This is a genomic window from Streptomyces sp. NPDC020681 (assembly GCF_044334895.1).
In the GTDB taxonomy this organism is placed as follows: Bacteria; Actinomycetota; Actinomycetes; order Streptomycetales; family Streptomycetaceae; genus Streptomyces.
Genome location: NZ_JBIRTX010000009.1, coordinates 80941 through 136629, shown reverse-complemented (window position 1 = coordinate 136629; position 55689 = coordinate 80941). Strand labels below are relative to the sequence as shown.

At 68.9% G+C, this 55689-nt stretch carries 55 protein-coding genes and 1 tRNA gene (2 of these 56 cut by a window edge); 29 read left to right on the top strand and 27 right to left on the bottom strand.

Going from position 1 to position 55689, the window contains the following annotated elements; translation table 11 throughout:
- The 3 genes from ACH4YL_RS22670 to ACH4YL_RS22660 form a co-directional block, all read right to left on the bottom strand.
- Positions 1-1113 carry the start of an ATP-binding protein gene (locus tag ACH4YL_RS22670; protein WP_398509221.1) on the bottom strand. Its footprint begins 1212 nt before the window's first position, so 1113 of the gene's 2325 nt are visible here — the first part of the coding sequence; the start codon lies at positions 1111-1113; its stop codon lies off the left edge, out of view.
- A gap of 93 nt (positions 1114-1206) precedes the next feature.
- The gene (locus tag ACH4YL_RS22665) at positions 1207-1869 is read right to left on the bottom strand and encodes a DUF6879 family protein (RefSeq protein WP_398509220.1); all 663 of its coding nucleotides are present in this window, start codon (positions 1867-1869) and stop codon (positions 1207-1209) included.
- Positions 1862-2131, bottom strand: coding sequence for a hypothetical protein (locus tag ACH4YL_RS22660; RefSeq protein ID WP_398509219.1), 270 nt, complete (start codon positions 2129-2131; stop codon positions 1862-1864). The genes ACH4YL_RS22665 and ACH4YL_RS22660 overlap by 8 nt, the downstream gene beginning before the upstream one ends.
- A 276-nt stretch (positions 2132-2407) precedes the next feature.
- Between ACH4YL_RS22660 and ACH4YL_RS22655 the strand changes: the two genes are divergently transcribed.
- The 3 genes from ACH4YL_RS22655 (at position 2408) to ACH4YL_RS22645 (ending at position 4688) form a co-directional block, all read left to right on the top strand.
- Positions 2408-2803 carry an Imm7 family immunity protein gene (locus ACH4YL_RS22655; protein WP_398509218.1) on the top strand — a complete coding sequence of 132 codons (396 nt, stop codon included), beginning with the start codon at positions 2408-2410 and terminating at the stop codon, positions 2801-2803.
- 116 nt (positions 2804-2919) lie between these two features.
- A complete protein-coding gene (locus ACH4YL_RS22650) occupies positions 2920-3900 on the top strand; it encodes an ATP-binding cassette domain-containing protein (protein WP_398509217.1) in 981 nt (326 codons plus the stop codon).
- On the top strand, positions 3897-4688 hold the full coding sequence (locus ACH4YL_RS22645; RefSeq protein WP_398509216.1) for an ABC transporter permease: 792 nt from the start codon (positions 3897-3899) through the stop codon (positions 4686-4688). Before ACH4YL_RS22650 ends, ACH4YL_RS22645 begins: the two co-directional genes overlap by 4 nt.
- Here the strand turns inward: ACH4YL_RS22645 and ACH4YL_RS22640 are convergent.
- The 6 genes from ACH4YL_RS22640 to ACH4YL_RS22615 form a co-directional block, all read right to left on the bottom strand.
- Entirely contained in the window at positions 4669-7800 is a 3132-nt protein-coding gene (locus ACH4YL_RS22640; protein ID WP_398509215.1) for an ATP-binding protein, read from the bottom strand. The two genes, ACH4YL_RS22645 and ACH4YL_RS22640, sit on opposite strands and share 20 nt — an antisense overlap.
- Positions 7801-8024: 224 nt before the next feature.
- Positions 8025-8453 (bottom strand): DUF5959 family protein, encoded by a 429-nt coding sequence (locus ACH4YL_RS22635; protein ID WP_398509214.1) that lies wholly within the window; start codon positions 8451-8453, stop codon positions 8025-8027.
- Between the two features lie 198 nt (positions 8454-8651).
- Positions 8652-9239, bottom strand: a complete 588-nt coding sequence (locus ACH4YL_RS22630) for a class IV adenylate cyclase (protein WP_398509213.1) — start codon at positions 9237-9239, stop codon at positions 8652-8654.
- A gap of 85 nt (positions 9240-9324) precedes the next feature.
- Positions 9325-9702: a hypothetical protein gene (locus ACH4YL_RS22625; protein ID WP_398509212.1), complete on the bottom strand. Its 378-nt coding sequence runs from the start codon at positions 9700-9702 to the stop codon at positions 9325-9327.
- Positions 9703-9766: 64 nt separating this feature from the next.
- Positions 9767-10204, bottom strand: a complete 438-nt coding sequence (locus tag ACH4YL_RS22620) for a glycine-rich domain-containing protein (protein WP_398509211.1) — start codon at positions 10202-10204, stop codon at positions 9767-9769.
- Entirely contained in the window at positions 10201-10428 is a 228-nt protein-coding gene (locus ACH4YL_RS22615) for a hypothetical protein (protein ID WP_398509210.1), read from the bottom strand. Before ACH4YL_RS22615 ends, ACH4YL_RS22620 begins: the two co-directional genes overlap by 4 nt.
- A 343-nt stretch (positions 10429-10771) precedes the next feature.
- On the opposite strand from ACH4YL_RS22615, the gene ACH4YL_RS22610 reads away from it, so the two are divergent.
- Genes ACH4YL_RS22610 through ACH4YL_RS22600 form a run of 3 tightly spaced genes read left to right on the top strand, consistent with a single transcriptional unit; the run spans position 10772 to position 12377 of the window.
- Positions 10772-11014: a hypothetical protein gene (locus ACH4YL_RS22610; RefSeq protein ID WP_398509364.1), complete on the top strand. Its 243-nt coding sequence runs from the start codon at positions 10772-10774 to the stop codon at positions 11012-11014.
- Positions 10986-11504 (top strand): DUF6879 family protein, encoded by a 519-nt coding sequence (locus ACH4YL_RS22605; protein ID WP_398509209.1) that lies wholly within the window; start codon positions 10986-10988, stop codon positions 11502-11504. Before ACH4YL_RS22610 ends, ACH4YL_RS22605 begins: the two co-directional genes overlap by 29 nt.
- A 21-nt stretch (positions 11505-11525) precedes the next feature.
- Entirely contained in the window at positions 11526-12377 is an 852-nt protein-coding gene (locus tag ACH4YL_RS22600) for a helix-turn-helix domain-containing protein (RefSeq protein WP_398509208.1), read from the top strand.
- A gap of 87 nt (positions 12378-12464) precedes the next feature.
- Here the strand turns inward: ACH4YL_RS22600 and ACH4YL_RS22595 are convergent, their stop codons facing one another.
- Both ACH4YL_RS22595 and ACH4YL_RS22590 read right to left on the bottom strand, forming a co-directional pair.
- Positions 12465-12662, bottom strand: coding sequence for a DUF397 domain-containing protein (locus ACH4YL_RS22595; protein WP_398509207.1), 198 nt, complete (start codon positions 12660-12662; stop codon positions 12465-12467).
- Positions 12659-13507, bottom strand: a complete 849-nt coding sequence (locus ACH4YL_RS22590; RefSeq protein ID WP_398509206.1) for a helix-turn-helix domain-containing protein — start codon at positions 13505-13507, stop codon at positions 12659-12661. Before ACH4YL_RS22590 ends, ACH4YL_RS22595 begins: the two co-directional genes overlap by 4 nt.
- 180 nt (positions 13508-13687) lie before the next feature.
- Between ACH4YL_RS22590 and ACH4YL_RS22585 the strand changes: the two genes are divergently transcribed.
- Positions 13688-14338, top strand: a complete 651-nt coding sequence (locus ACH4YL_RS22585) for an ATP-binding protein (protein ID WP_398509363.1) — start codon at positions 13688-13690, stop codon at positions 14336-14338.
- 52 nt (positions 14339-14390) lie between these two features.
- Here ACH4YL_RS22585 and ACH4YL_RS22580 read toward each other — a convergent pair whose 3' ends face one another.
- The 8 genes from ACH4YL_RS22580 to ACH4YL_RS22545 all read right to left on the bottom strand — a co-directional run bounded on the left by ACH4YL_RS22580 (position 14391) and on the right by ACH4YL_RS22545 (position 25973).
- Positions 14391-15743 (bottom strand): DNA cytosine methyltransferase, encoded by a 1353-nt coding sequence (locus tag ACH4YL_RS22580; protein WP_398509205.1) that lies wholly within the window; start codon positions 15741-15743, stop codon positions 14391-14393.
- 9 nt (positions 15744-15752) lie between these two features.
- On the bottom strand, positions 15753-17597 hold the full coding sequence (locus ACH4YL_RS22575) for a DUF6339 family protein (protein WP_398509204.1): 1845 nt from the start codon (positions 17595-17597) through the stop codon (positions 15753-15755).
- Positions 17597-18493 (bottom strand): hypothetical protein, encoded by an 897-nt coding sequence (locus ACH4YL_RS22570; RefSeq protein WP_398509203.1) that lies wholly within the window; start codon positions 18491-18493, stop codon positions 17597-17599. Before ACH4YL_RS22570 ends, ACH4YL_RS22575 begins: the two co-directional genes overlap by 1 nt.
- Positions 18490-20463, bottom strand: coding sequence for a hypothetical protein (locus ACH4YL_RS22565; RefSeq protein WP_398509202.1), 1974 nt, complete (start codon positions 20461-20463; stop codon positions 18490-18492). Before ACH4YL_RS22565 ends, ACH4YL_RS22570 begins: the two co-directional genes overlap by 4 nt.
- Positions 20460-21485: a PD-(D/E)XK motif protein gene (locus tag ACH4YL_RS22560; RefSeq protein ID WP_398509201.1), complete on the bottom strand. Its 1026-nt coding sequence runs from the start codon at positions 21483-21485 to the stop codon at positions 20460-20462. Before ACH4YL_RS22560 ends, ACH4YL_RS22565 begins: the two co-directional genes overlap by 4 nt.
- Complete coding sequence (locus ACH4YL_RS22555) at positions 21482-24034, bottom strand: Z1 domain-containing protein (protein WP_398509200.1); 2553 nt, start codon at positions 24032-24034, stop codon at positions 21482-21484. The genes ACH4YL_RS22560 and ACH4YL_RS22555 overlap by 4 nt, the downstream gene beginning before the upstream one ends.
- A gap of 282 nt (positions 24035-24316) precedes the next feature.
- The gene (locus tag ACH4YL_RS22550) at positions 24317-24721 is read right to left on the bottom strand and encodes a very short patch repair endonuclease (protein WP_398509362.1); all 405 of its coding nucleotides are present in this window, start codon (positions 24719-24721) and stop codon (positions 24317-24319) included.
- Positions 24722-24956: 235 nt separating this feature from the next.
- A complete protein-coding gene (locus tag ACH4YL_RS22545) occupies positions 24957-25973 on the bottom strand; it encodes an SEC-C metal-binding domain-containing protein (protein ID WP_398509199.1) in 1017 nt (338 codons plus the stop codon).
- A gap of 103 nt (positions 25974-26076) precedes the next feature.
- Between ACH4YL_RS22545 and ACH4YL_RS22540 the strand changes: the two genes are divergently transcribed.
- Positions 26077-26871 carry a class E sortase gene (locus tag ACH4YL_RS22540; RefSeq protein ID WP_398509198.1) on the top strand — a complete coding sequence of 265 codons (795 nt, stop codon included), beginning with the start codon at positions 26077-26079 and terminating at the stop codon, positions 26869-26871.
- A 17-nt stretch (positions 26872-26888) separates the two neighbouring features.
- On the opposite strand, the gene ACH4YL_RS22535 is transcribed toward ACH4YL_RS22540, so the two are convergent.
- The 3 genes from ACH4YL_RS22535 to ACH4YL_RS22525 all read right to left on the bottom strand — a co-directional run bounded on the left by ACH4YL_RS22535 (position 26889) and on the right by ACH4YL_RS22525 (position 28785).
- Positions 26889-27593: a hypothetical protein gene (locus ACH4YL_RS22535; RefSeq protein ID WP_398509197.1), complete on the bottom strand. Its 705-nt coding sequence runs from the start codon at positions 27591-27593 to the stop codon at positions 26889-26891.
- Positions 27590-28114, bottom strand: a complete 525-nt coding sequence (locus tag ACH4YL_RS22530) for a SigE family RNA polymerase sigma factor (RefSeq protein WP_398509196.1) — start codon at positions 28112-28114, stop codon at positions 27590-27592. The genes ACH4YL_RS22535 and ACH4YL_RS22530 overlap by 4 nt, the downstream gene beginning before the upstream one ends.
- An 83-nt stretch (positions 28115-28197) precedes the next feature.
- On the bottom strand, positions 28198-28785 hold the full coding sequence (locus ACH4YL_RS22525; RefSeq protein ID WP_398509195.1) for a hypothetical protein: 588 nt from the start codon (positions 28783-28785) through the stop codon (positions 28198-28200).
- A 179-nt stretch (positions 28786-28964) separates the two neighbouring features.
- Between ACH4YL_RS22525 and ACH4YL_RS22520 the strand changes: the two genes are divergently transcribed.
- From ACH4YL_RS22520 to ACH4YL_RS22510, 3 genes are all read left to right on the top strand, one after another.
- Positions 28965-29285, top strand: a complete 321-nt coding sequence (locus ACH4YL_RS22520; RefSeq protein ID WP_398509194.1) for a DUF6412 domain-containing protein — start codon at positions 28965-28967, stop codon at positions 29283-29285.
- 92 nt (positions 29286-29377) lie between these two features.
- Positions 29378-30109, top strand: a complete 732-nt coding sequence (locus ACH4YL_RS22515; RefSeq protein ID WP_398509193.1) for a YidC/Oxa1 family membrane protein insertase — start codon at positions 29378-29380, stop codon at positions 30107-30109.
- 124 nt (positions 30110-30233) lie between these two features.
- Positions 30234-31094 (top strand): fumarylacetoacetate hydrolase family protein, encoded by an 861-nt coding sequence (locus ACH4YL_RS22510; RefSeq protein ID WP_398509192.1) that lies wholly within the window; start codon positions 30234-30236, stop codon positions 31092-31094.
- Between the two features lie 142 nt (positions 31095-31236).
- On the opposite strand, the gene ACH4YL_RS22505 is transcribed toward ACH4YL_RS22510, so the two are convergent.
- Both ACH4YL_RS22505 and ACH4YL_RS22500 read right to left on the bottom strand, forming a co-directional pair.
- Entirely contained in the window at positions 31237-31707 is a 471-nt protein-coding gene (locus ACH4YL_RS22505) for a heme-degrading domain-containing protein (protein ID WP_398509191.1), read from the bottom strand.
- Positions 31704-32789, bottom strand: coding sequence for a Gfo/Idh/MocA family oxidoreductase (locus ACH4YL_RS22500; RefSeq protein WP_398509190.1), 1086 nt, complete (start codon positions 32787-32789; stop codon positions 31704-31706). The genes ACH4YL_RS22505 and ACH4YL_RS22500 overlap by 4 nt, the downstream gene beginning before the upstream one ends.
- Before the next feature lie 68 nt (positions 32790-32857).
- Between ACH4YL_RS22500 and ACH4YL_RS22495 the strand changes: the two genes are divergently transcribed.
- From ACH4YL_RS22495 to ACH4YL_RS22430, 14 genes are all read left to right on the top strand, one after another.
- Positions 32858-33997 (top strand): ROK family protein, encoded by a 1140-nt coding sequence (locus ACH4YL_RS22495; RefSeq protein WP_398509189.1) that lies wholly within the window; start codon positions 32858-32860, stop codon positions 33995-33997.
- 650 nt (positions 33998-34647) lie between these two features.
- On the top strand, positions 34648-35628 hold the full coding sequence (locus ACH4YL_RS22490) for a hypothetical protein (RefSeq protein ID WP_398509188.1): 981 nt from the start codon (positions 34648-34650) through the stop codon (positions 35626-35628).
- A gap of 31 nt (positions 35629-35659) precedes the next feature.
- Positions 35660-36424: a GntR family transcriptional regulator gene (locus ACH4YL_RS22485; RefSeq protein WP_398509187.1), complete on the top strand. Its 765-nt coding sequence runs from the start codon at positions 35660-35662 to the stop codon at positions 36422-36424.
- 137 nt (positions 36425-36561) lie between these two features.
- Entirely contained in the window at positions 36562-37683 is a 1122-nt protein-coding gene (locus tag ACH4YL_RS22480; protein ID WP_398509186.1) for a TIGR03364 family FAD-dependent oxidoreductase, read from the top strand.
- A gap of 5 nt (positions 37684-37688) precedes the next feature.
- Positions 37689-38363 (top strand): phosphonatase-like hydrolase, encoded by a 675-nt coding sequence (locus tag ACH4YL_RS22475; RefSeq protein ID WP_398509185.1) that lies wholly within the window; start codon positions 37689-37691, stop codon positions 38361-38363.
- Positions 38360-39430, top strand: a complete 1071-nt coding sequence (locus tag ACH4YL_RS22470) for an ABC transporter ATP-binding protein (protein ID WP_398509184.1) — start codon at positions 38360-38362, stop codon at positions 39428-39430. Before ACH4YL_RS22475 ends, ACH4YL_RS22470 begins: the two co-directional genes overlap by 4 nt.
- Positions 39414-40364 (top strand): 2-aminoethylphosphonate ABC transporter permease subunit, encoded by a 951-nt coding sequence (locus tag ACH4YL_RS22465; protein ID WP_398509183.1) that lies wholly within the window; start codon positions 39414-39416, stop codon positions 40362-40364. The genes ACH4YL_RS22470 and ACH4YL_RS22465 overlap by 17 nt, the downstream gene beginning before the upstream one ends.
- The gene (locus ACH4YL_RS22460) at positions 40351-41148 is read left to right on the top strand and encodes an ABC transporter permease (protein ID WP_398509182.1); all 798 of its coding nucleotides are present in this window, start codon (positions 40351-40353) and stop codon (positions 41146-41148) included. The genes ACH4YL_RS22465 and ACH4YL_RS22460 overlap by 14 nt, the downstream gene beginning before the upstream one ends.
- 41 nt (positions 41149-41189) lie before the next feature.
- Positions 41190-42251: a 2-aminoethylphosphonate ABC transporter substrate-binding protein gene (locus ACH4YL_RS22455; protein ID WP_398509181.1), complete on the top strand. Its 1062-nt coding sequence runs from the start codon at positions 41190-41192 to the stop codon at positions 42249-42251.
- An 83-nt stretch (positions 42252-42334) separates the two neighbouring features.
- Positions 42335-43876: an alkaline phosphatase family protein gene (locus ACH4YL_RS22450; RefSeq protein ID WP_398509180.1), complete on the top strand. Its 1542-nt coding sequence runs from the start codon at positions 42335-42337 to the stop codon at positions 43874-43876.
- 82 nt (positions 43877-43958) lie between these two features.
- A complete protein-coding gene (locus tag ACH4YL_RS22445; protein ID WP_398509179.1) occupies positions 43959-44738 on the top strand; it encodes an HAD-IIA family hydrolase in 780 nt (259 codons plus the stop codon).
- 163 nt (positions 44739-44901) lie between these two features.
- Positions 44902-45429 carry a hypothetical protein gene (locus tag ACH4YL_RS22440; RefSeq protein ID WP_398509178.1) on the top strand — a complete coding sequence of 176 codons (528 nt, stop codon included), beginning with the start codon at positions 44902-44904 and terminating at the stop codon, positions 45427-45429.
- Between the two features lies 1 nt (position 45430).
- Positions 45431-46096, top strand: coding sequence for a class F sortase (locus ACH4YL_RS22435; protein WP_398509177.1), 666 nt, complete (start codon positions 45431-45433; stop codon positions 46094-46096).
- A 358-nt stretch (positions 46097-46454) separates the two neighbouring features.
- Positions 46455-47447 carry a glycoside hydrolase family 6 protein gene (locus ACH4YL_RS22430; RefSeq protein ID WP_398509176.1) on the top strand — a complete coding sequence of 331 codons (993 nt, stop codon included), beginning with the start codon at positions 46455-46457 and terminating at the stop codon, positions 47445-47447.
- 39 nt (positions 47448-47486) lie between these two features.
- Here the strand turns inward: ACH4YL_RS22430 and ACH4YL_RS22425 are convergent, their stop codons facing one another.
- The 3 genes from ACH4YL_RS22425 to ACH4YL_RS22415 all read right to left on the bottom strand — a co-directional run bounded on the left by ACH4YL_RS22425 (position 47487) and on the right by ACH4YL_RS22415 (position 51908).
- A complete protein-coding gene (locus tag ACH4YL_RS22425; RefSeq protein WP_398509175.1) occupies positions 47487-49442 on the bottom strand; it encodes a galactose oxidase-like domain-containing protein in 1956 nt (651 codons plus the stop codon).
- Positions 49439-51385, bottom strand: coding sequence for a glycosyltransferase family 2 protein (locus tag ACH4YL_RS22420; protein WP_398509174.1), 1947 nt, complete (start codon positions 51383-51385; stop codon positions 49439-49441). Before ACH4YL_RS22420 ends, ACH4YL_RS22425 begins: the two co-directional genes overlap by 4 nt.
- A 449-nt stretch (positions 51386-51834) precedes the next feature.
- Positions 51835-51908: transfer RNA gene (locus tag ACH4YL_RS22415), tRNA-Lys, on the bottom strand.
- Between the two features lie 149 nt (positions 51909-52057).
- On the opposite strand from ACH4YL_RS22415, the gene ACH4YL_RS22410 reads away from it, so the two are divergent.
- The 4 genes from ACH4YL_RS22410 to ACH4YL_RS22395 form a co-directional block, all read left to right on the top strand.
- A complete protein-coding gene (locus tag ACH4YL_RS22410; RefSeq protein WP_398509173.1) occupies positions 52058-53464 on the top strand; it encodes a peptidoglycan-binding protein in 1407 nt (468 codons plus the stop codon).
- A 75-nt stretch (positions 53465-53539) separates the two neighbouring features.
- A complete protein-coding gene (locus ACH4YL_RS22405; RefSeq protein ID WP_398509172.1) occupies positions 53540-54724 on the top strand; it encodes an SPFH domain-containing protein in 1185 nt (394 codons plus the stop codon).
- 120 nt (positions 54725-54844) lie between these two features.
- Positions 54845-55432 (top strand): lytic polysaccharide monooxygenase, encoded by a 588-nt coding sequence (locus ACH4YL_RS22400; RefSeq protein ID WP_398509171.1) that lies wholly within the window; start codon positions 54845-54847, stop codon positions 55430-55432.
- A gap of 40 nt (positions 55433-55472) precedes the next feature.
- Positions 55473-55689: the beginning of an AMP-binding protein gene (locus tag ACH4YL_RS22395; RefSeq protein WP_398509170.1), read on the top strand. Its footprint extends 1448 nt past the window's final position; 217 of the gene's 1665 nt are visible here — the first part of the coding sequence; its start codon is at positions 55473-55475; the stop codon falls past the right edge of the window.

Genomic DNA, 55689 nt, shown 5'->3' with positions numbered 1-55689 from the left:
GCGGCGTAACGCGGCATCCCGCTCCTTGAGCGGCTCTTCGTGCTGCGCCTGGGCGGTGGCGTACGCGCGAAGCAGGTCGTGAAACTGATATCGGTCCGGCGCGATCTGCTCCACGAGATGGGCGCCGACGAGGGAGTCCAGGAGTTGCCGAGTACGGCCCGCGGTCTCGCCGGCAATGGCCGCTGCGGCATGGAGACCGAACTCGGGTCCCGGATGCAGCCCGAGCAGACGGAACAGGCGGGCGGCCTGCTCGGGCAGAGCTCGGTAGGACCATGCAAACACTGTGCGGACGGCCTCGGCCTCGTCGTCGTCTCCAGTGCTGAGCGCGTCCCACAAGGCTGATTCGTCCCGCAGATCCGCAATCAGGTCGTCCAACCGCATGTGCGGGTGACTGGCAGCGCGCTCGGCGGCGATGCGAAGAGCCAGCGGAAGCCGGGCGCACAGCTCGGCCAGTTCGGTGAGTCGTTCCAGGTCGTCCGCCGGCCGGTATCCGGCCGTGACGGCGCGCAGCAGGGCTACGGCCTCCGGCTGGGGCAGCGTGCCCAGCGTCAGTCGACGAGCACCGTCACGCACGGCCAGGCCGGAGAGACGCGTCCGGCTGGTGACGACGGTCAGGCAGCCCGCGCTGCCAGGCAGCAGGGGACGGACCTGTCCAACCGTGGCCGCGTTGTCCAGAACGACCAACACTTGACGGTCGGCCAGCAGCGAGCGGTACAGCGCAGCGGCAGCGTCGAGCTCCTGCGGTACGGCGCTGGGGCGGACGCCTAGAGCGTTCAGGAAACGGTGCAGCGCCTCTTGCGCGGTGATCGGCTCCCCCGGGTCGTACCCGCGCAGATTGACGTAGAGCTGCCCGTGCGGAAAGCGGTTCTGCACCTGATGCGCCCAGCGGAGCGCGAGCGATGTCTTTCCCGCACCGGCGGTTCCGGCTATCACACAGACGGAGATGACGAGTGGATCACCCTCTTCGTCGGCGAGGACGGCATTCAGCTGATCCAGCTCGTCGGTGCGGTTGACGAATCCGTGTACGTCGGCCGGGAGTTGCCTGGGGGTGGGGCTTGTCGAGCTGTGCTCATCCGGTGTTCCGTGATCGTGGAAGTGAATTCCCCCGCTCACGCTTCCGGCCTGCACGACATCGCGAGAAGAGCCCGACAGCTCGTTGCTCGACCTGCCGGGGCGCCCCTCGTCTCCGCTGGGCTCTCTGATGGCTTACTCCGCCTTTGTCGTCTTCGTCTTCGCCGCTGGACTCGTCTTGGTCTTCGGCGGCGGAAGGTCTGCCACCCGGCGGTCGAAGTAGCGCATGACGTCTTCACCGGCTGCGTACAGCTGCTGGACATAACTTTCCCAACGCCCGATGAGCTCGGGGCCGGTGAAACGGATCGCGCCGTTCGGGGCTCCCGAGTCGGTGTAGAGGACCTGGTAGAGAGTCCGGCCGCCGAGAATCACCACCTCAGGCACCAGCTCGTCGTCCTCCGAAGCGGCAACCACTTCGGCACCGACGACTCGGATCCTCGCCCCGCATTGGGCGTGCTGTCGCAACGAGTGCAATTCCCACTGCAGATAGGGCGTCAGCGGCCACTCCACCACCCGCACTCGGTGAAAGAACGAGCGGCGGCTTTCGTCCTCGCGGTAGGACGCGAGGAGGCCATCGCGCCTTGCGTCGAGGAGTCGCAGGGCCTCCTCCCAGTCGCCGCGGCGCAACGCGTCCCGGCTGGTGCTGCCCTGCTCCTCGAAGTGTTGTAGCCGCTCCAGCTTCCAGGAGTCCCGGTCTCGGATCGCCGCATCACGTTGCCGAAAGTCGCGCTTGTAGACCTCTCGGACGAGCCGCTCACCCTCCTCAGCGAGGAGCGCAGGGGCGCGGAGATCAAGCATCGGCAATGTCTGCCTTCGCCGCGCTGAGCATGTTCCCCGGGATGACGACCAACCGCTCGTCCGGGGCGAGAGTTACGCCTTTGGGCAGGTGAGGGCTGTAGATGTCGGTGAGATCCCTGCCGATCACCGCAATGTCGCCATTGTCGAGTTGCCAGATGTCCGGACATTCATCCTTGCCATCTGAATTGCCCAGCTCCTTGGCCGATCTTCCCAATCGCCTCTCGAATAAGGCGGTCGGATCGGCTTCCCAGGCGCGGGCCATGTTTGTCTCCACTCGGGTTGGTTGCGGGTGAAGCTGACACGCATTGTAGGAGTGGCAGATACCCAGAGCAATCGACGGCAGGCTGATTCGGGCCACCGTGAGCAGGGGACACGTGGCCGACCAGGACTTGGCGGGGCCTGGGCGCATGAGCACCTGCTGCTGCTCTGAGCGAGCACTTCCGTATCGCGCACCGGCACCGTGCCGCTGCGCCGAAGGCCCTGCTGCCCATGCGCCGACAGGCGTGGCACGAACTGCCGATCTCACTAGGATCGAGATGTGTTCGAGTACCACGGCTGGATCACGGTCAGGGAGAACGCAGTTGATGACGACGACGACGTCCGACTGCGGCAGATCGTCGACGAGTTGCAGCTCCGCATCGACCAGATGGCCAGCCCCTACCTCCTCGACCTCCGGTGGATGAACGGCGAGCCGTTCATCCACCTGGGAGGCCATTCCAATCACCGCTCGGCGCCCGATGTCGTCGGTCTGTTCGAGCATGTGGCGACGGTTGCTCCTGGCTCCTACGGACTCCTCCATATTCGCGATGACGAGGATCCGGGCCACGAGAATGAGGCACGCGTGCTCAGGCTCGCCCGGGGCACGGTCACGGAGCACACGGAGGCGCTGCTGTCTCCGTGCATCCCAACGCTGGAAGGCCCCTTCACCAGCTAGGACCGGTTTGCTTCGCCTCGCGAGGCCACTGAGGCATTGCCTTCCGCCGCCCGGTTCCAGGGCGCTGAAAGCATCTTGAAACCGCGCTGAATGCCCCCTGCCTCAATCTCTGCGACATGACCTCAACGACATCGCACTCACTCGCCATCGCGGCCAAGGGGCTGCGCAAGGCCTACGGGGACAAGACAGTCCTCGACGGCATCGACCTGTCGGTGCCGGCCGGCACCGTCTTCTCCCTGCTCGGCCCGAACGGCGCCGGCAAGACCACCGCCGTCAAGATCCTCTCCACGCTCATCACCGCCGACGCCGGCGAGCTGCACGTCGGCGGCCACGACCTCGCCACCGACCCGCAGGCGGTGCGCGCCGGGATCGGTGTCACCGGGCAGTTCTCCGCCGTCGACGGGCTGATCACCGGCGAGGAGAACATGCTCCTCATGGCGGATCTGCACCATCTGTCGAAGCGCGAGGGCCGCCGCACCGCCGCCGAACTCCTGGAGCGCTTCGACCTCACCGAGGCCGCCAAGAAGCCTGCCTCCGCCTACTCCGGCGGCATGAAGCGCCGCCTCGACCTCGCCATGACCCTGGTCGGCGACCCGCGGATCATCTTCCTCGACGAACCGACCACCGGCCTCGACCCGCGTTCCCGCCACAACATGTGGGGGATCATCCGCGAGCTGGTCACGGGCGGCGTCACCGTCTTCCTCACGACCCAGTACCTGGAGGAGGCCGACGAACTCGCCGACCGCATCGCGGTGTTGAACGACGGCAAGATCGCCGCCGAAGGCACCGCCGAGGAGCTGAAGCGGCTCATCCCGGGCGGCCACGTGCGGCTGCGCTTCACCGACCCGGTCGCGTACCAGTCCGCCGCCGTCTCGCTGCGCGAGGTCACCCGGGACGACGAGGCGCTGGCGCTCCAGATCCTCAGCGACGGCAGCCAGCGCGAGCTGCGCTCCATCCTCGACTGGCTGGACTCCGCCGGTGTCGAGGCGGACGAGCTGACCGTGCACACCCCCGACCTCGACGACGTGTTCTTCGCCCTGACCGGCACAACCACCGTCCCCAACCAGCCGAACCAGTCCAAGGAGACAGTCCGATGAGCGCCCTCTCCCTCGCCGTCCGTGACTCGTCCACGATGTTGCGCCGCAACCTCCTGCACGCCCGGCGCTACCCGTCCATGACGCTGAATCTGCTGCTCACGCCGATCATGCTGCTACTGCTCTTCGTCTACATCTTCGGCGACGTGATGAGCGCGGGCATCGGCGGCGACGGCGCCGACCGCTCCGACTACATCGCCTACCTCGTCCCGGGCCTGCTGATGATGACCATCGGCAGCACCGTGATCGGGGCCGCGATCTCCGTCTCCATGGACATGACCGAGGGCCTCATCGCCCGCTTCCGCACGATGGCGATCCACCGCAGCTCTCTGCTCATCGGGCACGTCGTCGGCAGCGTGCTGCAGGTGCTCGCCAGCCTGGTCCTCGTCGGCGCCGTCGCCGTGGCCATCGGCTTCCGCTCCACGGACGCCACGGCCCTGGAATGGATCGCGGCCTTCGGACTGCTCACGCTGTTCGCCCTCGCGCTCACCTGGATCGCGGTCGGGATGGGCATGGCCAGCCCGAACCCCGAGGCAGCCAGCAACATGGCCATGCCGCTGATCCTTCTCCCGCTCATCTCCAGCGCCTTCATCCCGGCCGACACGATGCCGGGCTGGTTCCAGCCGATCGCCGACTACCAGCCGTTCACGCCGGCCATCGAGACCCTGCGCGGGCTGCTGCTCGGCACCGAGATCGGCAACAACGGGTGGATCACCATCGCCTGGTGCGTCGGCCTGACCCTGCTCGGCTACCGCTGGTCGACGGCGTTGTTCAACCGCGACCCGAAGTAACCGCCATGACAGCGCGGGCCGCCTCCCGCAATTCGTCCCGCCCCAGGGCGGCGTACTCCGACACCGCGTCGGCGTACGCCGCCCTGTCGGCGTCCTCCGCCGCCTGCCGAGCCCGCGCCGCCGACATCGTCGGCTGGAACTCGCGCAGCACCCAAAGCCGTTCGGCCAGCGCGATCATCCGTACGGCTGCGGCGCCGTCGCCGGACGCGAGTCCCGCCATGCCGAGAGCGTGCAGCACCGTTCCGAACACGGGCAGTTCCATGGGCGAGCGGGACGGACCGGAGAGCAAGGTCCGCAGCCGCTGTCGCAGCCGGTCGACCACCCCCGCGACGAGTTCGAGACGGCCGGCGTGCGCGTGTGCCGTCACCGCTGCCGACTGGAGCTGTAGCGTCCACCGCTCGTAGAAGGGGTCGTCGTCGAAGTCCGTCGAGCGGGCCGCGGGTATCCACTCCACGGCGCCGCGCCACAAGCCGAGCCCGACCTCCGTCAGTCCGCGGGCGAGCGCGATCTCGGCGCGGCCGCCGAGGCCGGGGCTGTGGGAGGCGTCCTGTTCCGGGTTGTCGCTCTCCGCCTGCCGCAGCCAGTACTCGGCCTCGTCGGGGTCGCCGCGCTGCAGACAGGCGAGGGCGAGGCCCCCGCGGACGCCGATGGAGTCGTGCTCGTCGGCGAGCCGCGGCAGCGCCTTCAGCGCCGCCTGGAGGTGCCTGTACGCGGCCGCGCCCTGCTCCGTCCGCAGGCACAGCTCGCCCAGCCGGGCGCGGCACATGACCTGCAAGAACGGGTTGTCGACGGGCTCCAGTGCGGCAACGCTCCGGCGAGCCGAGGCGAGCGCGCTCTCGATGTCGTGCTCGTACTCCCAGACGTACGTGGCGACGCACTCGGCGATGCCGGCGAGCAGCGGCTGCTCGCTCTCGCAGAGCCCCCGCAACACCTCGTAGTCGGGAGGCAACATCTCAGGGATCGCGCTCAGCACTGCCGCGATGGCCCGCACCAGGGTGTCCGGCGGGGCGGGCGGCAGCCGCCGGAGGGTGACGAGCTGGCGTACGGCGCGCGGGCCGTCGCCCATGAACAGGCTCCCCGCGGACAACACCGCGGCGGCGCGGGCGACTTCGACGTATTCGGGCTCGGGGTGGTAGTGCGACAGCGGCGGGCCGGTGTCCGCGGCGAGAGCGGCGAGGCGCGGGTAGCTGGAGCCGATGGACCACGCGGCGGCGAGGACGGCGGTGAGGGCGGCGAGTGTGGGGCCGTCCGTACGGGCCAGGGCGTGTCGCAGGGCCAGCACGAGGTTGTCCTGCTCGGCTCTGATCTGCTCCCAGGCGGTCAGCGGTTCCGAGCCGAAGAACCAGTCGTGGTACGTGACCCCGAAGTCCCGCGCCCAGGCGAGGAACCGGTCGACGGCCTCCTCGTCCTCGCCCGCCTCCGCACGCCGGGCCGCACTGAACTCCCGTACGGTCTCCAGCATTCTGAACCGCACGCCGGCCGGGGTGTCGGCGACGGTGAGCAGCGACTGATCGGCCAACTGCTCCAGCAGAAGCAGCGCATCCTCGCCGAGCACCTGCTCCGCCGCCTCGCCGGAGAAGCCTCCGGGGAAGACGGACAGCGTGCGCAGCGCCGCCCTGGCATCCTCGTCGAGCAGGTTCCAGCTCCACTCCACGACCGCGTGCAGTGTGCGGTGGCGCTCCGGCGTGTCCCGGGCCCCGCCGCGCAGCAGCGCGAACCGGTCGCCGAGGCGGCGGGCGATCGTCGGGACCGACAGCACCCGCACCCGCGCGGCGGCCAACTCCACGGCGAGCGGCAGTCCGTCGAGATGGCGGCACAGCTCGGCCACCGCGTCCGGCGGCAGCTCCACGCCGGGCCGGGCGGCCCGGGCCCGCTGCGTGAACAGTTCGACCGAGGTGTCCAGGCCGAGCTCCGGCAGCGCGTACACCGACTCCGACGTGAGGCCCAGCGGGGCCCGGCTGGTGGCGAGCACCCGCAGGTCCTTCGAGGACGAGACCAGGGCCTGTACGAGGTCGGCGGCGCCCCGGACGATCTGCTCGCAGTTGTCGAGGACCAGCAGCGCGGGCCCGGAGCCGAGCACGCCGAGGATGCCGGACACCGGGTCGTGGCCGCCCGTGGCGCCGGGCCGCCCCTCGCCCGCGCCGAGCGCGGAGGCCACCTCCGCGACCACGTCCGCGTCCGCGGTGACGCCGGCGAGCGGCACGAAATAGACCACGCGCTGCTCGGCCCGGCGGCTGACGGCGTGCGCGAGCCGGGTCTTGCCGAGGCCGCCGGGGCCGGCGACGGTGACGGCGCGGGAGGCGCGCAGCAGCCGCTGCACCGCCGCGATGTCCTCGTCCCGGCCGAGCAGCGGGTTCGGCTCGTGCGGCACGCCGTGCCTGACCGCAGGTGCCTCGCCGCGCAGCAGCTCCTGCTGTACGGCCTTGAGCCCGGCGCCCGGATCGGTGCCGAGCGTCTCGCGCAGCTCACGGCGGTACGCCTCGTACCGCGCCATTGCGGCGGACGGGCCCGCCGTCGCCGCCTCGCCGCGCAGCAGCTCGGCGAGTACTTCCTCGTCGCGCGGATGCTCGGCGGCGGCCACGGCCAGCGGCCCGGCGGCCTCCGCGTGCCGCCCCAGCCGGGCGAGCGCGAGCGCCTGCGTGCGTACGAGCGTGTCGCGGACGGGGGCGCGCTCGGCGCGCAACGCGGCTACGGGGTCGTCGGTGTCGCCGACCCCGTCAGGAGTGCCCTTCCACAGCGCGAGCCCGGCCTGGGCCGCAGCCAGCGATCCCGCGTGGTCCCCGGCCCTGGCCCGGTCCGCGCTCGCTGCGGCGTGCAGCAGCAGCGCGGAGCTGTCGACCTGGTCCTCGGCGAGGGTGAGCCGGTATCCGTTCGGCGTGCTGACGATGACGTCGACACCCAACTGCGCCCGGGCCCTGGACGCGAGAACCTGCAACGCCTTCCCCGGCCGCTCCGGCAACTCGCCCGCCCACAGCCCTTCCACAAGCCGCTCGGTGCTGCACCCCGCGCGCAAGTCGCCCGCGAGCAGCGCGAGGAGGACGCGGAGCCGGGGAGCGGTAACCTCCTGCCCGCGATAGGCGACACGCGGCAGCAGGGTGAGGTCGGTGGTCACCCGTGCAGATTAGCCAAGGCGCTGGTAGCGGGAACTCCGGCTGCGCGGGGCGCCGGAACTCCCACGGCGGGCCGAACTCCTGTTGCGTGGGCGGCCTTCGCTCAACGCGCGCTTGGCGCCCGGGGGGCGGGCGCAGCCGCGCCGACCGTTCCTGTACTCGCGCAGCGACTCAGTTCTTTCCTCATCCTTGGATGTGCACTCATCTCTGGCGGCGGCTTGTCTCCCTACGCTGACAGCATCGGAACCCAGTGATTCATTACCTGGTCCAGGCGTTGCAGGTGGTCAGCGATCCAGTCGTCCGGCGGGACGAGCGGCACCCGCACGGTGACCATGGACCCCGACTCGTCCTCTACGACCACCTCGGGGCAGTCGCGCTCGCCGGTGAGCTGGATGGAGATGGACGGCCCTCTGTCCCACTCCATCCAGATCACGTCTTCGTCGGCGTCGAGCCTGTTCAACGCAGCGGCCCAGCTTTCCAGCTTTGAGGCTGACAGCACCAAGTCGATACGACCGGACACGAACGGCGTCCTGACGACGATCTCGGCTTCCAGCCCGGCGCTCCATCCGGGGTCGCGCCCCAGAACGTTGACGGTGACGCTGTTCCCCTCGTCATCGGCGAGGGAGATGAGTTCCCTCGCAGCGATGTCGCCCATAGCTGCCCCTTCATCGGCAAGTACCGAGAGATCGTCGCCCGGCCAGAAGTGCGACCGCCACCCCATTTCGCTAGGAGTTCTAAGAGGTTTAGGCGACGGTCAGTTCCCTCGAGGGGAGGAGGGTGACGCGGACGGTCATCGGCACCGGTGCGCAGATGCCGATGTATGCGTTACGGCCCGGTCGGCTCCGACCTGGGGTCAACGGCCCTGGACCCTCGCCGAGGGCGTTTGGTCCTTCGCCGCGTCGGCGAAGAGGAGGGTGGGCTCGGCCAGGATTTCGCGGCCGACCTCGCTCCTGTAGATCTCGTCGACACTGCCGAATCGAGCCTCGGCGTAGTCGAGGCCGAGCAGGGCTGCTGCCTGGCGGACCGAAGCCTCGTCGGGTCCTTCGATCTCGACGAACGTGGGGAGGTCAGGCCAGGTGTCGAAGTCGAAGGCGACCCCGTCCAGGCGCCACTCCTCGCGGTAGTTCTCCTGGCAGCGAACCTTTCGCAGGCCGAGGTGGCGCAGGATGTCGGCCATGGCGTGCAGGTCGGTGACCTCGGTCTCGATCTCAGTGGTGCCGTCGATGGTGGTGGAGTCGGTGACCTGCTTGAGGGTCAGGGTGGAGCGGGTGCCCTCGTCACGGAGGCGGACCCACTGGCCCTTTTCGAGGGCGTCGCTCTCGAAGATCTCGCGGGTGAGGAGCGTCTGCGGAAACGTCTGCGTGGCGCCCAGCGCGGTCAGCTTGGCCTGGAGTTCGGCAACGTCGACGGATAGGAAGGTGGCTTCGTACTCGTGCTTCATGATCCCCATCTTCATTTTGAGGTGCGGCTACACGGTGGTGCGGTCCGAGCAGTACGTACGGGTGCCCGTCGGGTTGCGGGAGCCGTCACTCGATGGTGAGACGCCCGGTGCGGAGGATGGCGTGGTTGGCGAAGAGGCTGTCGAGGTGGAGCTCGCGGGTGAGGCTGCCGGTCCAGTTGGCGTCTGGCAGATCGCGGTAGGCGGGTGCGTTGACGACGCGGGCTCGGGTGCACTGGGTGAGGATCCAGCGTGCTTGGGTCTGGCCGGTGGGCGGGTTGGCGTACATGCCGGCCGCCAGTCGCCACAGGTGGTCGCCGGTGGCGTCGTCCGGTTCTACGACTCCGACAACCGCAACATCCCCCAGGCCCCGTGAGTCGCTCGACTGGGTGGTGTACGCGACGGTCAGGCACTCCAGAGGGAAGACGGTGACGCGGCTGCAGGCGGAGTAAACGGTCGTGGCCACAGCGGCAGTTCCCTTCTGTGGTGAGGCGCGGCCGTCTCGCTCGACGGCCGCGCCGGGGGATCGGTCAGCAGCCGTCGCCGTCGCCGCAGCAGGTCGGCGGGTTGCATTCCGCGGCGGTGCCCCACAGGTCGTGGTCGACGGCGTAGCCCATGTCTTCGATGGCTTGGACGGTGCGCTTGATGGCGGCGCCGTCGCGCAGGCGTTGGCCCTTCAGCGGGTTGTGGTGCAGGAACGCACCGAACCGGCGATGGCAGAAGTCGGCGTACTCGCGGCTGTGCAGGATGAAGGCGTGCCAGCCGGGGTCGACCTTCCGTGACGGGGACAGCGGTGCGTCGGTGCGGTGTCCGGCCATGTCGACGAAGGCGAGGGCCTGGTCCATGACGCGTTCGGCCTGGGGCCGGTCCATGTCTTCCTCGAACTCGAGGAAGGTGACGAGTCGTTCGAAGAGGTCGGCGTCGACGAGCCAGCGGCCGGTGATCTGGTCGGTTGCTAAAGCGGTCATGAGGTGCTCCTCGGTTGGGTTGTGGTGGGTTGCGGACAGCACGGACCCGCGTACACCTCGATGTCGAGGACGTGGGCACCGATCCGCCCGCGGGCGGTGCCGACGCTGCGTGCGCCGGTCGTCAGGGGCTGGTCGCACCAGACGCAGGCGCGGCCGGCGTACTGCTCCCAGGAGAGGTCGGCGGCGGCGGGGAGTTCGCGCTCGGAGGACGGGGGCGCGGTCACCGGGCGGCCGTGCAACGACGGCAGTCGCACGGCGGGAGCGCGAGGGAATCCGGGATGCGTTCGGGGTCGCCGTTTGGGACCGTCACTCGTCGGATCTCCCGCCGTCGGCGCGAGGTCCCCTCCAATCGGTACACCTTGATCGTCATCACGACTCGGCCCCTCTTCGGCGCTGGGTTTCGATGCCGACGGTAGGGACCGCGGTTCTGCTCTCTCTATGAACTTGCAGAGACTTGCACTTGACTTACTTCACGAGCTCAGTAGCTGATTCGTGCCCTTGACGAGTTCTCTCGATCAGTCGACTGTGGTGCAAGTCCGTGTAGGCGTGAGGGCGCTGGAGGCCGCAATGGCATTACGTTTCATCGGCATTGACCCCGACACTGACAGCGATCACTGCCCCAGGGTTTGGGTCGACGACGAAGCTGAGGAGTTCGTCATCCAGGGCTGGAAGGCGAGCGAAGCGCTGGAAGACCAAGTCCGGAAGACCGGTCCGCTTCCCGACTACGAGACCGTTGTGCGGATTCCCGCGCGCATGGTGCACATCATGAGGGAGGCATGCGATGCCGTCGAACGCTCCGACGTTCGATGACCTGCTGGCAGGCGCAAAGAGCTCGGCTGTCCACCTGGAGATGCGGGACACGTACTACAGCAACCCCCGCTTCGAGGCGTGGCGGCAGGGACAGCGCGTCGACTGGAACGATCGCGATTCGTGGTGGAGCCCCTTCCACCAGAAGATCAGCGATGCAGTGGCTCGTGGGATGACGATCCGGAGGGCTCGCGTCGTCTCGGAACCGGTGACCGAGTACATCCGCTGGGAGCACTACGTCACTCACGCCAACGTGGTCGCAGGCGAGCAGGTGCGCTGGCTCTCGCGGCGGCGTGCATCGGATCTGCTGCTGCCGGGCAACGACTTCTGGGTGTTCGACGACACGATGATTCGGATCCATCACTTCTCCGGCGACGGTGACTCAGTGGAGGATGAGATCCTCGACGATCCGAGGCTCGTGGAGCTCTGCGCGTCCGGCTTCGAACGCGTCTGGGAGCGAGCCATCCCGCACGAGCGGTACGAGATCCACTAGGAAGAGCGCCACAGACAAGCCATGCCTCCCACATCCCCGTCGTCCAGCGCGCAGGCCGCGCGCGAAGCGCTCGCCGCACGGCTTCGCGAGATCCGGCTGGACGCGGGGATCACAAAACGAGAGCTCGCCTCCCGGTGCGGGTGGAGCGAAGCGAAGTCCTCCCGCATCGAGAACGCACGCACCGCACCCTCGGACCAGGACATCCGGCTGTGGTGCCGCGCCTGCCAGGCCGAAGGCCAGGCACCGGACCTCATCGCGGCCAACCGCCAGGCAGACTCCATGTACGTCCAGTGGAGGCGGCTCCAGCGCACCGGACTCAGACGGCTCCAGCAGGCCAATGTTCCGCTGTACAAGGAGACCAAGCATTTCAAGGTCTACTGCTCCAACGTGGTGCCAGGCTTCCTGCAGACGCCCGGCTACGCCATGGCGCTGCTGCGAGCCATCGCCACGTTCCGCGGCCTCCCGGACGATGTGGCCGACGCCGTCACAGCGCGCATGGATCGCTCGCGCGTTGTCCGGGAAGGGGATCACCGCTTCGCGATAGTCATTGAGGAAACGGTCCTCCGCCATCGCCTCGGGGATGCGGGCGTGATGGCCGGCCAACTGGGCTCACTGCTTTCCGCAATGGACCTGCCGTCCGTGTCGCTGGGAGTCATCCCCACCACGGTTGAACGCGCCATGTGGGCCATCGAGTCGTTCACGGTCTTCGACGACAAACGGGTGGACCACGAGCCGCTTTCGGCGTCCGTGAAGATCACAGCGCCTGATGAAGTGGCCCAGTACCTCAAGGCGTTCGGACGGCTGCACCAGCAGGCGGTGTACGGAGCGGCGGCACGGGCGCTGATCGTGAAGGCGATAGAAGCCCTCGAGTAGCGGGACCCGACTTTGCCCCGCGGCGCCAGATCGAGTGGCAACCGCTGCCGACCCGGCGCAGCTAGAACCACCCGCGCGGTCGACGCCCTAGCTGAGGCGTCCTTCGCGCACGGCAACCACGAATTCCCCCCAGGCGGCCGGTCGGAGGCCCAGCCGCGCACCGTGCGGAACCTTGGAGTCCCGCACGGCGATGTCCACTGCGGACGTGGCGACCTCGACGCACTCGCCACCTGTGCCGTTGCTGTAACTGCTCTTGCTCCACGTGAGGTCCGAGGGCCGGGTCATCGGGAGTGTTCCTCCAGGGTCTTCCGGATCAGTGCGACCGATCTCTGTGGGCTCAGTGCCAGAGCCCGGAGATGATCGAACGCCTTCGTGTAGAGGTGCACATCCGTGTGCTGTTCCAGGTAGACCGAGTCGGTCAGCCCTTCTCGATAGACCACGTCGGGGTCCTCCTGCTCAGGGAAGCCGAGGATGGTGTATGTCCCGGTCACCGGATAAGCGCCGGCGTCGAAGGGAAGCACTTGCACAGTTACATTCCTCAACTTCGCCACTTCCAGCATACGTTCGAGCTGCGTGGCCATCACCCGGCGGCTGCCAATGGTGTGCATGAGCGCACTCTGATGGATCACCGCCCAGAGGTCGGGCGGGCTTGCGTCCGTCAGCAGCTCCTGCCGCCTCATGCGTACGTCGACGAGGCGCTGGATCTCCTCATGGGTCTGGTCAGCGGACACCCGGCAAAGTTCGGTCGCGTACTCGGGAGTCTGCAACAGCCCAGGCACGAACTCCCCTTGGTAGCTACGGAGAGTTGAAGCGGCCTGCTCGAGTCCCACGTACACGGAGAACCACGCCGGAATGGCGTCTCCGTGAGCGTGCCACCACCCCTTCGTCTTCGACTCCTTGGCCAATGACTTCAGGAGTTCGCGGAGTTCGTCCGAGGTCCCGTAGAAGCGACACAGGGCATCCACGTCGGACGGCTGAACACGGCCCTGGCCGGTCTCCATGCGATTGACCTTGGAGCTACTCCAGTCCAGCTCCTTGCCCACGTGAACGCAGGTGAAGTCATGGTCCTCGCGGAGCTTCTTGAGCTCGATCGCCAACCGACGGCGGCGAGCGGTGGGAGAGCCAGCCATCCCAACTCCTTGTGCTGTAGCGGATGTTCCATCCCACCGGAAGCACCGCGAAAGGCCAATCACCCGATGGGGGGATTCCCGTCGTGCACGTTGCACGACGGGAAGTGCACTGCAACTCTTTCACTGGGAGTGACCGATGGTCACGCAACGCATGGGAGGTTGATGCCAGTGATCCACGACATGGAATGCGTCAAGCGGAAGCCCTGGGAGCTGCCCTTTTCCGCCGAACCGAGCGAAGTCACCGGCCTGCGCAGGATCTTGAGGCTGCACCTGACCCTGTGGGGTCTCCCGGAACTGGTCGAGCCGGCTCAGATCTGCGTCACCGAGCTGACCTCGAACGTCATCCGCCACGTGGGCGCCGGTACACCCGCCACGCTCGCTGTTTCCATGAGTGGCACACACCTCCGCATCGAAATGCACGACCCGGACACGCGGGCACTGCCCACCCTGCTCAGCCCGGAGCGCGAGGCGGAGTCAGGCCGTGGGATGACACTTGTCGACGCGGTCACCGACCGGTGGGGCGTGATTCTTCGGGCGGACTCCAAGGTGGTGTGGTGCGAGCTGGCCACAAATCTCACCAGACCGAACGGCCACACTGACAGCCCGCGAGTGGCGCATGCCGAGGAGTACCTCTCGCTCTACTGCACGGCCAGTCACCCACGGCCGTCCGGCTCGGGGCGCCTCAGCGTGGCCGTCGCTGAGGAGGCGGCGATCGACCTCATCACTGACGTCCTTCACTGGCTTCGAGCTCACGGATGCGATCCGGACGATGCCTTGGACCGAGCGCAGATGCACTTCGAGGCTCAGGGGCTGAGTATCGTCGATCTGTGACCCGGAAGCTCCGCGGAACGACCGACCTCACAGCGTTCGGGCGCCGCCTTGATCAGGTGCGCAGGTAGGAGTGGATCGCCGAGGCAATGGCCTTCCCGAGGGGGATGGGCACCGCATTGCCGATCTGCATGGCGATGTCGGTCTTCGAGCCGCACCACCGGAAGTCGAGGGGGAAGCCCTGGATGCGGGCTGCCTCGTAGTGGGTGATTGGGCGGGCGTCAGTCGGGTGGAGGTACCGGCCCTTCTCGGGCTTGAAGAACTCGGTTCGGATGGTGACCGAGGGCTCGCCCAGGCGGAGCCTGCCCATGACGTCGCCGGTACCGGTGTTGTGCTTGTCCCAACTCGCGGTCGAGAGATATTCGACCGATGTCCTGACCCCCGAAGGGTGCGGAGTGTCGAAGATGTGGACCGTGCCGTAATCATCCACTGTGTACCACTTGTCGCGTAGGTCCTTGCGGTTCCCGCCCGGGGGGATGGCGCGGTAGCGAGCCCTTGAGAGGGGCTCCGGATTGCGGCCGAAGTGGAGATCAGGTGTCGTGAATACGCCGGGCACGACGGCGTCCACCTCGGCAATGTGATCCTTGCCGTCCGGAAGTTCGGTCCCTCGGATCTTGAGGCGGGACGACTCGTCGAACACGCTGTCCACTGCTTGCCAGTACGTGGGTCCCATGTCGACGCCGTCGAGCGGCTGAGGCGGGACGCCACTACTGCGCTTCGGACGTCGGACATGCGTCGCGCTGGGGTACACCATCGTCCGGCCGTTGTCGAGGTCGCGGCGAACCCCGATGACGATGGTTCGCCGCCGCGCCTGGACCGCGCCGTAGTTGGCCGCGTTGAGGAGGTAGCGCTTGTTCCTCTCCTCGTCCGTGTCGGTCGGTTCGAGGCCGGGAGGATCTACGAGCCGGTAGTCGGCCAGCAGACCTCCCTCTTCCACCTGGTTGAGCAGGTTGCGGAACTCGTCCGACTTGAGGAAGCGGTCGACGTTCTCGATGACGAAGATCTTGGGGCGAATCTTCGCGACGATGCGGACGTATTCCTCCCACAGTCGATTACGCTCGCTGCCCTTCTTCGATCGGTTCAATGCCGAAAAGCCCTGGCAGGGAGGTCCCCCGACCACCACGTCCGCATGGAGAGCGTCCGGCGTGGGTTCCCACTTCTCAATGTCGCCGAAGTGGACTCGGGCCGGCGGAAGGCACTTGTCCGCCCGGCCGCTGCCGAAGTTCACGGCGTACGTGGCGGCCGCAGCGGCGTTGTGCTCGACGGCGGCGATGCTGTGGAAGACCGGTGCGTCGTCCTGTGCCCCCTCTGGGCGGAACTCGTGAAACCCCTGGGTGAAGCCGCCGCAGCCACTGAACAGGTCAACGACGGTGATGGGCTCGGGGTCGAGGGGGCGGAGCGGGTGCATGTGGTGATCCTAGCCTCGGAGAGCTGCTGCGATTGCCCGTCCGACGGCTGCCGCGAGAGGCGGCGGCATCGCGTGGCCGATCTGCCGGTATCGGGAGGTCTTGCCACCGGCGAAGTGCCAATCCATGGGTATCGCCTGGATCAACGCGGTCTGGTCGACGGTCAGCTTTGGCAGGCCGTCCGCGGGGAAGTCCGCGTCTGGTGGGGCGTCGCCGAGGCTGTTGCCGTTCACACCGAGCGAAGCCCACGCCTTCTTGCTGCCAGTGGGACCGAGATCGGCACCACCACGACGGTCGGAGCCTCCGACAAGTGCGGGCGCGATTCGGTCGGCTCCCTTGATCCAGCGTTCTGCGCCGGTCCAGCCGTGTGCGGACATGGAGGGGCCGAGTACCTGACCGACCGTGGGAGGCGGCAGACTGTCCTGCTCGGGCCACGAGAACCGGGAGAAGTACGGGGCTTGGAGTGCGATCAGAAAGCCGCTGCTGCGATTCTGCGGCACGCCGAAGTCCGCGGCATTGAGGATTCGCCAGCTCGTTTGGTAGCCCGCATTGCGGAGTTCGGTTTCGATCCACGAGCGGTCAATGTCGAAGTCGGGGTTCTCGACCAGGTCCGGGACGTTTTCCAGAAGCACGGCTTTCGGCAGCATGTCGCGTGCCATGCCGATCGCCGCCCTGAGGACGCCTCTTTCCTCTGTGTCCTCGGTTCGACCGACGGTTGCCGAGGACTTCACGCGAGGGAGTCCCCCGCTGAGGAGATCGACGCCCAGGGTGTCCGGACGCATGGATGGATGGAAGTGCGAGACGTCCATGCAGACCACATCCCACTCCGGCCTGTTTAGGTCGATCGTGAAGCAGGCGTCGGCCTTGCTGTCGATGAGGAGCACGGGGTCGAATCCGGCAAGCTCCAGACCCAAAGCCTGTGCTCCCGCCCCGGCGCAGATCTCCACCGATCGGAATCGGCGGGGATCGACCGAGGCAGCCGGAACAGGCTGAGGAATGGGTAGCTCCTTCTTCGGCGACGCGGTCGCGGATCGAACGAGGGCATGGTCGTTCCGGGGCACGTGTTGCCCCGTTCGCAGGATGCTGTCCCCGGCAGGCGTGGAAGGGTGGCGCTGCGCATCGACGGACTCCTGGGCGACCGCGCGCAGTTCATCATCCAGGGCGTGCTCCTCGATTCCGTCGAAGAGCACGAACGGGGCGAGCCGGAGCAGCCGCTTGAGGAAGTCGCGGAGGGTCTCGCGCTCGTTCAGGCCCGCCAGATCGAGGTCGTTCCAGATTCGGAGGATGGCTCGAACCATGTGCGGGCTTCCCCCGAGCGCGGCTCGCCGTGCGTAGATCTGATCGAATGCCGCCTCGCCAAGGATCTTGAGAGCTCCGTACGGCTCCGAGACGCCGGGGGAACGGACAAGCTGAGCCCGCCACCAAAGCCGGCCGAAGACGTGCCGGGTGAGGTCCGTGCCGAGAACCCGGTCCTTCGGCGGCTGGGGGTAGCGCCAGAAGGCGACGTCCGGGAGCAGGACCAGCGCGAGGAAGGCCCAGACGTCCCGGGAGGCGGCCTCGGCGGGCACCAAGCCCATCTCGGCGTGCATCAGAGCGGCCAGCTCGAGGTCGAAATCGGCGTTGCGTGCGCGGTCGGAGTCGTCCGGGAAGCCAGCACGCACAGCGAGTTCGAGGACGGCTGCGCGCAATTCCTCGAGCTGAGCGGCGGATACGCGGTCACCGCCCGTGGCCACGTACACGGACGACTCATGGGTGAAGGCCACTTGACCGGTGAGGTGGGCGATGGTCCGGTGCCGGTAGTCGGCGAAGAGCGGTCCGGCCTGTTCGGCGAGCAGTCGGGGGTAGAGGAAGCTCATCACGACACCTCGAAGATCTTGACCGCCGCCTGCAGATCCGAGGCGAACAAGGCGGGCATCTGTCGTTGTCGCATGCGGATGTCCGTAATGGCTTGTCCCGGGAAGAGCTGGTCGAACAGGCTCAACAGCGTGGCGCCCAGTGAGCCGTCGGGGAAGTCGGCGTCCTCGGCGAAGTCGTCGTTGCCGAGCCCGTGCTCGATCATGATTCGGGCGGCGTCGGCGTACACCGCGGAGAGGACTATGCGATCCACCGGCCGTGGCCTTCCCGCATTCTCGAATGCGGTGGCGGTGATCGTGTTCCGCTCGTTGACGAGCAGGAGCAGGGACCCCATGGTGGCGCTCTCCAGACCACCGCTTATCTGGAGGTGCCAGGCGGCGTCATCGGCGAAGGACGTCCGGGCGAAGTCGATCACCGCCATGGGGAACTGGGGCGCGTCGCCCTGGAGGCGCAGTGACTCTCGGTCGCTCCACAGTACGGAGCCAGCCCGACGGGGCGAGGAGGGGCGGGCGTCGGTCCGGCGCTCGGCCAGGACGAGGGCAGTGTCGAGGAGGAGCAGACCGCCGAGGTCGGCACCGCGCAGGACGACGTCGAATTCCGCCGTGATCGTGCCGCTGTCGGTCAGGCGCGCGTGTTCCGCCGGCCCGCTGAGGTTGGAACCCGTGGCCGTCCACACCACGGCGAGCGTAAGCGCCGTGTCGGCCGGCAGGCCCGACTGCGATCGCGCACGATCGAGATCGACTCGGACGGTCCTGCGCAGCTGCAAGTCCATCTGGTAGTCCCAGTCGGGCAACGCCTCGGGCATGGGGATTTCGCCGTCCTGGCTCACGAGCAACCACGACTCGGCGACGACAACGTCCTCCGACGGGACGCGATAGGGGAGTACGCGCCGCGTCATCGGCCGCTCACCGCCTCGACCTTGATGCCGATCTCGGTCATGGTGTCCGGGGCCGGGCGCACGAGAGCCCGCCAGACATGCTCGCCGCCCTCGATGACGCATGCCTCGGCGGCGTGCAAGCGACCCTCGTCGTCCTCCCAGCCCAGCAGCACGGGCATGCTGGCCCCGATGGGGGGATCGATCTCGCGCCCACCGCTGCCGGGAAGCGTGACGGCCAGGTCGATCCGGACCCGCTGTGGGCCCGCCACGGGTAGTCGGAACTTCTGGACGAGCACCGTGTCGTCGCCGCGATCGTCGTAGTACGGCTCGTCGACGTACTGCACACGCGGACGACGGCGCACCGTGTTGGTCCCACCGCTCCCTGGCGCATCGGCGAATGACTCACCGAAGCCGCCCGGGCCGGCGGATAGTTCCGTACCTGACGGTGCCTCGGTCGGCACCGCCCGACCCGAGGGCTGACGGGGCACGCTGACTTCCTCAACCTCCTGCTTCGAGGCACGGGTGGCCGTGCTGCCCGGCTTGGAGTAGGCGGTGGCTCCGCCGATCCCCCAGGCTCCCCCCACCAGGCCGGAGAACATCGAACTGGCCGCGCCCAGCGCGACATTGCTCGCGCCCGGACGGGTGACCCCGCCGAGCGAGAGCAGCCCGTCCAACGCTTCGCCGATGCGGGTGAAGGTCGTCTGAACGAAGGTGCTCTCGGGCCTCTCCAGCGACTGCGGATTCCAGGCGTCGTGTGTGGGTGGCTCAGCCTTGGCGTATGTCTCGTCCATTTCCTCATCGGCCCGGAAGACGCCGGCGTAACCCTGGTTCGTGCTCGGCGGCTTCGGCCCCGGACGGTAGGTGACGACGAGTTCGGCTGGTCGCATCAGACACACGTGATGGATGACGTCCTCGATGTCGAGCATGCGTGAGGCGCGGGTCGGCTCCAGGGGCGGCATGATTCGCTTCACCAGACCGAGCCGCCCGAGATGCCGTTTGGGTTTTCTACATTCCAGATCTCTACCTTCCGAGCCGGTCATCGTCTCGTAGGCGGCGACGAACATCTTGAGAGGGCGGGTCTCCCGTGGATCCGGCACGGGGTGGTCGATGCCGTCGCAGGTGACGGAGAAGCGCATGGCGGGAGGCGTGCCGCCCGTAGTGATCATCTTGGGCCAGAGGTGCCAAGTGATCGTCTCGGCCAGGTAGCCGGCCACCTCGGCAGGCTCGAGCTCGTCCATGTTGGGATCGATGACGACGATGGTCGTCCCGGTCTCCTCGGGCTTGAAGGGTGGGAGGCCCAAGCGCTGAGCCGTGGCCTCCGCCTCCGTGCCGACCAGGGGTTCGACGACGTGTCCCGAGGTGTCGCCCCACCAGTGTCGACCGGTGTAGCGGCGGTCGCCTCCGGGCTCGTTTGCCACGTAACTCTTCCAGAGCGTGCAGCCGATGAGCCTTGTCTCGTGGCGGCCCTGCGCGGTGCGGCAGCGGGAGTGCACAAGGACGGACCCGGACTTGGACAGCAAGTAGAAGATGCCTTTGCCGAAGCCGTAGGTGCCGCCGCCCAGCGCGGTGTCGCGGGGCTCGCCTATGTTGCGGATGAACGACACAAAATCACGGTCGGGACCCACTGCGTCGTCGGCGCGAGTGGGTCCTCCGAGCCCTCGGGTGCCGCGGTCGGAGATGGCCAGGACTCGGACAGGGCCTCGCTTGAGCGATTCGCGCAGCGGGAACTTGTCGGTGCCCACGGGTGCGCCGTCGAGCAGCAGCTCTCGCCACGCGACGGCGTGCGCCGGGCCGACCGTCCACATGTTGATGTTGTAGTCGACCGGAGCGGAGGACGTCAGGAGGCGTGCGTCCCAGCTGTTCTGGGCCGACTCGCGCACCAGGATGGTGAGCAGGTCGAGTTCGGGGCGTCCGAGCTGATTGCGGATGCCCTCGGCGGCGCTTGCGCCTTCCGGCGGATAGGGCTGGGAGAACCAACGGGGCTCCGTCACGCGGACTCCTGAATCAGGCCGTCAATCAGCTGGGACAACTCGGTGACCGTGAGGGGAGTGGGAGTCTCACCGGAAAGGTCGATGGTGTACTCGACGTCCAGTACCGACACCGGAACACCAGCCTCGACGAGCGCCCGGCCCGTCAGTCCTGGGAAGTCCGCGTCGACCCGATACCACCGTTCTTCATCGATCGCGAAGCGCACGTCGTGGTAGCAGTCGGCATCAGAGAGGCGGTATCCGGATTGCGCGAGCAGCTCGAGAAACGCGCCCTCGTCGTCACACAGCCGAAGCGCCTGCTCGACCACTTCCGTGAATGCGGTACCGGCACCTTTCACGCCTGTGCGATGCAGGCGGAACCAGGCCAGGCAGAGCATCCCGCTCTCGGGTGCTTCGAGTTGGTCGAGGCCATGAATCCGTGGCCGTCGTCCTTCGCTGTTGGTGCTCGCCTTCACCTCTATGGCGTTGGTCGCGGCCGAGAAGTCGTGGCGGTAGCCCTCAGGACCGCGCCAGAGCCGGTGCGCGCTCGGATCCTGCTTGAGTAGCCTGTTCAGCACAGTCAATTCGCCGAAGAGTCCGGCGAGTTGCTCGGGCCCCAGTGGAGTTCCCTGCGTTCGAAAGAGCGCCTTCCACCGGTCCAGGACAAGATAGAGGGCCTTGACGGGGTCTTTGGGAAGCTCAGCGGCCGCGCCCAGCACGTCCACGCACAGCTCTGTGAACAGATCGCTGAGGTCGTCGCGCAGGCAGGCCAGATCGGCGTAGGTCTGATATGTCTCTGCGTCCTCCAGCGGCCGCTTGCGCAGCCGGAGGACTGGTCCGTCCAGGCCCGGGCGGATCTTGCGGTGCGTATCTATCGGCACCAGTACGTGGCGGTGCCCGTCGTGGTCGACGGCCACCGCCAACGGCCCGCGATCAGTGACAACAGTCAGCTCGGCGACGCGCAGGCGACGTTCCCCCGTGGTCTGCTCGGCCTCCAGCGCGGTCCACTGTTCCTCGACGAGGCTGCGCAGTTCCTCGTCGTTCATGCGTCCTCACCGTCGAGGAGGCTGAAGTCCTCTTCCTCGATCCGGACGTTGGAGAGGTCCGCGGAGATGTAACTCTCCACCGTGCTGTCACTGTGCAGCGGCGCGGGGAAGACCAGGCCGACGCCGATCACGTGTTCCTCCGCGTTCAAGGGGGCACGCAGCTTCTTCGAGGGGCTCGGCTCGGAAACCTTGTCGATCGGGTACAGGACCAGCAGGCCGGTGTCGGGAAGCTGCTTCCGACGCTCTTCCATGATTTCTTTTTCCTTCAGCCTCGACGTGTCCCCGGCCAGGTCCACCGCGGCGTCGCGACGGCTCATCAGCGTCTTGATGTCTGCGAAGTCGGGGGCGGCATTGGAGAGATCGAGGCGTGCGCGGTTGTTCCGCCCGACGCTCACACCGCGGGCAAAGGTGAAGGTGTCTTCCTTGGGGTTGCCGACGATTGCCACGTTCCACCTGCGCAGCGAGCCTGCTGTGGCGATGCGTTTCCGGATGTATTCGATGATCAGGTCCGCGTCGTTCTCGGGGGACTTCTCGTGGAATTTGTACCTCGACAGGAATTCGGTCACCACGTCGTGCGGGACGTCGCGGAAGACGTACCGCCCTTCCGCGGAGCGCTCCTCCACCCTGACCGCGTTCGCGACTGAGGCATCGACCAGCGCGCGTGCGGCGTCGATGTTGCCGCGAAGCCAGTCGGCGTTGGTGTGGAAGTAGTGGGTCTGGACCCGGTTGCCGCCGTAGGACGATGCCGCTGTGACGGCGTCGCGCATCTTGGCAGCCGCGGTCACACGCAGGGCGGGGTGTGTTCGCAGGCGTACAGCGAAGGTGAGGGGTGTCTCGTCCTCGGTCATGTAGATGTCGATGTCCCGGCGCATCTCGGTCTCGACCGTGGCCAGGTGCCGGAACCACTCGGCCAGCTCGTCCGTCATCCAGATCCGAGGAAGGTCGGCGTAGCCGTTCCGGAAGCCGAACCAACGGCCCATCTGCAGAAGCGTGTCGTACGCCGAGACAGCGCGGACGAAATAGCTGACCGACAGGCCTTCGAGCGTCAGACCCCGGGAGAGGGTGTTGCCGCCCACGGCGATTGCCACGACCGGACCGTTCTCGTAGTCGAGGCGGTCCTCGCTGCTGGAGTTGTCCATGATGACGCGACAACTCTCCAGGACTCGCGGCAGTTCGGGCACCAGTTGCTCGAACGGCACCTTCGTCTCACCGAAGTCCTCGGCCGGGACACGGTCGGTCTCGTTTTCCCACAGGCCCCGCAACCGGGAGAGGAAGGCGGCGTCTTCCAGAGACCCCGCGGACCGGTTGCGCAGATGCTCCAAAGGCCTCTTGAAGCTGTTGTGCACCGCGGTGTTGACGCTGGTGTGGATCAGCATCGTGTTGTGCGGGTTGCTGACGCCACGCACGCGTCGGGCGGCCGTGACCAGCCAGAAGTACTCGACCGCCCTGCGAAGGGTGTCGGTGATGACGGGTTCGAAGCCCTCGATGTCAGCCCGCGTATCGGGGCGCACGGCGGACACGTCGTCCTCGGGCACCGACCGGATCATGTCGTACCCGTCGTCCACCTGCTCCGGGTCCTCACCATCGAGGGCGTAGCGCCCGAAGAGGACCTCCGTGCCGAAGTGCCCTGCGGGTTTGGGCAGGTTGACGACGAAGTCCTTGGGGTACAGGTCCTTGGCGCTCGGGTCGATCAGCAGGTTCGCGAACGGAGAGGCCGTGTATCCGATGTAGGCGGACCTCGGCAGATGGCTCATGATGCTCAGGATCAACGGATTGATCGACTTCGTCGCCACGGTGGCCTGGTCTGCCTCGTCGTCGATGATCAGCGCAGGGCAGTCGCCGAGGTAGTCGGACGCCTTCTCGAGCCATCGAGCCAGCTTCCGGAGCACTGTGGCGTTCTTCTTCACCACGCACAGCACATGCGTCCTGTTGTTCCTCCCGAAGTATGAGGCCGGGTTCTCCGTCGGGGTGAAGTCTTTGTCGAGTCCGGTCAGCTGGGACCACGACGCGGGATTCGGCTCCACGAGCTGCTGCACCAGCCGGGCCTGAGTCTGGCGACGGAGGCCGTTGTGGATGCCGGCCAGGACAATGAACAGCTTGTAGCCGCGGTCCGCCGCCTTTGCCATGACCGAGGTGAAGTTGGTCGTCTTGCCGGACTGCACGTATCCGACGACGAGGCCTCGAGTGGAGAACTTCTTCTCCTTCGGGTGATTGAGCAGCGAGACGACGCGGGTGGAGGAATCGTCAAGGCTCCTGATTGCAGGCTCTTGAGGCCACCCGTCCTTGTGCAGCAGATCGACGATCGCGGGCCAGCACTTGTCCTTGGCCTGCGGACCCGTGTACCACGTGTCACGGTTGCCCAGTACGACTGCGTGTGGTTCCTCCAGCTCTTTGATCCGTATGGTGTGCTGCTCGTGCTGTCCACGGATCTGCTGGATGATTTCCGGGCTGATACCGAGGCGCTCCAGCCGCTTGACCGCCTCGGTGGGGGGAAACGAGTCCAAGAGCGCCTTGAACGTCCCGTACATGTCGTCGAATTCTTCGGTCATGGAAGTCGACCGTCTCCCGCCCTCGCCCAGGCCGGCTTCCGCAGAGCCATGCCATCGCCCCGAACTGCTCCGTGAACGACGCATGCGAGCTGGGCCCCGGCACACCCCTCATATGTAATGCGTACACACTATTGGGTGACATGGGTGCTGGTGAGAGAAACGACGTCACGATCGGCTGTCCCTCCGCGACAGGATGTGTGATCCGTGGCGGAGGGGACCTGCGCCGGCCGATCCGGCACGTGGTCGGGGAGGACCGAACGGCGGGAGTGGGGCTCCCAGACGCTAGGGCTTCCTCTTCGAAGGGGCATCCAGCCGAGTGGCGTCCTTGCGTGCCTCAGCCACTGCGCGGGCGACGGTTTCCGGGGTTTCGTGCTCCCAGAACCGGAGGACCGTCCATCCCTGCGCCTCGAGGTGTTCCGTCGTCTCAAGGTCGCGCGCCATGTTCTTGTCCAGCTTTTCGCGCCACCACTCGGCATTGGCCTTCGGCTGGGTCGCGTGCTGGGGGCACCCGTGCCAGAAGCAGCCGTCCATGAACACGGCGATCTTGGCTCGCCCGAAGACGATGTCGATCGTGCGTCGCCGCATGCCGGGGACCGGAACGTTCACGCGATAGCGGTGGCCTGCCGCGTGGAGGAGCTTGCGCACGGCGACTTCGGGGGCCGTGTCACGCGAAACCTGGCGGCTCATACGGGCCGAGACGGCAGCGGAGGAAGGGACGGCATCAGGCACCTGGGCATTGTGCCGGCGGGCCTGGCGCAGAAGCGCCGCTTTGTGTCCCCGGACGCTGTCTGAGCGAGCCGTTGCCCCCACTGCCGTGGACCGAACCATGTACGTCATTCTCGGCGCTCGGTCACAGCAATGCACCTTGCCGATCCTGATCGCCCCGCCCTGGGGAACGGATCCGCCACCCCGGTGGAGGGGATTACCCCTGAACCGGCCCCCCGTGGCAATCCCTGTACGCCACCCCCGACCCGCACCAACACCCCGCCCCCTTCGCCGGCGGCCACGCCACCGCCCTTCCCCTCGCCGCCAGCGTCGTCGCGTACTGCGGCAGCAGGTCCGCGTTCGACGGGGACGACTGTTCCGAGGCCGCGAAGGCCTCGTACGACGGGACCGTGGCCGTCACGATGCCCAGGTTCTCTGTGCCCGTGGACGACAGGTCACGGAGCGACGCCTCGATGTCCGTCAGGTGCGCGCGGTGCGTCGGGTACTCGGATTCCAACTCGGGGTACGCCGCCAGCAGTTCCGTCAGTTCAGGCTCCGGCCAGTGGAGGACCGCGACCGGGAACGGGCGGGAGAGGGCCGAGCGGTACGAGCCCAACTCCGAGCGGAGGCGGGCGATTTCGGCTTGGAGTTCGGCCGGGTTGTTGGAGCCGAGGGCCCAGAGGCGTTTGGGGTCGTGGAGTTCGTCGAGCGTGATGTCCGAGTGGGACGAGTGGATCTTGTCGGCGAGGGCGTCCCATTCGTCGTGCGGGCGGCCCAGCATGCGGCGGACGCGGTGGCGGCCCGTGAGGAGCGACTGGGTGGCGTACGGGACCTCGTCGTCGTCCGGGGTGAGGAGCAGGGTGATCGCCGTCGTGAACGAGTCGTGGGACGCCTCGAGCTCGTCGTGGGACTCCAGGGTCTCCGCGATGATCTCCCACGGCGCCGGGTCCGCTGGCGCCGCGGTGCGGATGCCGTTGATCAGGGCGCGGGCCTCCGCCTCGTGGCCGTACTCCCAGAGGTTCGACGCCTGGAGGGCCTTGATCAGCAGCGGGTGATCGGGGTCGGCCGACAGCAGGCGGTCGTAGAGCGTGGAGGCGCCTTCGCGGTCGCCGGCCAGTTCGAGGTGGGCCGCGGCTTGGAGCAGCAGCTGCTCGTCGTCTTCGGGGTACCGCTCGGCTGTACGCAGCAGACGCTCGGCTTCGGCGATGTGATCGGCAGGCGTGTCGGGGCGCATGGTGGACACCGTACTGCTGTACGGCAACTAAGAGGGCTGGGTGCCTTGAGATGGCGGGCGGCTTCCCCTGGTGAGTTGTGGAGCAAGGGCCTAACCTGCGCGCGTGCGTGAGCGGATACCGGTCGTGGTGCAGGGGCGTCGGGCGCGGGTGAGGGGCCGGGTCGCCCATGGGCTGTGGGTCTCCGCCGAGGCCGTCGTCACCATCGGGGTCGTCGTACTCCTCCTCGTCGTACATCAACTGTGGTGGACCAACCGGCAGGCCCGCGAGGGTGCCGAGCGCAAGGTGCAGGCCCTTGAGCGGGAGTGGGTCGAGCCGGGCGGCAGCGCGCCGGTGGAGCAGCCGGACGTCGAGCCGTCCGCGGTCGCTGAGGAGGCTGAGGAGAGCGAGCCCAGGGACGAGCGAGCTGGGCCGAGCGGCACCGCGCGGCAGCCCGAACCGCCTCGCTGGGATCAGGCGTACGCCGTCCTGCGCATACCCCGCCTCGGCGTCGTCGCTCCCGTGGCTCAGGGGATCGGCAAGAAGGGCGTTCTTGATAAGGGATATATAGGGCATTATCCGCAGACCGCCCAACCCGGGCAGGCCGGGAACTTCGCCGTCGCCGGGCATCGCAACACCCACGGCGAGCCCTTCAGGTACATCAACCGGCTGCGGGCCGGTGATGAGGTGACGGTGGAAACGCGGGACGGGGTCTATCTGTACGAGGTCGACAAAGGCGTTCCACAGACCTCCGCCCGCGACACCGGAGTCATCGCGCCCGTGCCGCGCAGCCTCGTGAAGCCCTCCGCCGGATACAGCGAGCCCGGCTACTACCTGACCCTGACCACGTGTACGCCGGAGTACAGCTCCAGGTACCGCCTGGTGGTGTGGGCCAAGCTCGCCTCAATGAAGCCCCGTTGAGGTCCCGTCGAAGCCCCTTAGTACTGCGGGAGATCCGCGAGCTTCTTGCCCGACCTGTCGTACAGCGTGATCATGCGGAGGAACTTCTCGTCGTTCGGGTCGGGCGACTGCGCCGTGGCGTACCAGGCTCCCCAGCCGGGCCGGCCCGTCAGCGTGACGACGGTGGCGACGAGCGGGCCCGTCGCCGTGGTGATCTCGACGCGTCCCACGTCGCGGGTGCCGTAGTACACGCCCGTCATGACGTGGCGCCCGTTCTGCGACTCCGACTGCATGCTGATCCCGGGGTCGCTGGTGTCGAGATTGCCGTCGACGACGCTGCGGAACTGGTCGGGCTGCTCCGGCGTCGACCAGTACTTGCCGTCCTTCGTCAGCCACAGCTCCGCGCCCGGCCCGGTCTGCACCCGCTGGCCCGGCTTCACCACACGCAGCGGTGACGCCGAAGGAGGCGGCGGTGGCGAGGGGCGGAGGGTCGGTGTGTGCGTGGCGGCGGGTGGGACCACGACGCGTTCGGACGACGAAGTGAAGTCGAAGGTCGTGGCGGCGAACGGCGCGAGCAGCAGCAGTGCGCCGCAGACCGCCAGGCCCGCTGCCTGGCGGCGACGGCGGGTACGGGCCGCCCGTGCGATCGAGGTCAGCGGGAGCGGGGACGGCGTGATGTCCCGGACGGTGTCGGCGAACACCTCCCGCAGGCGTTCCGTGTCGGAGTCGGAACGGGAAGTCATGGGTGTGCTCCGGATTGGGACGTGTCCTCGGCGAGCAGAGGATGCGAACGGAGAGCCTGTAACGCGCGCCGCGCATGGGTCTTGACCGTGCCCGGCGAGCAGTTCAGGACTCTGGCGATGTCCTGTTCGCTCATGTCCTCCCAGTAGCGCAGCACGACGACGGCGCGCTGGCGGGGCGGCAGGGTCGACAGCGCCTGGAGTACCGCGGTCCGGCGTTCCACGGATTCGGCGTGGCCGCCGTGCGTGCGGTGCGCGGTCTCGGGCAGGAAGGGCATCAGCAGGTGCGCGACACGCTTCTTGCGGACCCGGCTGATGTTGTTGTTGATCAGCGCCCTGCGTACGTACACGTCGATCTCGTCGCGCGGCACCCGCCGGAAGTGGTGGTACACCTTCGCCAGCGTGGTCTGTACGAGATCCTCCGCCTCGTGGAAGTCACCGGTGAGCAAGGTGGCGGTGCGCACCAGACGAGGCCAGGCCACGGCGGCGAACTCGGCGAACTCACCATGGCTCTCCTGCTTCACTGCTGGCGATTCCTTCGGCGTGGGACGGCGGGGCGGTGGGGGACTCGTGCGGTGGCGGGCCCCCCACCGTCTGCGGGTGTTGGCTAGTTGAGCTCGTGCTTGGCCAGCTGGCGGCCCTTCGCGTCAAAGAGAGTGACGCTGCGCAGGAAGCTTTGGCTCCCGGAGTCGGGGAGCGGACTGGACGCGTACCAGGCGCCCCAGCCCGGCCGGCCCTTCAGCGTCACCATCTCCGCGGTGACCTTGCCCTTCTCGGTTTCGACGACGACACGGGCCGCCTTACGGGAGCCGTACCAGACGCCGGAGAGGAAGTAGAAGTCGTCCACCGGTTCGGCCTGCAGGCTGACGCCCGGCTTGCTCATGTCGAGGTTGCCGTCGACGACGCTGCGGAACTGGTCGGGCTGCTCGGGCGTCGACCAGTGCTTGCCCTGCTTCGTCAGCCACAGCTCCACACCGGGTGCCGCCGGCACCCGCTGCCCAGGCGCTACCACCTGTACCCCCGTTGGTGACGGGTGGGACGCCTTGGGCGCGGCTGCGGCGGCGCGCGCGCCGGTCGGGGCCACGAAGGACCCGGACGCGGATCCGGAGGATCCGGTTGCGTGCGCGATGGTCGGCGCCCCAACAAGCGCGGCCACGGCCGCCGCTGCTGCCACGTACTTCGTCATCCGTGTCATGGAACGACATCTCCTTGCGGACTGAAATGAACATGGAGGAGGGCGCCTCTCCACTCGTAACAACTCCGGAAGGGCAGTGTCTGGATGACATGTACCGGAGATTTCTTTCGGCGAGGGGCGTGTATAACGGGTGTACGGGTGCAGCCGTTGCACGAGAGCGAGCGGAAGGAGGGCGGGGCATGATCGGTCGGTTGGCACGGCCGTTGTTCCGGCCCGCCGCGCTGCTCCTGCTTCTCCTCGTCGACGTCCTGCTCGTCGACGGCACCGCCGCCTCCGCCGCCGTCGCGCTCACCGCGACCGCCACCGCCGCGGCCGGTTCCGCGCTCGTCGTCTGCGCCGTCATCAGCGCGCGCTGCGCGCCCGCCGTGCCGCGCACCCGCATCCGTACCGCCATCCGCGACCGCGAGCAGCGCACCGCGTTCCTGCCGCAGCGCGATCCCGACGCCAAGGGGCGGACCAGGCCCCGAGCGCCCGGGCGTGCCCTCCTGACGGCCGCGTAGGGGCGCTCACTTTCGTACGCACGTCCCCTCGCGGGTCGTCATGCCGACATCTCTGAATCCCCGGCACGACGAGACCCCCGGAGGGCTCACCCATGTCCGTTTTCGCAAACCTGGTCGCGCACCTCGCCGACCTGCTCCAGCCGCTCTTCCACGCATCCGCCACCGCCGCCGCGATCGTCGTCTTCACCGCGCTCGTACGGCTCGCCGTCCATCCCCTCTCCCGCGCGGCCGCCCGCGGCCAGAAGGCCAAGGCCCGGCTCTCGCCGCAGATCGCCGAGCTGCGCAAGAAGCACGGCAAGAACCCCGACCGGCTCAAGAAGGCGCTCGTCGAGCTGCACGCCAAGGAGAAGGTGTCGCCGCTGTCCGGCATCCTGCCGAGCCTGCTCCAGCTGCCGGCGTTCTTCCTGATGTACCACCTGTTCTCCAGCGGCCGGATCGGCGGCGAGCCGAACGGTCTGCTCAGCCACACGCTCTTCGACGCGCCCCTCGGCGGCCGCTGGCACGACGCGCTCGCGGACGGCGGGGTCTTCGGCGGGGCGGGGACCGTGTACCTCGTGCTGTTCGCGATCGTCGCGGCCGTGGCGACCTTCAACTTCCGGCGTACGAAGCGGCAGATGGCGGCCGCTCCGGTGCTTGATCAGCCCGGGATGGGTGCGATGACGAAGATCATGCCGCTGCTCTCCTTCGCCACGCTCTTCACGGTCGCCGTGGTGCCGCTCGCCGCCGCGCTCTATGTGGTCACCAGCACCACCTGGAGCGCGGTCGAGCGGGTCGTCCTGTACCGGGACATGCTGGTGGCCGGAGCGCTGGCTACCGCCGGGTAACGGTCCAGGTTGTGAACGGGGTCTTGCAGAGTGGTCCGATCTCTTGGAGGATCGGCCAAATCCTCAGATCCTCCGATGGCCGCACCCATCGACGTGGCTCGCACTGAACCAGGGGAGACAGACCATGAAGCTGCTGCGTGTCGGCACGGCGGGCGCCGAGCGTCCGGCCGTGCTCGACCAGGACGGGACGACCCTGCGCGACCTGTCCGGCCTTGTCGCGGACATCGACGGAGAACTGCTCGCCGACGCCTCGGCGCTGGCCCGGATCCGGGCCGCCGCCGAGGCCGGTGAGCTGCCCGTACTCGCCGCCGACGGGGTACGTACCGGCCCGCCGCTCGCCCGTGTCGGCAAGGTGGTGTGCATCGGGCTGAACTACCACGACCACGCCGCCGAGACCGGGGCCGAGCCGCCGGCGGAGCCCGTCGTCTTCTTCAAGGCGGCGGACACGGTCGTCGGGCCGTACGACACCGTGCTCGTACCGCGGCGCAGCGAGAAGACCGACTGGGAAGTCGAGCTCGCGGTGGTCATCGGACGTACGGCCCGCTATCTGGAGGACGACGAGGACCCGCTGGCGTACGTCGCCGGATACGCGGTCGCGCACGACGTCTCGGAACGCGAGTTCCAGATCGAGCGCGGCGGCACCTGGGACAAGGGCAAGAACTGCGAGACGTTCAACCCGCTGGGCCCGTGGCTGGTGACGGCGGACGAGGTGCCGGACCCGCAGGCGCTGAGGCTGAAGCTGTGGGTCAACGGCGAGCTCAAGCAGAACGGCGCGACGGCGGACCAGATCTTCCCGGTGGCGGAAGTCGTGCGGTACGTCAGCCAGTTCATGACGCTCTACCCGGGCGATGTGATCAACACCGGGACGCCGGCGGGCGTGGCGCTGGGACAGCCGGAGCCGAAGCCGTATCTGCGGGCCGGGGACGTGGTCGAGCTGGAGATCGAAGGGCTTGGGCGGCAGCGCCAGGAGCTGAAGCAGGCGTAGGCCGGCCGCTCTCGGCGACCTCGGTGAGGTGGCCGCATCCCGCAGCGGGGGACTGCGGGATGCGGCGCGGGGAAGGGGCCGCAGAGGTACGGGGGTTGCCCCTGCGGCCCCTGGTCTCAATGGGGCGTGGACTGCGTGCGGTTCAGGACTTGATGAAGCGTTCCAGCGCCTCGACCACCAGCGCGTGGTCCTCGGCCTGCGGCAGGCCCGAAACCGTCACCGAGCCGATCACGCCCGCGCCCACGACCGCGATCGGGAACGAGCCGCCGTGTGCCGCGTACAGGTCCGTGTCCAGCCGCGAGGAAGCCTCGAACGTCGTGCCCTTCGCGCGGTGGCGGGCCCCGACCAGGAACGAGCTCTCGCCGTACTGCTCGACGACCCGGCGCTTGCGGTCGATCCACGCGTCGTTGTCGGCGCTCGACCCCGGCAGCGCGCAGTGGAACACCTGCTGGCGGCCCCGGCGTATGTCGATCGCCACCGGCGCATTGCGCCCACGCGCGAGGTCGGTCAGCAGCGTGCCGAGCGCCCAGGCGTCCTCGTATGTGAACTGGTGAAGCGTCAGGCGGCGTTCCTGGTCGACGAGTTCCTCGACCGACGGCACGGTGGTCGTCATGCGGACACCTCCACGGTGATGCCTTCCTCGGCCGACCGGCGCGCGGCCTCCAGGACGTCCAGCGCCATGGCGGCCTGCTCGGCGGTGACCGGCGGTGTGGTGCCGACGCGCAGTGCGCGCGCGATCTCCGCGTAGTAGGTCTGGTAGGCGCCCCGCTCCGTCTCGACCGGGCGGCCTTCGCCCGTCAGCGGCGACTCGCCGGCGCCGATCCGGCCCCAGAGCGAGTCGGGCTCCACGCCCCAGCTCTTGTCCGTGGACGGGAGCTTGCCCTCGCGGAGTGCGGCTTCCTGCGGGTCGAGGCCGTACTTCACATAGCCCGCCTGGGAGCCGAGCACGCGGAAGCGCGGGCCGAGCTGGGCGGTGGTGGCGCTCGCGTACAGGTGCGAGCGGACGCCGCCGGCGTGCGTGAGCGCGATGAACGTGTCGTCGTCGGTCTCGGCGCCGGGGCGGCGGACATCGGCCTCCGCGTACACCTTCACGACCGGGCCGAAGAGCGTCAGCGCCTGGTCGACGACATGGCTGCCCAGGTCGTACAGCAGACCGCCGATCTCCTGCGGGTCGCCCGACTCGCGCCAGCCGCCCTTGAGCTGCGGCCGCCAGCGCTCGAAGCGGGACTCGAAGCGCTGTACGTCGCCGAGGGCGCCGTCCGCGAGCAGCTTCTGCAGAGTGAGGAAGTCGTTGTCCCAGCGCCGGTTCTGGAAGACGGACAGCAGCACGCCGCGCTCCTTGGCGAGCGCGTCGAGCGCGCGCGCCTCGGCCGCGGTGCCGGCGATCGGCTTGTCCACGACGACCGCGATGCCGGCCTTGAGGGCGGCGGTGGCGATCGGGACGTGCGTCTTGTTCGGCGAGGCGATCACCACGAGATCGAGCTCGTCGGCGAGGGTCCACAGCTCGTCGGGCGTGGCGGCGATGCGCACGTCCGGGTAGGCGGCGCGGGCCTGCTCCTGACGCTCCGGGTTCGACGTGACGATCGTGTCGAGCGCGAGACCGTCGGTGTCGGCGATCAGCGGAGCGTGGAAGACGGAGCCCGCGAGGCCGTAGCCGACGAGTGCGACGCGGACAGGGGTGCCGGAGCCAGTCATGCCCTCTACTTAAGCAACGCTGTTGCCAAAGTGCAAGCGCGGGAGAGAATGGAGGGGTGAACAGTGGCGTGAACAGGAGTCTGAGAGGCCCGGGAAATCTCGCGGGAGCGAACCTGCCGGTGCTGCGCGGGCACAACGCCGCGCTGGTGCTCGAGCTGCTGCGGGTCGCCGGCGAGGACGGCATCAGCCGTCTCGAGCTCGCCGAAGGCACCGGGCTCACGCCGCAGGCGGTCAGCAAGATCACGGCACGGCTGCGGGAGGAAGGCCTGGCGGCGGAGGCCGGCCACCGCGCCTCCACCGGCGGCAAACCGCGCACGGTCCTGCGCCTGGTCCCGTCGGCGGGCCACGCGGTGGGGGTGCACCTGGACCGGGACGAGCTGACGGTGGTGCTGCTGGATCTGGCCGGGGTCGGGGTCGGGGCGCGGACCATGCCGCTGGACCTGGGGGCGGGCGCGGAGGCGGTTGTCGGTGTGGTGGCGCGGGAGGTCGAGTCGCTTCCGCAGGCGCGGCGGGTTCTTGGGGTCGGCGTGGCCATGCCCGGGCCGCTGGATCACTTCGCGGGTGTGGCGCAGCGGGTCACCGGGTTCCCGGAGTGGGAGGGCTTTCCGCTGCGGGATGCGCTCGAAGCGAGGCTCGGGCTGCCGGTCGTCGTGGACAAGGACACGAACGCGGCGGCGCTGGGGCTTGCGCTGCGGGCGCCGGGCGCCGGGGAGTCCGGGGACTCGTTCGCGTATCTGCACCTCGGGACCGGGCTGGGCGCGGGGCTGGTGCTCGGCGGGGCGCTGTACCGGGGGGCGCGGACGGGTGCGGGCGAGTTCGGCCACCAGGTGATCCAGCTCGACGGGCCGCTGTGCACGTGCGGCCGTCGCGGCTGCATCGAGGCGCTCTGCATGGAGGCGGTCCGCAGCGGCGACCTCGCGGGAGCGTCCGAGATCCTCGGCGCGGGCGCCGCGAACCTCGTCCGGCTGCTCGACATCGACCGGGTGCTGCTGGGCGGGCGGGTTGTGGTGGCGGACGGCGAGCCGTTCGTGCGCGGCGTCGGCGAACGGACGGGCGTCCCGGTGGCACTGGCGGGCGGCGGCCCGCACCTGGTGGCGCGGGGCGCGGCGCAGTTGGTGCTTGCGCCGGTGTTCGGGAGGGCGGAAGTTGCGTTTCCCGCGTCGGCGGGGCCGGGGCGGTCCGATCCGTCCGGTCGGAAAATACGCTGATAGGGCGGAATTGCAGGGCTGTTCGGCTGTACGGCGGCGTCGCGGGCGGACGCGGTCGGCCGAGGGTGGAAGGGACCGGGAGCAGGACCGGGCGAACCCGGGGTCCGTACGCAGCCGAGCAGTAGAGGTCACCCATGCGACTGCGCAATGCGCTTTGCGCCGGCGTCACGGCGGCGATGGCTGCGCCGGCGGCCCTTGGCGGCCCGGTGGCGGTGGCTGCGCCCGCTGCGGTACCCGCGGTGCCCGCTGTGGCGCGGCCCGCGCCAGAGCTGCTCGCTGCCGCGTCAGGCCCGGCGGCCGGACTGCAACCCGCGGCAGGTGTGCGTCCTGCGGCAGCTGCCGTGGCTGCGCCGACGGCCCTTGGCGGCCCGGCGGCGATGACTGCCCGTCCCGCTGTGGCGCGGCGCGTGCCTGCGGCTGCGCCCGCAGCGCCCCGGCCTGTTGCCCGGCTTGCTGCTGAGCCGCTCGTCGGCGCTGCAGGCCCGGCGGGCGTGCCGCGTCTCGCGGATGACGCGCGAGCTGTGGCGCGGCCCGCGCCGGAGGAAGCGCCTGAACCGCTCTGGCCCGAGGCTGTTCCGCCTGCTGCCGCGTCAGGCGCGGCGGCAGTGCTGCAAGCCGCACAAGACGCGCGTCCCGGCGCGTGGATGGACGTGTCCGCGACAGACCCGGCCGAGACGCAGCAGGACCGGCGGGCCGCTCCGCGTCCCGATGGCCACCTCGTGCCCACCGGCACTCGACCCGTCGTCGACGCCGTCACGCCGCTCGCCGGCACGCCGGGCCCGGCCACTGCGCCGCAATCCGTCGAAGACGTGCCTCCCGCCGCCATTGCCCCGGCCATCGCGCGTACCGCCCAGAGCATCCGCGCCGCGACGCCCGCGGACGTGCTCGCAGCCGTCCGAACCGAGGCGCGGCAGGCGCCGCTGGATCGGGAGGTCGTCGTCGCGCGGCCCGGCAGTCACCCCGCGCGCACCGGTACCCGCGTCGCACCGCCGCCCGAAGACCGACAGCCGACCTGCGGCAAGGCCTCCGACCCCGAGTTCCCCATCGACAGCCGGATTCACGGCGGGCCGACCGTTCACCGCCCCGGCGGCGGGCTTGAGCAGTGGTCCGTCGATCTTGCCAACACCACCGGCGAGACCTGCCACAACATCCACCCGGTGATCATCTTCGCCGGGCGCGACCCCGGGCTCACCCCGGCCCGCTTCACGCTCGAGTTCTATGACGACGACGCCTCCCGCTGGCGGGCCGCCACCCTGGAGACGACCACCGAGGATGAGGTCGTCGGCGTCCTCGAGGATCAGGGGTTCGCCGGGTTCGCGGTGCCCGCGCGGGCCACGCTGACCGTGCGCGTGCGGCTGGCGCTCGATGCGGGAACGCCGCCCAACCAGGTCACCGTCAACGCCGCCGTCGTACAGCGGCGTGGTGACGACGGGGACTGGGTGGGGGAGTCCGGGGACTACCGGTTCGCCGTGCTCGACGACGACGGGTCCGGGACGAGTGTCACCCGGGACGAACTCGCCACCACCGGCACCGGTTCGCTGCTCCGACTCGGGGTCGCCCTCGCTACCGTCCTGGCGTGCAGCGGCGCACTCGTCCTGCTCGCGCGCCGTCTGCGCGCAGGGCGACGTTGATCGTTCACATACGTCTGCGAGCATTCGACGGGTGGACTACCCGAACGACCAGGCGCCCGGCGCCCCTGTCCGCTCCGGCATCCCGGAGCACGGACGCATCCCCAAGTACTACGCCGTCAAGGCCCGGATCTCCCTGCTGATCGAGGAGTTGGGCGAGGGCGGGCTGCTGCCGACCGAGCGCGATCTGGCCGTGACGTACGAGGTCTCGCGCGAGACGGTCCGTCAGGCACTGCGGGAGCTCCTGCTGGAGGGGCGGCTCCGCCGCCAGGGCCGCGGCACCGTTGTCGCCGGGCCCAAGCTGGAGCAGCCGCTCTCGCTCGCCAGCTACACCGAAGGCGTACGCCGCCAGGGGCGCACGCCCGGCCGCAACCTCATCAGCCTCGACCGCTTCCCCTGCTCCGAGGCGCTGGCTTCGGACATCGGCGCTGCGGTCGGCGAGCCCGTGTGGCACATGGAGCGGGTGCTGCTCGCCGACGACGAGCGCGTCGGCCTGGAGAGCACGTACGTCACCGTTGCCCGCGTCCCGCGCCTGGACGCCGACTTCGACCCCGACTCCTCCTTCTACGCGTATCTGCGCGAGCGGCTCGGGATCGCCTTCGGCGACGCGGACGAGCGGATCGAGACCGTGCTGGCGACGCCACGCGAGGCGCTGCTGATCGGCACACCGCCGGCGCTGCCGATGCTGCTGATCCACCGGGTCTCGCGGGACACCGCGGGCAAGCCGCTGGAGCGCGTACGCACCCTCTACCGCGGGGACAGGTTCTCCTTCACGGCGCATCTCGGCAACGGGGCCTGAGGCCCGCCGCACGCCCTCTGGACCGGGCGGGACGGTAACGAGAAGATAACGGGTCTAGGCCAAACTTGATGGGCCATTCACTGTCCCGTTGCCGACCGGCCCCGAACGGGACACCCACCCCGAGGAGCGTTGCCGCCGTGAGAGTCATCGTCGTAGGAGCCGGCGTGGTGGGAACCATGCACGCCTGGCAAGCAGTGGAACGCGGCCACCAGGTCGTTCAGATCGAGCGTGAGCAGGAGGCCCGCGGCGCGAGCCTGCGCAACTTCGGCCAGATATGGATCAGCGGGCGCGCGGGCGGTGCGGAGTTGGAGACCGCGCTCCGTGCCCGCGAGCTGTGGCAGTCCATCGGGCAGCGCGTGCCCCAGCTCGGCTTCCGGGCGATCGGCTCGCTCACGCCCGTCCGCAACGAGCTTGAGCTGGCCGTCGCCGAGGCCGCCGTCGCCCGACCCGACGCGGCCGCCCGCGGCTACAAGCTGGTCACCGCCGCCGAGGCGCGCGACATCAACCCCGCGCTCCAGGGCCGGTTCGACGCCGCACTGTGGTGCGAGCGGGACGCGGCCGTCGAACCGCGGCCCGCCCAACTGGCCCTGAAGCAGGCCCTGCTGGAGTCCGGCCGGTACACCTACCTCGGCGGGCGCGAGGTCCGCGATGTGATCGGGGACAACGCGGTACGCGACGACCACGGCGATGTGCACACCGGCGACGCCGTCGTCCTCTGCCCGGGCGCTGCGCTCTCCGGCCTCGTACACGAACTCGCCCCGGGCCTCCCGGTGCGCCGCGTACGCCTCCAGATGATGCAGACCGACCCGCTCGGCGAGCCGCTGACCACCTCCGTCGCCGACGCCGACAGCTTCCGCTACTACCCGGCGTACGCGGGCGAGGCGCTCGACGCGCTCAACTCCCGGCAGGAACAGCGGCCCACGGCCGCCGCGCACAGGATGCAGCTGCTGATGGTGCAGCGCCGCGACGGCGGGCTGACCATCGGCGACACCCACGAGTACGAGCACCCCTTCGCCTTCGACACGCTCGAGGACCCGTACGAGCACCTCACCGAGGTCGTCGAGTCCTTCCTCGGCCGGCCGCTGCCGAGGATCCGCCGCCGCTGGGCCGGCGTGTACGCGCAGTGCACCGACACGAGCCGTGTCGTGCACCGGCAGCAGGTGCGCGACGGCGTGTGGCTGGTGACAGGGCCCGGCGGGCGCGGCATGACCTGCTCTCCGGCGATCGCCGAAACGACCGCGAACGAACTGGGCTGGTGAGGAAGTTGACGCAGAACCTTGTGGTCCTGGACATGGCCGGGACGACCGTCGCCGACGGGGGACTGGTCGAGCAGGCCTTCGCCGCGGCCGCGCAGCGGCTGGGCGCAGCGCCGGAGTCGATGATCGACTACGTGCGCGCCACCATGGGCGAGTCGAAGATCTCCGTCTTCCGGCATCTCTTCGGGGACGAGGAGCGGGCCCGGCAGGCGAACCTCGCGTTCGAGGAGGCGTACGGGGCGCTGGTGGACGGCCGGCGGATTGCCGAGACACCGGGTGCTCGACGCGCCATCGAGGAGCTCCAGGGACAGGGCCGGACCGTCGTGCTGACCACCGGCTTCGCGCGCACCACGCAGGACGCGATCCTGGACGCGCTCGGATGGCGGGACCTGGTGCCTTTGACCCTCTGTCCGGCGGATGCCGGCGGCCGGGGGCGTCCGTATCCGGACATGGTCCTCGCCGCCTTCCTGCGTACGGGAGTTGTGGACGGCGTCCAGGACGTCGTGGTCGCGGGCGACACCTCGTACGACATGCTCAGCGGCGTACGAGCCGGGGCGGGGATCGTCGCGGGCGTACTGACCGGGGCGCACGACAAGGAGCAGCTGCTCACCCACGGTGCGACGCATGTGCTGGGGTCCGTGGCCGAACTGCCCGGTCTGCTCGCCGCGGCGGACGACCGATGAGCAGCGAGCCGAGTGGCATCCGCTTCGAGAACGTCTCCGTCGCGTACGGCGGCAACGTCGTCCTCGACTCGCTCGACCTCACCGTCGAGCCCGGCGAGGTCATGGCCCTGCTCGGCCCGTCCGGCTCGGGCAAGACCACCGCACTGCGGGCGGTCGCGGGCTTCGTGCAGCCCGTCTCCGGACGGGTGTTCATCGGCGACCGCGATGTCACCGGGCTGCCGCCGCACCGGCGGGGGATCGGGATGGTCGTCCAGCAGTACGCCCTCTTCCCGCACATGCGGGTCGCGGACAACGTCGCCTTCGGGCTCAAGGCGCAGAAGGCGCCGAAGCGCGAGACACCCGGCCGGGTGGCGCAGGCGCTGGAGATGACCGGGATGGCTGCGTACGCGCGGCGGTATCCGCGGGAGCTGTCGGGAGGGCAGCAGCAGCGGGTCGCGATCGCGCGGGCGCTGGCGATACGGCCGGGCGTGCTGCTGCTGGACGAGCCCCTGTCGGCGCTCGACGCGCAGCTCCGGTCCGGGATGCTCACCGAACTGGCGCGGCTGCACCGGGAGTTGCCGGACGTCTCGATCCTGTACGTCACGCACGACCAGGTGGAAGCGCTGACGCTGGCGGACCGGATCGCGGTGATGGACCGCGCCCGCCTGCGGGATTGCGGAACGCCGCAGGAGCTTTATCGGCGGCCGCGTACGGAGTTCACGGCGTCGTTCGTCGGGAACGCGAACCTGTTGCCGGTGACCGTCGGCTCGGAGGCCGTGACCTTCGCCGGCCGGGAGCTCAAGGTTCCCGTCCCCGAAGAGAACCTGGGCGCTCGGGCCACTCTGTGCGTACGACCGCACCTGGTCGGGCTCGGCGAGGGGCCGAACGCGCTCACCGGCACCGTTGCCGAGGTGCAGTGGCGTGGGGCCACACACCGGCTGTACGTCGACGTCGACGGGCACCGCGTGAAGGCGGATGTGCGGGAGCTTCGGGAGACCCCGGGTCTTGGGGACGAGGTCACGGTGCACTTCGCGCCGGAGGACGCGGTGCTGCTGGCGGGTGGGGTGGGCAATGGCCAGGCCCAGTGAACGCCTCGCGTCGGGCCTTCCGGCTACGCCGGGAGGAGCCCACCCGCCCCCAGAGCTTCGCCTGGGAGGTGCCCCCCTTGCCCTGCGGAACGAATGCCCACAGCCAGGGCGGGATGTGCGCCCACCGTGGGCGCGGAAGCTGCCGCGCTCTGTCTGGGCGTTGCCGCCTGTGGCGGCGCTCGCGCTCGTTTTTCTCTACCCCCTGGGCCTCGTTGTCGAGGAGTCGCTCACCCCCGGCGCCTACTCCGAAGTCTTCGGCTCCGAAGCCTTTCGCGACGCACTCGTCACCACCGTCTGGCTCGCCGTCGCCTCCACCGTCGGGTGCCTGGTCCTCGGGTTCGTGCTTGCGCTGATCATCGCCTTCGTGCCCTTCCCGGGCGGCAGGGCCGTCGCCAAGTTCATCGACGTGTTTCTCTCCTTCCCCTCCTTCCTCATCACGCTCGCGCTGCTCTTCGTCTACGGCACCGTCGGCATGGCCAACGGTCTTTGGACCGATGTCACCGGCGCCGGCAGCGGGCCCTTCCAGTTCCTCACCACACCCTGGGGCGTGCTCCTCGCGGAGATCACGTACTTCACGCCCTTTGTGATGCGGCCTCTCCTCGCCGCCTTCTCGCAGCTCGACACGGCACAGCTCGAAGTGGCCTCGTCCCTCGGAGCCAGGCCCGCCCGGATCGTGCGGCGGGTGATTCTGCCCGAGGCGCTGCCCGCTCTCGCCGCCGGCGGGAGTCTCGTGCTCGTCATGTGTCTCAACGAGTTCGGGATCGTCCTGTTCACCGGGGCGAAGGGCGTCACCACGCTGCCGATGCTCGTCTACGGCAAGGCGATCCTCGAGTCCGACTACCCGGCCGCCTGCGTCGTCGCCGTCGTCAACATCGCGATCTCCGTGGGTCTTTACAGCCTCTACCGAATGGTCAGCCGTCGTGTTGGTGCATAGCCGCAAGGGGAAGTGGGCCGTCTGGGCGCTCTTTCTCGTACTCTTCCTGCCGCTCTTCGCGCTGCCGCTGCTTGTCATAGTCACCGCGTCGTTCTCGACGCACTGGTCCGGTGCCTTCCCCTCCGGGCCGACGGCCGGGCACTACAGCGCCGCCGTACGCGGAGAGTCCCTCCAGGCCCTCACCACCAGCCTGGTCACGGCCGTCTCCGCCAGCCTGCTCGCCCTCACCTTCGGCAGCTGGGCGGCCATCGCGGCCGCCGGGCTCAAAAAGCGCGGGCGGCGGCTGCTCGACGGGCTGTTCATGCTGCCCGTCGCCGTCCCCTCCGTCGTCGTCGGCCTGGCGATCCTCGTCGCCTTCTCCCAGCCGCCGATGCTGCTCAACGGCACCCGCTGGATCGTGATCCTCGCGCACACCGTTCTTGTCACGGCGTTCGCGTACCAGTCGGTTGCCGCCGCCATCATCCGTCTCGACCCGATGTACGAGCAGGCGGCGGCGAGCCTCGGCGCCCGTCCCTCGTACGTACTGCTCAGGGTGAGGCTCCCGCTCCTGCTGCCGTCGCTGAACGCGGCCGCCGGGCTCTGCTTCGCCCTGTCCATGGGGGAGTTGAGCGCCACCATGATGCTCTACCCGCCGGACTGGATGCCGCTCCCGGTGCTGATCTTCACCGCCACCGACCGCGGGTCCCTCTTCACCGGCTCGGCCGTCGCGGTCGTCCTGATGGCCGCGACCCTGCTCGTCCTCCTCGCCGTCTCCCGCATCCGTACCAAGGCCTCTTTCCGCTAGCCGCTACCGCCGGCCACCTTCAGCCAGGAGCACACAACGTCATGTCCACGCATCTCATCAAGCCGATCGCCGCCGTCACCGGCAGCCTCGCACTCGCCGCCTCCCTCACCGCCTGTGGCACAGGCTCCGCCGCGTCCGACGAGAAGGTCGTCACCGTCTACAGCGCTGACGGCCTCAAGGGCGAGAACGGCGACGGCTGGTACGACCAGATCTTCAAGGACTTCGAGGCGGAGACCGGGATCAAGGTCAAGTACGTGGAGGGCGGCTCCGGCGAGATGGTGCAGCGCGCCGTCCGCGAGAAGAACAACACGCAGGCCGATGTCCTCGTCACCCTCCCGCCGTTCATCCAGCAGGCCGACTCCAAGGGACTGCTCCAGGCGTACGAGCCGCAGGGCCTGGACAAGGTCAACGGCGCGGACAAGTCCGGTGAAGGCAAGTGGACTTCGGTCGTCAACAACTACTTCGGCTTCGTCCACAACAAGAAGGAGCTGGCGCAGGCGCCCACGACCTGGGAGGAGCTGCTGGACGGGAAGTTCAAGAACAAGCTCCAGTACTCCACTCCGGGCGTCGCGGGCGACGGCACCGCCGTCGTCATCAAGGCCATGCACGACTTCGGCGGCCAGGAGCCGGCGATGGCGTATCTGAAGAAGCTCCAGACCAACAACGTCGGCCCGTCCTCCTCCACTTCCAAGCTCGCGCCGAAGGTCGACAAGGGCGAGATCCTGGTCGCCAACGGCGATGTGCAGATGAACTTCGCGCAGTCCAAGTCCATGCCGAACCTCTCCATCTGGTTCCCGGCCAAGGACGGCGGCAGGCCGACCACCTTCGCGCTGCCGTACGCCGCGGGCCTGGTCAACAAGGCTCCGCACAACGAGAACGGCAAGAAGCTGCTCGACTACATGCTGAGCGAGAAGGCCCAGAAGCAGGTCAGCGCGGTCGGCGGCGGTTTCCCGGCGCGCACCGACGTGAAGCCGACCGACGCCAACGCGATCGCGCTCGGCAAGCTGCTGGAGGGCGTCGAGGTCTTCGAGCCCGACTGGAAGGACATCGACAAGAACCTCCAGTCGTACGTCGACGCATGGAAGTCCGCGACCGGCAGCTGAAGTTCGACCCGCCAGCACGGCCAGCACGGCCAGCACGGCCAATACGGCCGACACAAGACTTCAGACCTCTGACGGAGGAACAGATGCCACTGAACGGCCCATCCCGCCGCTCGGTACTCGCCGCAGGCGCCGCGACCGCCGCTGTCGCCGCCACCAGCACCCTCGCCGCCGCACCCGCGGCCCACGCCGCACCGACCCTGCCGAACGGGACCAGCAACGACAAGGTCCTCGTCATCGGCATGGACGGACTGCGCCACGACCGCATCGACGCGGCGAACGCGCCGCATCTCAAGTCGATGATGGCGAACGGGACATACGGACTGTCCCTGCTCTACGCGTACCCGATGGCCGCCACGTCCTCCGGCCCCGGCTGGTCGACGATCTCCACCGGAGTGTGGCCCGACAAGCACGGCGTCAAGGACAACTCCTTCGCGGGCAAGAACTACGCCCGGTACCCGGGCTTCCTGGCCCGTCTCGCACAGATCCGGCCCGAGCTCTCCACCTACGCCGCCGTCGACTGGAAGCCGCTGGACAGCCAGGGCACCGTCACCGCGGGCGCCGACGCCAAGCTGGTGCTCGACGGTGACGCCGACGGCTACCCGGGACACGACGCCACCATCGCCGCCGAGGTCGAGTCGATCCTGCGCGGCCAGAACCCGGACGTGCTCTTCGTCTACTTCGGCAACACCGATGTGGTCGCGCACGCAGGCGGCACCGGACAGAAATACCTCGACGCCATCGCCGTCCAGGACGGCTATCTCGGCAGGCTCTGGGCCGCGATCAAGGCCCGCCCGTCGTACGCCACCGAGCGCTGGACCGTGATCGTCGCCACCGACCACGGCCATCTGAACGCGGGCGGCCACGGCGGCAGCTCCATCGAGGAGCGCCGGACCTTCGTCCTCGCGCAGGGCCCCGGCATCGCCGCCGGCGCCCGGCCCGTCGACACCCGGCTGGTGGACGTCGCGGCCACCGTGTTCAAGCAGCTCGGCATCGTGCCCGACCCGGCCTGGGGCCTGGACGGAAAGCCCGTCCAGGAGCGGTCGGGCGACGCCTTCGACGCGCTCGCGGGATCGCTGTCCGGGCGCGTCGACGAGACCGGCATCCCGGCCGGCGTCCTCGGCTTCACGCACACCGCGCCGAGCGGCTGGTCCGTCATCAACAGCGCGATGGGCACCGGCGGCATGACCGAGTGGCGCGGCTGGTCCTTCGCCACCGACGAGTTCTGGTCCCGGGCCCAGCGCGACCAGTGGCGCGAGCTCAACGTCCGGGCGCGCGGTGTCTTCGCGGTCGCCGACTCCGACGAGTGGGACGACAAGGCGAACTCCGGCCCGTACGACTCGACGCTGGTCTCGCCCGCGTACGGCGTCAGCGGCAGGAGCACGGTCAGGCTCGACTTCACCACCCTCTACCGCCACGAGGGCAGCCAGACCGCGCAGGTGCTTGCCTCCTTCAACGGCGGTACGCCCACCGTCGTCAAGAGCTACACCGCGGACGTCGTCTCCCAGCCGCAGTCGCTGAGCGTCGCCGTCCCGGCCGGTGCTTCCAGCGTGAGCTTCCGGTTCCGTTACACCGGGGCGAACAACTGGTACTGGGTGATCGACGGGGTCAAGGTCACGGCTTCCTGACTACGCTGGGGTGCGCCGGTACACAGTCGTGGCGGCGCACCCCAGCACCCCAGCACCTCCGCACACAGCAGGAGTACGCCCGATGGCAGAGCGCAAGCCGATCGAGTCCTGGCTCACCGACATGGACGGTGTCCTCATTCACGAAGGGGTCCCGATCCCCGGCGCCGATGCCTTCATCAAGAAGCTGCGGGAGACCGGCAAGCCGTTCCTGGTCCTCACCAACAACTCCATCTACACCGCCCGCGACCTGCACGCCCGGCTCGCGCGCATGGGCCTTGACGTGCCCGTGGAGAACATCTGGACCTCCGCGCTGGCCACCGCGCAGTTCCTGGACGACCAGCGCCCCGGCGGCACCGCGTATGTCATAGGCGAGGCCGGACTGACCACCGCGCTGCACGACATCGGCTATGTGCTGACCGACCACGAGCCGGACTATGTCGTGCTCGGCGAGACCCGTACGTACAGCTTCGAGGCGCTCACCAAGGCGATCCGGCTGATCAACGAGGGCGCGCGGTTCATCGGCACCAACCCGGACGAGACCGGTCCCAGCCCGGAGGGCCCGCTGCCCGCCACCGGCTCGGTCGCCGCGCTGATCACCAAGGCCACCGGCAAGGCCCCGTACTTCGCGGGCAAGCCGAACCCGCTGATGATGCGGACCGGGCTGAACGCGATCGGCGCGCACTCCGAGACCAGCGCGATGATCGGCGACCGGATGGACACGGACGTGCTGGCGGGTCTGGAAGCGGGCATGCAGACGTTTCTGGTGCTCACCGGGCTGACGACGCCGGCCGATGTCGACCGCTATCCGTTCCGTCCTTCGAAGGTCGTCGACTCGATCGCGGATCTCGTCGACCGCATCTGAGCGTCACCCTCCGCCTCCTAACTCACCGTATTCGGGCACGTCAGAGGCCCGTACGGACCACCCGCCCGCTCCTGCGGATGCGAAAACCCGCCGGGCGCGTGAATCTTTCGGTATCAGGAGGTTCACGATGCGTTCAGGGTTGATTGCTCTCCGTGCTGCAGGGGTGGCCGCCGTTCTGGTCCTGGCGGCCCCCGCCACGCAGACCGCGTACGCCACGGACTCCGTGGAGGTCACGGTCGTCCCGGCCGGTGTCGCCCCAGGCGGCGAGGTGGAGATCCAGGTCCAGGGCTGCAAAGGAACTACGGGCGCCGTCACGTCCCGGGCCTTCGTCGCCGAAACGGAGCTCGCGGTGAGCAGCCGCGGCAGCCGGCTGTCCGGCGAGACGACGGTGAAGTCCAGCGTCACCATCGGCACGTACGAGGTGAGCGTCAGCTGCGACGGCCGCGACCACGCGGGAACCGGCAGCTTCAAGGTCGTCAAGCAGCAGCCGGACGAGCAGCCGACGCCGGTCGCCCCGGTCCGCGCGGGCGGCGGCGGCACGGCGGCGCTCGCCGTGGCGCGCGATGACGACCCGGCGGACCACGCGGGCCCCGGTACCCCGCACACCGTGGTCGGCCTGGTCCTCGCGGGCGTGGCGGCGGTCGCCGTGGCGCTGCGCACCTCGCGCCGCCGCCGGACGGGTGCTGAGTGACATGTCCTCCGCCGAACGCTCGGCGGGCACCGGCCGGCTGTTCACCGGAGTGGCCTGGGCGGTGCTCCTGCTGGGGCTGTGGCTCTGGGGCCGCGAGGTCACCGCGGGCCCCGGCGGCAACTCAGCCCCCACGACCGGAGACGTGGCGGCCGTCGGACGCCCGCTGGGTGTGCCGATGCCACCCGCGCACGACCCGCTGGAGCCCGCCAGGCCGGACCGTGTGGAGATACCGTCCATAGGCATCGCGGCGCCGGTCGTCCCGCGCGGCCTGGATGCGATGGGTGCGGTGGACCCGCCGCCGTACGCGATGCCGCAGGCGGTCGGCTGGTACGACAAGGGCGCCCAGCCCGGCGCTCCGGGCGCGTCCCTCCTCGTGGGCCATGTCGACACCGAGACGAAGCCGGCCGTCTTCTACGACCTGAGCGCGGCCCGCCCCGGCGAGAAGATCCGGGTGGCACGGGCGGACGGCTCGGTGGCGGAGTTCACCATCGACGACGTCAGGGTCTTCACCCGCGAACGCTTCGATCCTGCGGAGGTCTATGGGCCGCGGCAGGACGGGCGGGCGGAGCTGCGGCTGATCACGTGCGGCGGGAACTTCGACCGGGCGACGCGTACGTACGACGCGAATGTGGTGGTTTCCGCGTACCTGACGGCAGTCCGTCGCTGACGGCACTGGTCCCTGACAGCGGTCCGTCCCTGATGGCAGTACGTCTCTGTCACCTGGCCCGGCCGACAACCCTCCCCCGCCTCGCCGGGGGACCCCCCGTCCCAGAGCCGCCGGCCGAGCCGGTCCTCGACCGCGTGGGCTCGGGCTGCGGGAGTAGCCCGGCGTCCTTACGGGAGGGCTCGGTTGGTCCGGATGCCGCCACTGTAGAACCGGTCAACGGGCCCGGCCTAGTGGCGGGTGACGCCATGTCCCGAAGTCGCCGGGGTGTGCCAGGATGGATTCGACCGGTCTTGTCCGGGAGGGGACGCTCAGGAACGGCCACGGATCAGCACGGAGTAGTACGCCCAAGGGGGAGTGGATGTACGGGAGTTGGGTCGGGCGTGCCGGTTTTGGCGTGGTCGCGGCGCTGCTGCTCGCAGGATGTTCCGGCGACGGCGAGGACAAGAACAAGACACCGGCCGTGAGCCAGCAGCCCAAGGAGATCGACCCGTACTGGGTCAATCCCGACGGCAACGCGGCCCGGCAGGTCGCCGAGTACCAGAAGGACGGCGACGACAAGAACGCCGAGCTGATCCGGAAGATCGCCGCGCAGCCCGTCGGCGAGTGGATCGGCCCGGACAATCCGGAGGACGAGGCCAAGGGCTTCACCGAGGCGGCCGCCAAGGCCGACCGGGACGCGCTGCTGGTGCTCTACAACATCCCGCACCGCGACTGCGGGCAGTTCTCCAAGGGCGGCGCGGCCGACGGCGACGCGTATCGCGGCTGGGTCGACAAGGTCGCCAAGGGCATCGGCGAGCGCCGGGCGACGGTGATCCTGGAGCCGGACGCGATTTTGCATCTGGTGGACAGCTGCACGCCGCAGGAGTTCCACGAGGAGCGGTTCGACCTTCTCAAGGGTGCGGTCGAGCGGCTGAAGCAGCAGCCGAACACCAAGGTGTACCTGGACGCCGGCAACGCGGGCTGGTCGCAGCCGGACGCGCTCTTCGACCCGCTCAAGCGGGCCGGCGTCGACCTGGCGGACGGCTTCTCCGTCAATGTCTCCAACTTCTATCCGACCGCCGCGAGCAAGGACTTCGGCAAGAAGCTCTCGGAGAAGGTCGGCGGCAAGCACTTCGTCGTCGACACCAGCCGCAACGGCAACGGCCCCTACACCGAGGGCCAGGACACCTGGTGCAATCCACCGGGCAGGGCGCTCGGCGAGGAGCCGACGACGAAGACGGGCGATCCGCTGGTCGACGCGTATCTGTGGGTCAAGCGGCCGGGGGAGTCGGACGGCCAGTGCCGCGGGGGCCCGCAGGCCGGCCAGTGGTGGCCGGAGTACGCACTGGGCCTCGCAGGCAACACCAAGTAGCGCGCGGGGCACCCCTGCCGGGGTGCCCCGAGGCGACCGCTACGGGACCTCGACCCACACGCCTTCGGACGGCGTCCCCTTGTCGTCCGTGACAAAGAGCATGTACCAGCCCGACGGCACCAGCGCCCGGTTCTCCGGCACCGTGACCTCGATGCCGTCCGCCGTCTTCGTGACGTCCAGCGCGATCGTGCGCTGGTCCGTGTCGGTGACATGCGTGACCGCGCTCGGCCGGATCAGCTTCGCCGTCTTCACCGGGCCGCCGCCCGTCTTCACCTTGAACGTGCCGCTGTCGCCCCGCTCGATCGACTTCGGCCCGTCGGTCACCTGCGGCTTGGAGTCCCGGTACAGATACGGCGGCGTGTAGATCTCGATGCGCTGCTCGAAGACGCCCGGCCTGGTGTTGGCCTTGTCCGAGAACAGCGAGTCCGAGCCGAAGATCATGACCCGGCCGTCCGGCAGCAGCAGCGAGCCCGAGTGGTAGTTCCGCCCGACCTGAGGGTCCGCGACCCGCTTGTACGTGCCGGTCTTCGGGTCGTACGTACGCGCCTGGAGGACATTGGAGCCGCCCCGGCCCCGGTAGTCCGACGAACCGCCGGTGACCAGGATGGAGTCGTCCGGCAGCAGTGAGGCGCTCGGATAGCGCGTGCCCTTCTCCAGTGCGGCGCCGTCCTTGAAGCGGGGCTCGTCCTCCTTGAGGTCCACGAGACGGGACTTCTCGCTGGCCTTCTCGGACTCGCCGACCCCGCCGCCGCCGATCACCATGAACCGCTGGTCCTGGGCGGGCGGCAGCATCACCGTCGCGGACGTCTCCATCTGGTCGGGGTCGCTGAGCCCGGGGATCTTGTCGAACTTGTTGGTCTTCAGATCCCAGACGCCCGGCTCACGGCCGACATTGGCGGGCCCGTACCCGGCGTTCGAGCCGGAGTAGAAGAGCTTGCCGTTGTCCATCAGGAAGATCGCCGGATAGGTCGGGAACTTCCGGATGATTCCGGTGTACTTCCACGTCTTGGTCTTCGGGTTGTAGATCTCGTCCTTGCCGGGCACGATCTGCCCGATCTCGTCGAGACCGGAGAGCGAGAGGACCTTGCCGTCCTTGAGCGTGGTGAGCGTCGGGTACCAGCGGGCCTCGTTCATCGGGTCGACGGTTATGTACTTCTCCGCCACCGGATCGAACTCGTAGGCCTCCTTGATGCCCTGGAAGTCCTTCTTGTCGAGCGCGAGCTTCTGCGCGATGCCGTAGACGTTGCGGGCGTCGGAGCCGGTGAGGCCCTGCACCCGGTAGTTGTCCTCGGTGCCGGTCTCGTGCGCCTTGCCGGACGCCTCGGCCTCGACGTAGATCCGGCCGAGGCCCGCCTCGGTCCGCAGGAACTTCCCCGTCGCCGGGTCGAAGACCTTCTTCGCCTTCTCCACCAGGACCGGGTCCTTGGAGACGAAGGTCTTGCCGTTCTCCTTGCCGGTGAACTTGGTTCCCGCGGGCAGGGTCTTGGGCTCGTCCGGGTCCTCGTTGTGCACGATCATCAGGCCGCCGGCCTTGGTGACATCGCCCTTGAGCTTCTCGTACCGCTTGGTGCCGCCGGCGATCAGCAGCTTTCCGTCGGGCAGTTGGGTGTGCCCGGCGCAGAACATGTCCTTGGGCGTGGCGATCTTCTTGAAGTCGCCCGTCTTCGGATCCCACAGCACGGACTCGAACTTCTTCGCGTCGAAGTTCTTCTGGTTGTTGCCGGAACCGGCGATCAGCAGCACCTTGCCGGTGTGCAGCAACGCGGCGTGAATGGCGTTGATGCGGTACTCCGCCGGGACGTCGAGATAGTCCCAGTGGCCGTTCTCCGCTTTGTACTCCGGCTTGTTGATCGTGTAGTCGTGGTACTTCTCCGAGCCGAAGCGCCACAGCGCCGGCCCGTTGAACCCGGCCACCGTGACGACCACCGCCGCGCCGATCGCTATGCGACGGGCGCGGTTCTTCCGGTGGTTCGGCCGGACGGGCAGCGTGCTCATTTCTTACGTCCCCCAAGGGCGATCTGCATGGTCTGTTCGGCGGTCTGTTCGGCGGCGGACCCCGGCCGCTGCTGCGGTACCTGGCCCGCGGAGTACTCGGCGGGCGGCTCCCCGCCGTCGCGGCGCCGCTTGCCGTTCCCCTTGGCTGCCTTCTTCTCGGCGCGCATCCCGTGCCGCCAGGCGAAGATGGGCGCCGCGGTGATCAGCAGGGCCAGCGAGGCCCAGACGATCATCGCCGGGTGGTTGTGCCCGAAGTAGAAGGACGAGCCCAGCGATCCGCCGAAGACGAGGATGAAGAAGAGGTGGATCCGGAAGGTGCCGAAGAGGGTGTCCGGGCTGGACGAGTCTCCCTTGGGAGTCACCACGAACTTGCTCTTGCGGCGCAGTGCGGCGTCCATCAGCGAGCGTGCGTAGATCGGTGCGGAGAGCGCGGACATCACCATGCCGGCCAGTCCGCCGGAGCCCTCGGGCTCGTGCGGCGAGACATTGTGGCGGCGGTTCCAGATGTAGAGGCCGATCTGGAGCGCCGAGGCGTTGCCGTACAGCATCATCCAGATCGCCGGGTCGATCTGCACACCCGAGGCGCCCATGCCCAGGAACAGCGCGCAACTGAGCGCCGCGAGGATCCAGTTGAGGGCGGACATCGGGTAGAAGATGATCATCATCGTGTAGTTGAAGAGCTTGCCCGGAGGCAGCGAGTAGAAGCCCTTCCAGTACTGCTTGAGGATCGTCTCGTACGTGCCCCGGGACCAGCGCAGCTGCTGGGTGAAGAAGTCGGTCCAGGCGGTCGGGCCCTCGCCGACGGCCAGCACGTCCGGGGTGTAGACGGAGCGCCACTTGTTGCCCGAGCGGGGGTTGCGCGCGCGGTGCATCTCGAAGCCGGTGGCCATGTCCTCGGTGATCGAGTCGTACAGGCCGCCGATCTGCTTGATGGCGCTGATCCGCACGGCGTTGGAGGTGCCGACGAACATCGGCGCGCCGTAGCGGTTGCCGGCCCGCTGGATCAGCGCGTGGAAGAGGAACTGCTGCGACTCGGCTGCCTTGGTGACGAAGGTGTCGTAGTTGCCGTACACCTGGGGGCCGATGACAAATCCCACGTCGGGGTCGCGGAAGTAGCCGAGCATCCGCTCCAGGTAGTTGGGCAGCGGGACGTGGTCGGTGTCGACGGAGGCGAAGAAGTCGTAGTTGTCGCCGTGCGCCTGGAGCCAGGCGTTGTAGTTGCCGTGCTTGGTCTTGGCGCGGTGCGGGCCCTTGGCCTGGTTCCACTGCGCGACGCCCTTGCGCGAGAAGTGCCGCACGCCGAGCCGGGCGCAGACCTCCTTGACGGCCGGGTCGTCGCCCTCGTCGAGCAGCCAGACGTGCATCAGCCCGCGGTGCCGGATCTTCACCGCGGCCTCCAGGGTCTTCGTCACCATCTCCAGGGGCTCCTTGCCCGGTACGAAGGAGGTGAGGAAGGCGACCTTGGTTCCGGACTCGGGGACCACGGGCACGGGGTCGCGGGCCACCAGCGTGGCGTGCGCGTTCGACAGCACATTCATCGTGCGGAAGAGCTCGATCAGACCGATCGAGACGAGCATGACGATGTCGAGGATGAGCAGCGTGTCGTTCTTGAGGTTCGGGTCGCGCTCGGTCCAGTGCTGAGGCTGCATCAGCCAGGCGAACAGGCCCAGCGACAGCAGCGGCGCGGCGCAGAGCAGCAGGGCGGCCCGGATCCGGTGCGGCTCCTGCGAGAGCAGCGAGCGGTACTGCACCTTGTAGGGCTTCGTCGGGTCGGGCTGGGTGAGGGGGCCGGCAAGCCGGCTGTAGTGCTCGTAGTCGTACCGGGGCAGCGCTCTCCTGGGCCGGAACCGGTGGCCTCCGGTGCGCAGCTGCGCAGGCACCCGGAGCTGTGTCGTCCGGGACGGGTCGTTGGGCTCCCCGGCGCCGTTCGGCGTCGACGTCATGAGTCATCCCCCCGCACGCATGCTGGCTGCGTGTGATGTGGTCGGTCGTTCGTCCTGACTTCGGTCCCCCTCGACCTGCTGCCCTGGACGCATGAGTGGCAAGCCACTGTCTGCACAGACACGAAACAGACACCTGCCGGTTGCATGATGCCCGTTGCGTGTGTGACGTGTGAACGGGGCCCCCACCCTGCTCTCTCGCAACGGAACTATGCGTTCCACCTATCCCCAACTACCCTCAACTACGCTTAACGGACGCCCCATTGAGGACACTGGCGCAAGGACAGGTTCTACGACCCGTCTCATGATCGCAAGAGTGAAACGGGCTGTTAACCGGTCATATGCACGATTTGTAAAGGCTCTGTGGAGAGCGTCAGGCAAACCCGGATGGCTAAAAATCGCCGATACGGACGAGGCCCCCTCACCTGTGGTGAAGGGGCCTCGACTCTGCGTGCGCCGCCAGGGACTCGAACCCCGGACCCGCTGATTAAGAGTCAGCTGCTCTAACCAACTGAGCTAGCGGCGCCTGCTGACCTGGAGAACTTTACCGGACGGCCGATGGTGCTTCTGACCATTATCTGATCTTTCCGGCCTGTCGGATGGTCGTTTTTTACCTTTGATCCGTCAAAATGCGTTTCGTTGAGAAACGATCCTCAGGAGTGCGGAGGGCCACGGATGACGGTGCCGGTGTTCGAGGAGTACGAGCCCACCGCGGACTGCGACTGCCCGGGCTGCGCCCAGCAGCGCAGGGCGCTGGCCGCCGGCGGGCACCCGGCGGCCCACGGCTGCCGCCGGGCGCTGGTGCTGGTCACCGCGGCAGGCATGGTGCTGGGCGGTTCGGGCGCGGCGGCGGCGGCGGCGACCGGTCTCGCGCCGGGGCTGGCCCGCGGCATGGCCCGGGCCGGCGCATCCGTCGCCGATCCGGAGCCCGGGACTGAGCAGGGCGGGCGTGAGGCACTCCACGGCAGGCCGCTGCCCGGGCCCTCCGGCAAGCCCGCCGGCACTCCCGCCCCACTCCGCAAGACGACCCGGGCCGAGATCATCAACCGGGCCAAGAACTGGGTCGGCGCGAAGGTCCCGTACAGCATGGAGAAGTACTGGTCGGACGGGTACCGCCAGGACTGCTCCGGATATGTCTCCATGGCGTGGAACCTCGCGGGCAACGAGTGGACCGGAACGCTCGCGGACTACGGCACCAGGATCACGCGCGAGGAGCTGCAGCCCGGGGACATGCTGCTCTTCCACAACCCGGACAATCCGACGCGCGGCTCGCACGTCACGCTCTTCGGCGGCTGGACGGACTACACGCACACCTATTACGTCGCGTACGAGCAGACGAAGCCGTACGCCCGTGTGCAGGCCACGCCCATGGCGTACTGGAACAACTCCGACCGCTATGTGGCCTACCGCTACCGGGGCCTCAGCGGAGCCGTCACCGCCACCACGCCCGCCACCACGCCCGGCACGACGTCCGCCGACGCGTATCCGGGGCTGAAGTCCTTCGGGCCCGGCGCGAACAACAGGTACGTCACCCGGCTCGGCGAGCAGCTCGTCGCGCGCGGCGGCAAGCGCTTCTACGACAAGGGGCCGGGGCCCCAGTGGGGCGAGTCGGACCGGCGGGCGACCGAGGCGTTCCAGCTCGCGCAGGGCTGGCGCGGCACCGAGGCGGACGGGCTGCCGGGGCCGGAGACCTGGCGGCTGCTGGTGACCGGTGGCGGCAGGAGCATCGCGGCGACGGCCCCGACGGCCCCGACGGCCCCGACGGCCCCGACGGCCTCGACGGGTGCGACGGGTGCGACAGGTGCGACAGGTGCGACGGGGCCGGGCAGTGCGGGCGTGAAGGCGCCCAGGTACCCGGGACGCGGCGTCTTCCGGCCGGGCAGGTCCAGCGCGTCTGTGACCCAGCTCGGCAAGCAGCTGGTCAAGCGCGGCTTCGGCAAGTACTACAGGTCGGGCCCCGGGCCGCGCTGGAGCGAGGCGGACCGGCGCAATGTCCAGGCCTTCCAGCGTGCGCAGGGCTGGCGCGGCGCGGCGGCGGACGGCTATCCGGGACCGGAGACCTGGCGCCGCCTCTTCGCCTGACCCGCCCGACCCCAACAGACATCCCTACAGCCCGGATTCCCCTCCGTACGGAACGAACACACAGAGGTGGCAGCCATGAACACCACGACCTCGGAACCGGAGGGCGGCGTCCCGTCCGACGGGCCTCGGCACACTCCCGTGATCGCCCAGGAGGCGACCACCGAGATCCCGGTGCATCTCCTCTTCCGCGACGACGAGTCGCAGCCCGTCGCGCCGCCGATCGCGCTGCGCCCCGCCGTGGTGGCGCGCCGCCAGGGCACCGGCGAGCAGCCGAGGATCGCGGCGGGCGGGCGCAGGCCGACGGGTCTGCGGCCGGCCCTTGCCGTCACTCCCGTGCGGCCCGCGCCGCCCGCCGACCCGGAGCTGACCGAGCGGGCCGGGCCGGTGCTGCCCGGCTGGACCGGCGCGGTCGCCGGGGCGTGCGCGCTCGCCGGGATCGGCGCGGTGCTGTGGGGCGCCGGGGCCGTTCCGGCCATGGTGACCAAGCTGCTGGGACTGACCTCGTATCCGTACCACGGCATCGGTCTCGGCCTGTGGTGCGTGGTCGCGCTCGGTGTGACGCTGGCGCTCTTCGCGCTCGGCGGCCTCGGCCGCGGACAGGTCGGGCACGCGTGGGTGCTCACCCTCTTCGGCGAGTACCGCGGAACCGTGCGGCGTACGGGACTGGTGTGGATGAGCCCGCTGCTGCTGCGCCACCGGGTCGATGTGCGGCTGCGGCACTGGCGCAGCGAGCCGATGCCCGCGGTCGACGCGGACGGCACCGCCCTGCGAGTGGTCGTGCTGGTGGTGTGGCGCGTCAAGGACACGGTGCGGGCGGCGTTCGGCGTCGAGGACCACGAGGACTATCTGAGCGAGCAGGTCGAGTCCGCGATGGCGCGGGTGCTCTCCCAGCTGCCGGCCGATGCCTTCCACGAGGACGCGCCGACGCTGCGCAACGCGGAGGCCGTCGGGAACTCGCTGACGCGTCTGCTGGCGGTGGAGTGCGCGCCGGTGGGGATCGAGATCTTCTCGGCGCAGCCGACGGGGATCGAGTACGCGCCGGAGGTGGCGGCCGCGATGCAGCGGCGGCGGATCGCGGCGATCGACGCCAAGCACCGGGACAGCGTGCTCACTTCGGTGGTGGACGCGGTGGACGACACGGTCGGCCGGCTGACCGCGCGCGGTCTGATCGAGCTCGACGACTACGAGCGCAAGGCTCTGGTGAAGGACCTCACGATCGCGTTCTACGCGGGCCGCTCCGGGGCTGTGGAGGGTATGTGATTGGTCTGGACATGTTCAAGTTCCGTCAATACTCTGGGACTTGGTCTAGACCGGAACATGCGCCAACGCACGCGTGCAGCACGGCTCACAGAACACCCCCACGTTCTCCTGGAGCGAAGCATGCGCAAAAAGATAGGTGCGGCCCTGGTCGGCCTCGCCGTGGCGGGCAGCACCATGCTCGCCACCGGCAGCGCCAGCAGCCACGGCTACACCGAATCCCCCATCAGCCGCCAGAAGCTCTGTGCCAACGGAACAGTCACCAACTGCGGCCCCATCCAGTGGGAACCGCAGAGCGTCGAGGGCCCCAAGGGGTTCCCGGGCGCGGGTCCCGCCGACGGAACGATCTGCGCGGGCGGGCTCGGCCAGTTCGCGCAGCTCAATGATCCGCGCGGCGGAGCATGGCCCACCACCAAGGTCTCGTCGGGTCAGAACTACACCTTCTCGTGGCGGTTCACGGCCCGGCACCGGACGACCGACTTCAAGTACTTCATCACCAAGAACGGCTGGAACTCCAACCAGCCGCTGACCAGGGCCGCGCTCGACTCGCAGCCGTTCCTGACCGTTCCGTACGGTGGCAACCAGCCGCCGGAGACCCTCTCGCACTCGGGCAATCTCCCGTCGCGCTCGGGCCGGCATCTGATCCTGGCCGTATGGACCGTGCACGACACCGGCAATGCCTTCTACGCCTGCTCGGACGTTCAGTTCTGACCGTTCAGTTCTGACAGGTAGTCAGTTACCGTGCGGCGCCATGACGGGTACACAGACTGTCGCGGAGCTCGTACAGCGCCAGTGGGGCGATCACCGGGTGGGGCTGAGAGACCGGAGCCGGGTTCTCAGTCATCACCAGGTGGCCGCGGGCGCGGCCGCACGGGCCGCGCTCCTCGCGGACCTTGTGCCGCGCGGGGCGGAGCCGCACATCGGGGTGCTGCTCGACAACACCCCGGAGTATCCCCTGTGGCTCAGCG

Bases quoted from the DNA above. Each gene is read 5' to 3' on its own strand.
- ACH4YL_RS22665 (WP_398509220.1), bottom strand. From the start codon at position 1,869: ATGCTTGATCTCCGCGCCCCTGCGCTCCTCGCTGAGGAGGGTGAGCGG.
- ACH4YL_RS22660 (WP_398509219.1), bottom strand. From the start codon at position 2,131: ATGGCCCGCGCCTGGGAAGCCGATCCGACCGCCTTATTCGAGAGGCGA.
- ACH4YL_RS22650 (WP_398509217.1), top strand. From the start codon at position 2,920: ATGACCTCAACGACATCGCACTCACTCGCCATCGCGGCCAAGGGGCTG.
- ACH4YL_RS22645 (WP_398509216.1), top strand. From the start codon at position 3,897: ATGAGCGCCCTCTCCCTCGCCGTCCGTGACTCGTCCACGATGTTGCGC.
- ACH4YL_RS22635 (WP_398509214.1), bottom strand. From the start codon at position 8,453: ATGGGCGACATCGCTGCGAGGGAACTCATCTCCCTCGCCGATGACGAG.
- ACH4YL_RS22630 (WP_398509213.1), bottom strand. From the start codon at position 9,239: ATGAAGCACGAGTACGAAGCCACCTTCCTATCCGTCGACGTTGCCGAA.
- ACH4YL_RS22620 (WP_398509211.1), bottom strand. From the start codon at position 10,204: ATGACCGCTTTAGCAACCGACCAGATCACCGGCCGCTGGCTCGTCGAC.
- ACH4YL_RS22610 (WP_398509364.1), top strand. From the start codon at position 10,772: ATGGCATTACGTTTCATCGGCATTGACCCCGACACTGACAGCGATCAC.
- ACH4YL_RS22605 (WP_398509209.1), top strand. From the start codon at position 10,986: ATGCCGTCGAACGCTCCGACGTTCGATGACCTGCTGGCAGGCGCAAAG.
- ACH4YL_RS22600 (WP_398509208.1), top strand. From the start codon at position 11,526: ATGCCTCCCACATCCCCGTCGTCCAGCGCGCAGGCCGCGCGCGAAGCG.
- ACH4YL_RS22595 (WP_398509207.1), bottom strand. From the start codon at position 12,662: ATGACCCGGCCCTCGGACCTCACGTGGAGCAAGAGCAGTTACAGCAAC.
- ACH4YL_RS22590 (WP_398509206.1), bottom strand. From the start codon at position 13,507: ATGGCTGGCTCTCCCACCGCTCGCCGCCGTCGGTTGGCGATCGAGCTC.
- ACH4YL_RS22585 (WP_398509363.1), top strand. From the start codon at position 13,688: ATGGAATGCGTCAAGCGGAAGCCCTGGGAGCTGCCCTTTTCCGCCGAA.
- ACH4YL_RS22580 (WP_398509205.1), bottom strand. From the start codon at position 15,743: ATGCACCCGCTCCGCCCCCTCGACCCCGAGCCCATCACCGTCGTTGAC.
- ACH4YL_RS22575 (WP_398509204.1), bottom strand. From the start codon at position 17,597: ATGAGCTTCCTCTACCCCCGACTGCTCGCCGAACAGGCCGGACCGCTC.
- ACH4YL_RS22570 (WP_398509203.1), bottom strand. From the start codon at position 18,493: ATGACGCGGCGCGTACTCCCCTATCGCGTCCCGTCGGAGGACGTTGTC.
- ACH4YL_RS22560 (WP_398509201.1), bottom strand. From the start codon at position 21,485: ATGAACGACGAGGAACTGCGCAGCCTCGTCGAGGAACAGTGGACCGCG.
- ACH4YL_RS22555 (WP_398509200.1), bottom strand. From the start codon at position 24,034: ATGACCGAAGAATTCGACGACATGTACGGGACGTTCAAGGCGCTCTTG.
- ACH4YL_RS22550 (WP_398509362.1), bottom strand. From the start codon at position 24,721: ATGAGCCGCCAGGTTTCGCGTGACACGGCCCCCGAAGTCGCCGTGCGC.
- ACH4YL_RS22545 (WP_398509199.1), bottom strand. From the start codon at position 25,973: ATGCGCCCCGACACGCCTGCCGATCACATCGCCGAAGCCGAGCGTCTG.
- ACH4YL_RS22535 (WP_398509197.1), bottom strand. From the start codon at position 27,593: ATGACTTCCCGTTCCGACTCCGACACGGAACGCCTGCGGGAGGTGTTC.
- ACH4YL_RS22525 (WP_398509195.1), bottom strand. From the start codon at position 28,785: ATGACACGGATGACGAAGTACGTGGCAGCAGCGGCGGCCGTGGCCGCG.
- ACH4YL_RS22520 (WP_398509194.1), top strand. From the start codon at position 28,965: ATGATCGGTCGGTTGGCACGGCCGTTGTTCCGGCCCGCCGCGCTGCTC.
- ACH4YL_RS22515 (WP_398509193.1), top strand. From the start codon at position 29,378: ATGTCCGTTTTCGCAAACCTGGTCGCGCACCTCGCCGACCTGCTCCAG.
- ACH4YL_RS22510 (WP_398509192.1), top strand. From the start codon at position 30,234: ATGAAGCTGCTGCGTGTCGGCACGGCGGGCGCCGAGCGTCCGGCCGTG.
- ACH4YL_RS22505 (WP_398509191.1), bottom strand. From the start codon at position 31,707: ATGACGACCACCGTGCCGTCGGTCGAGGAACTCGTCGACCAGGAACGC.
- ACH4YL_RS22500 (WP_398509190.1), bottom strand. From the start codon at position 32,789: ATGACTGGCTCCGGCACCCCTGTCCGCGTCGCACTCGTCGGCTACGGC.
- ACH4YL_RS22470 (WP_398509184.1), top strand. From the start codon at position 38,360: ATGAGCAGCGAGCCGAGTGGCATCCGCTTCGAGAACGTCTCCGTCGCG.
- ACH4YL_RS22465 (WP_398509183.1), top strand. From the start codon at position 39,414: ATGGCCAGGCCCAGTGAACGCCTCGCGTCGGGCCTTCCGGCTACGCCG.
- ACH4YL_RS22455 (WP_398509181.1), top strand. From the start codon at position 41,190: ATGTCCACGCATCTCATCAAGCCGATCGCCGCCGTCACCGGCAGCCTC.
- ACH4YL_RS22450 (WP_398509180.1), top strand. From the start codon at position 42,335: ATGCCACTGAACGGCCCATCCCGCCGCTCGGTACTCGCCGCAGGCGCC.
- ACH4YL_RS22445 (WP_398509179.1), top strand. From the start codon at position 43,959: ATGGCAGAGCGCAAGCCGATCGAGTCCTGGCTCACCGACATGGACGGT.
- ACH4YL_RS22435 (WP_398509177.1), top strand. From the start codon at position 45,431: ATGTCCTCCGCCGAACGCTCGGCGGGCACCGGCCGGCTGTTCACCGGA.
- ACH4YL_RS22430 (WP_398509176.1), top strand. From the start codon at position 46,455: ATGTACGGGAGTTGGGTCGGGCGTGCCGGTTTTGGCGTGGTCGCGGCG.
- ACH4YL_RS22425 (WP_398509175.1), bottom strand. From the start codon at position 49,442: ATGAGCACGCTGCCCGTCCGGCCGAACCACCGGAAGAACCGCGCCCGT.
- ACH4YL_RS22420 (WP_398509174.1), bottom strand. From the start codon at position 51,385: ATGACGTCGACGCCGAACGGCGCCGGGGAGCCCAACGACCCGTCCCGG.
- ACH4YL_RS22410 (WP_398509173.1), top strand. From the start codon at position 52,058: ATGACGGTGCCGGTGTTCGAGGAGTACGAGCCCACCGCGGACTGCGAC.
- ACH4YL_RS22405 (WP_398509172.1), top strand. From the start codon at position 53,540: ATGAACACCACGACCTCGGAACCGGAGGGCGGCGTCCCGTCCGACGGG.
- ACH4YL_RS22400 (WP_398509171.1), top strand. From the start codon at position 54,845: ATGCGCAAAAAGATAGGTGCGGCCCTGGTCGGCCTCGCCGTGGCGGGC.